42 protein-coding genes and 2 pseudogenes are annotated in these 50,684 nt (G+C 59.5%); 22 read left to right on the top strand and 22 right to left on the bottom strand.

Annotated features, from left to right (window positions below; all coding sequences use genetic code 11):
- Positions 1-272 (top strand): hypothetical protein (locus tag HBN54_RS22070; protein ID WP_168675410.1); only part of this gene is annotated, 272 nt, incomplete at its 5' end.
- Between the two features lie 170 nt (positions 273-442).
- On the opposite strand, the gene HBN54_RS22065 is transcribed toward HBN54_RS22070, so the two are convergent.
- Positions 443-862, bottom strand: a complete 420-nt coding sequence (locus tag HBN54_RS22065; RefSeq protein WP_168675409.1) for a hypothetical protein — start codon at positions 860-862, stop codon at positions 443-445.
- Between the two features lie 113 nt (positions 863-975).
- A complete protein-coding gene (locus HBN54_RS22060; RefSeq protein WP_168675408.1) occupies positions 976-1,362 on the bottom strand; it encodes a hypothetical protein in 387 nt (128 codons plus the stop codon).
- A gap of 169 nt (positions 1,363-1,531) precedes the next feature.
- Here HBN54_RS22060 and HBN54_RS22055 point away from each other — a divergent pair, with 169 nt between their 5' ends.
- The 5 genes from HBN54_RS22055 to HBN54_RS22035 all read left to right on the top strand — a co-directional run bounded on the left by HBN54_RS22055 (position 1,532) and on the right by HBN54_RS22035 (position 3,818).
- Positions 1,532-1,825 carry a contact-dependent growth inhibition system immunity protein gene (locus tag HBN54_RS22055; RefSeq protein WP_168675407.1) on the top strand — a complete coding sequence of 98 codons (294 nt, stop codon included), beginning with the start codon at positions 1,532-1,534 and terminating at the stop codon, positions 1,823-1,825.
- 102 nt (positions 1,826-1,927) lie between these two features.
- Complete coding sequence (locus tag HBN54_RS22050) at positions 1,928-2,089, top strand: hypothetical protein (RefSeq protein ID WP_168675406.1); 162 nt, start codon at positions 1,928-1,930, stop codon at positions 2,087-2,089.
- 18 nt (positions 2,090-2,107) lie between these two features.
- Positions 2,108-2,407, top strand: a complete 300-nt coding sequence (locus HBN54_RS22045; RefSeq protein ID WP_168675405.1) for a hypothetical protein — start codon at positions 2,108-2,110, stop codon at positions 2,405-2,407.
- A 250-nt stretch (positions 2,408-2,657) separates the two neighbouring features.
- Entirely contained in the window at positions 2,658-3,221 is a 564-nt protein-coding gene (locus HBN54_RS22040) for a hypothetical protein (RefSeq protein ID WP_168675404.1), read from the top strand.
- 183 nt (positions 3,222-3,404) lie between these two features.
- Positions 3,405-3,818, top strand: coding sequence for a hypothetical protein (locus HBN54_RS22035; protein ID WP_168675403.1), 414 nt, complete (start codon positions 3,405-3,407; stop codon positions 3,816-3,818).
- A gap of 139 nt (positions 3,819-3,957) precedes the next feature.
- Here HBN54_RS22035 and HBN54_RS22030 read toward each other — a convergent pair whose 3' ends face one another.
- The 3 genes from HBN54_RS22030 to HBN54_RS22020 form a co-directional block, all read right to left on the bottom strand.
- Positions 3,958-4,740: a ZIP family metal transporter gene (locus tag HBN54_RS22030; protein ID WP_235955663.1), complete on the bottom strand. Its 783-nt coding sequence runs from the start codon at positions 4,738-4,740 to the stop codon at positions 3,958-3,960.
- A 9-nt stretch (positions 4,741-4,749) separates the two neighbouring features.
- Complete coding sequence (locus HBN54_RS22025; protein ID WP_168675402.1) at positions 4,750-6,825, bottom strand: heavy metal translocating P-type ATPase; 2,076 nt, start codon at positions 6,823-6,825, stop codon at positions 4,750-4,752.
- A 262-nt stretch (positions 6,826-7,087) separates the two neighbouring features.
- Positions 7,088-8,266 carry an MFS transporter gene (locus HBN54_RS22020; RefSeq protein WP_168675401.1) on the bottom strand — a complete coding sequence of 393 codons (1,179 nt, stop codon included), beginning with the start codon at positions 8,264-8,266 and terminating at the stop codon, positions 7,088-7,090.
- Between the two features lie 355 nt (positions 8,267-8,621).
- Between HBN54_RS22020 and HBN54_RS22015 the strand changes: the two genes are divergently transcribed.
- Both HBN54_RS22015 and HBN54_RS22010 read left to right on the top strand, forming a co-directional pair.
- A complete protein-coding gene (locus HBN54_RS22015) occupies positions 8,622-9,401 on the top strand; it encodes an MBL fold metallo-hydrolase (RefSeq protein WP_168675400.1) in 780 nt (259 codons plus the stop codon).
- 272 nt (positions 9,402-9,673) lie between these two features.
- Positions 9,674-11,386: an FG-GAP-like repeat-containing protein gene (locus tag HBN54_RS22010; protein ID WP_168675399.1), complete on the top strand. Its 1,713-nt coding sequence runs from the start codon at positions 9,674-9,676 to the stop codon at positions 11,384-11,386.
- A 250-nt stretch (positions 11,387-11,636) separates the two neighbouring features.
- Here HBN54_RS22010 and HBN54_RS22005 read toward each other — a convergent pair whose 3' ends face one another.
- On the bottom strand, positions 11,637-12,167 hold the full coding sequence (locus HBN54_RS22005; RefSeq protein WP_168675398.1) for a GNAT family N-acetyltransferase: 531 nt from the start codon (positions 12,165-12,167) through the stop codon (positions 11,637-11,639).
- 1,450 nt (positions 12,168-13,617) lie between these two features.
- On the opposite strand from HBN54_RS22005, the gene HBN54_RS22000 reads away from it, so the two are divergent.
- Together HBN54_RS22000 and HBN54_RS21995 are read left to right on the top strand one after the other, a co-directional pair.
- Positions 13,618-17,172, top strand: a complete 3,555-nt coding sequence (locus HBN54_RS22000) for a PAS domain S-box protein (protein ID WP_168675397.1) — start codon at positions 13,618-13,620, stop codon at positions 17,170-17,172.
- Positions 17,173-17,405: 233 nt separating this feature from the next.
- Complete coding sequence (locus HBN54_RS21995) at positions 17,406-17,747, top strand: hypothetical protein (RefSeq protein ID WP_168675396.1); 342 nt, start codon at positions 17,406-17,408, stop codon at positions 17,745-17,747.
- Between the two features lie 56 nt (positions 17,748-17,803).
- Here HBN54_RS21995 and HBN54_RS21990 read toward each other — a convergent pair whose 3' ends face one another.
- On the bottom strand, positions 17,804-18,238 hold the full coding sequence (locus HBN54_RS21990; protein ID WP_168675395.1) for a hypothetical protein: 435 nt from the start codon (positions 18,236-18,238) through the stop codon (positions 17,804-17,806).
- An 802-nt stretch (positions 18,239-19,040) separates the two neighbouring features.
- Here HBN54_RS21990 and HBN54_RS21985 point away from each other — a divergent pair.
- Positions 19,041-19,463, top strand: a complete 423-nt coding sequence (locus tag HBN54_RS21985) for a WD40/YVTN/BNR-like repeat-containing protein (protein WP_168675394.1) — start codon at positions 19,041-19,043, stop codon at positions 19,461-19,463.
- Between the two features lie 22 nt (positions 19,464-19,485).
- On the opposite strand, the gene HBN54_RS21980 is transcribed toward HBN54_RS21985, so the two are convergent.
- Positions 19,486-20,466 (bottom strand): alpha/beta hydrolase family protein, encoded by a 981-nt coding sequence (locus HBN54_RS21980; RefSeq protein ID WP_168675393.1) that lies wholly within the window; start codon positions 20,464-20,466, stop codon positions 19,486-19,488.
- Between the two features lie 102 nt (positions 20,467-20,568).
- Here HBN54_RS21980 and HBN54_RS21975 point away from each other — a divergent pair, with 102 nt between their 5' ends.
- A complete protein-coding gene (locus HBN54_RS21975; RefSeq protein WP_168675392.1) occupies positions 20,569-20,940 on the top strand; it encodes a winged helix-turn-helix transcriptional regulator in 372 nt (123 codons plus the stop codon).
- 346 nt (positions 20,941-21,286) lie between these two features.
- Here HBN54_RS21975 and HBN54_RS21970 read toward each other — a convergent pair whose 3' ends face one another.
- The 6 genes from HBN54_RS21970 to HBN54_RS21945 form a co-directional block, all read right to left on the bottom strand.
- Entirely contained in the window at positions 21,287-21,559 is a 273-nt protein-coding gene (locus tag HBN54_RS21970) for a hypothetical protein (protein WP_168675391.1), read from the bottom strand.
- Positions 21,556-21,990, bottom strand: a complete 435-nt coding sequence (locus HBN54_RS21965; protein WP_168675390.1) for a hypothetical protein — start codon at positions 21,988-21,990, stop codon at positions 21,556-21,558. The genes HBN54_RS21970 and HBN54_RS21965 overlap by 4 nt, the downstream gene beginning before the upstream one ends.
- A 35-nt stretch (positions 21,991-22,025) precedes the next feature.
- Complete coding sequence (locus tag HBN54_RS21960; RefSeq protein ID WP_168675389.1) at positions 22,026-22,268, bottom strand: hypothetical protein; 243 nt, start codon at positions 22,266-22,268, stop codon at positions 22,026-22,028.
- 12 nt (positions 22,269-22,280) lie between these two features.
- The gene (locus HBN54_RS21955) at positions 22,281-22,640 is read right to left on the bottom strand and encodes a hypothetical protein (RefSeq protein WP_168675388.1); all 360 of its coding nucleotides are present in this window, start codon (positions 22,638-22,640) and stop codon (positions 22,281-22,283) included.
- Between the two features lie 179 nt (positions 22,641-22,819).
- Positions 22,820-23,128 carry a hypothetical protein gene (locus tag HBN54_RS21950; RefSeq protein WP_168675387.1) on the bottom strand — a complete coding sequence of 103 codons (309 nt, stop codon included), beginning with the start codon at positions 23,126-23,128 and terminating at the stop codon, positions 22,820-22,822.
- Positions 23,129-23,308: 180 nt separating this feature from the next.
- On the bottom strand, positions 23,309-23,671 hold the full coding sequence (locus HBN54_RS21945) for a winged helix-turn-helix transcriptional regulator (RefSeq protein WP_168675386.1): 363 nt from the start codon (positions 23,669-23,671) through the stop codon (positions 23,309-23,311).
- A 195-nt stretch (positions 23,672-23,866) separates the two neighbouring features.
- Between HBN54_RS21945 and HBN54_RS21940 the strand changes: the two genes are divergently transcribed.
- Positions 23,867-24,745: an NmrA family NAD(P)-binding protein gene (locus HBN54_RS21940; RefSeq protein ID WP_168675385.1), complete on the top strand. Its 879-nt coding sequence runs from the start codon at positions 23,867-23,869 to the stop codon at positions 24,743-24,745.
- Between the two features lie 270 nt (positions 24,746-25,015).
- Here the strand turns inward: HBN54_RS21940 and HBN54_RS21935 are convergent, their stop codons facing one another.
- The 4 genes and pseudogenes from HBN54_RS21935 to HBN54_RS21920 form a co-directional block, all read right to left on the bottom strand.
- The gene (locus HBN54_RS21935) at positions 25,016-26,407 is read right to left on the bottom strand and encodes an ISKra4 family transposase (protein ID WP_168675384.1); all 1,392 of its coding nucleotides are present in this window, start codon (positions 26,405-26,407) and stop codon (positions 25,016-25,018) included.
- Positions 26,408-26,425: 18 nt separating this feature from the next.
- A pseudogene (locus tag HBN54_RS21930) lies at positions 26,426-26,989 on the bottom strand (recombinase family protein); the annotation flags it as partial.
- A gap of 111 nt (positions 26,990-27,100) precedes the next feature.
- Positions 27,101-27,790, bottom strand: coding sequence for a plasmid pRiA4b ORF-3 family protein (locus tag HBN54_RS21925; protein WP_168675382.1), 690 nt, complete (start codon positions 27,788-27,790; stop codon positions 27,101-27,103).
- A 46-nt stretch (positions 27,791-27,836) separates the two neighbouring features.
- Positions 27,837-28,184, bottom strand: a complete 348-nt coding sequence (locus HBN54_RS21920; RefSeq protein ID WP_168675381.1) for an HAD family hydrolase — start codon at positions 28,182-28,184, stop codon at positions 27,837-27,839.
- 805 nt (positions 28,185-28,989) lie between these two features.
- Here HBN54_RS21920 and HBN54_RS21915 point away from each other — a divergent pair.
- From HBN54_RS21915 to HBN54_RS21900, 4 genes are all read left to right on the top strand, one after another.
- Entirely contained in the window at positions 28,990-29,409 is a 420-nt protein-coding gene (locus HBN54_RS21915; protein WP_168675380.1) for a hypothetical protein, read from the top strand.
- Between the two features lie 250 nt (positions 29,410-29,659).
- Entirely contained in the window at positions 29,660-30,562 is a 903-nt protein-coding gene (locus tag HBN54_RS21910; protein WP_168675379.1) for a family 16 glycosylhydrolase, read from the top strand.
- Between the two features lie 85 nt (positions 30,563-30,647).
- Positions 30,648-31,994: a hypothetical protein gene (locus HBN54_RS21905; RefSeq protein WP_168675378.1), complete on the top strand. Its 1,347-nt coding sequence runs from the start codon at positions 30,648-30,650 to the stop codon at positions 31,992-31,994.
- A 554-nt stretch (positions 31,995-32,548) separates the two neighbouring features.
- Entirely contained in the window at positions 32,549-33,403 is an 855-nt protein-coding gene (locus HBN54_RS21900) for a YCF48-related protein (RefSeq protein ID WP_168675377.1), read from the top strand.
- Positions 33,404-33,510: 107 nt separating this feature from the next.
- Here HBN54_RS21900 and HBN54_RS21895 read toward each other — a convergent pair whose 3' ends face one another.
- Both HBN54_RS21895 and HBN54_RS21890 read right to left on the bottom strand, forming a co-directional pair.
- Complete coding sequence (locus HBN54_RS21895; protein WP_168675376.1) at positions 33,511-35,889, bottom strand: M1 family metallopeptidase; 2,379 nt, start codon at positions 35,887-35,889, stop codon at positions 33,511-33,513.
- Between the two features lie 77 nt (positions 35,890-35,966).
- Positions 35,967-37,505, bottom strand: coding sequence for a Fic family protein (locus HBN54_RS21890; protein WP_168675375.1), 1,539 nt, complete (start codon positions 37,503-37,505; stop codon positions 35,967-35,969).
- A gap of 523 nt (positions 37,506-38,028) precedes the next feature.
- On the opposite strand from HBN54_RS21890, the gene HBN54_RS21885 reads away from it, so the two are divergent.
- Entirely contained in the window at positions 38,029-44,088 is a 6,060-nt protein-coding gene (locus tag HBN54_RS21885) for a LamG-like jellyroll fold domain-containing protein (protein ID WP_168675374.1), read from the top strand.
- 101 nt (positions 44,089-44,189) lie between these two features.
- Here HBN54_RS21885 and HBN54_RS21880 read toward each other — a convergent pair whose 3' ends face one another.
- The gene (locus HBN54_RS21880) at positions 44,190-44,579 is read right to left on the bottom strand and encodes a hypothetical protein (RefSeq protein WP_168675373.1); all 390 of its coding nucleotides are present in this window, start codon (positions 44,577-44,579) and stop codon (positions 44,190-44,192) included.
- A gap of 969 nt (positions 44,580-45,548) precedes the next feature.
- Positions 45,549-46,272, bottom strand: a pseudogene (locus HBN54_RS23755) (IS5 family transposase); the annotation flags it as partial.
- Between the two features lie 1,672 nt (positions 46,273-47,944).
- Here HBN54_RS23755 and HBN54_RS21870 point away from each other — a divergent pair.
- The 4 genes from HBN54_RS21870 (at position 47,945) to HBN54_RS21855 (ending at position 50,656) form a co-directional block, all read left to right on the top strand.
- Positions 47,945-48,751, top strand: a complete 807-nt coding sequence (locus HBN54_RS21870; protein ID WP_168675372.1) for a ParA family protein — start codon at positions 47,945-47,947, stop codon at positions 48,749-48,751.
- 31 nt (positions 48,752-48,782) lie between these two features.
- The gene (locus HBN54_RS21865; RefSeq protein ID WP_168675371.1) at positions 48,783-49,130 is read left to right on the top strand and encodes a hypothetical protein; all 348 of its coding nucleotides are present in this window, start codon (positions 48,783-48,785) and stop codon (positions 49,128-49,130) included.
- A 542-nt stretch (positions 49,131-49,672) separates the two neighbouring features.
- Positions 49,673-50,137 carry a phage tail protein gene (locus tag HBN54_RS21860; protein ID WP_168675370.1) on the top strand — a complete coding sequence of 155 codons (465 nt, stop codon included), beginning with the start codon at positions 49,673-49,675 and terminating at the stop codon, positions 50,135-50,137.
- Positions 50,138-50,149: 12 nt separating this feature from the next.
- Positions 50,150-50,656 carry a phage tail protein gene (locus HBN54_RS21855; protein WP_168675369.1) on the top strand — a complete coding sequence of 169 codons (507 nt, stop codon included), beginning with the start codon at positions 50,150-50,152 and terminating at the stop codon, positions 50,654-50,656.
- Positions 50,657-50,684 lie beyond the last annotated feature (28 nt).

The raw sequence follows: 50,684 nt of genomic DNA, 5'->3' as shown, positions 1-50,684 counted from the left end.
TGCTGGCCGGCGTCACGGTGGTCAACTCTTCGTTGCGCAAGCAGGGTTCCGTGCTCGACAGTACCGGAAAGGCCGTTTCAGCCTATGATTACGTCACTTCCAGCACCGGCACTTATTTCTCCGGCGGGGCCGGCGTACGTTATCGGCTGAACCCGCGCTTCAAGGGGCTGGCTGATTGGGTAGTTAACAAATTAGTAAATGCGCAATCGGTCGTTCCCACTCGCCTGTCGGCTACGTTCTCCCTTGGGTTACGCTACCACTTTGAGCGCTAAATGATAAGTAAAAAGCGAGGCCTTTTGCCTTTTTCTGAATGATTCTTTGCGGCAACAAACCAAAGCAGGCCACTCCAATGGGAACGGCCTGCTTTCGTTCATTTACCCTTTTATCATCGCCCAACTCGTTCAAGAAAAGGGTCGGAATCGCTTAAAGGAGCGTTCTAAGATTACCGTGTATACTCCTCGGTCATCACCGTACGGATGCCCCCAGATGTGGATTCCTGCTCGGTAATCAGGTCGTGGTCGGTCAACTTCACGATGATTTCGGTGCCCGTTGAAGTGTTAACGCGCGTGGTAAGGGTGTTTCCCATGTGCGTATAGGTGCCACGAACGGTCCACGAGCCATACGTCGGTGAGGTGACCGAGACGAAGGTGCCGTCGGTGTTAAAGGTGGTGGCGTAAGCTCCCGCGGGTTGCATATCGGCTTGGGTCGTGGGCGTGCCTCCAGTCCAGACCACAGAACTGCGTTTTTGGAACGTCCACGTGCCCACCAGCGAAGCCGTTGGCGTTGGTTGCGGCTCAGGGGTGGATGTGCAGCCCCCAAGGGCGGCGAAGACAATCAGCAGGCAGCGGGCAGGGTGCATCATGCGACGAAGCTAAGCAGGTGATGGAACAAGTGGGCGATCGGCTTTTAAGGGGACTGGTAATTCCCCCGGAGTACAGCGAAACGGTCGAAAAGGCAAAGGAGGACATCAATGGGCTAGGCATTCCTTTCCGGCGTTGGGTGGCTCCGCAAAGACGCCCGATACACGCTAATTCCGCAGGCCAGTAGAAACGGCAGGCACACGACGGCAAACAGGTCCGCGTGCGTATGCGGGGAGCGGTAAACGGCGAACAGCGAGCCGGCCCCCGGCTTCAGGGCCCACAGGCAAAGCGGCAGCAACAGGTAGAACAAGGCACACGCCCCCGCGAACCGGGCGACGCTTGGCGCGGCGAACGGGGTGGTGAGCCGCAGGACACTGCCAAAGGCCAGGAAGAGCACCAGGGGGCGGAAAAATACCAGCGACACCATGACGGCCATGGGCAGCCGGGTCACGGCTCCGACTAGGACGGTCGCCACGAGGTCGAATTTAATGACGGTGGCCAAAAAGGCCATTCGGGTGGGTACCATACAGGCAACGCAGGGGCCGCGAACGCTAAATCAAGGCGGGGCAAAAGTAAGCGCGGGCAAACGCGGAAAGCCATCAAAGGGGATGCATTGAACGGCGCGTGGCTTAAACGTAGTCTGTTCAAAATAAGGAGCGATATTGCACCTGATGAGTTTTCAAGAACTGTACCCCCGGCTGTGGAACTTCTTTTGCGCCTACTTTCCAGATGCCGATTTTGATAACCTGACCGACGAGGCGGTGGTGGCGCGGTACAAGGCCGATGCGCGGGCCAGCGAAGTGGACCGGGCCGTGGCCGAACTGGACCGGTTGCTGGCCGACGCGGCCCAATGGGAAACTGCCGCCGACGATGCCAACCGCTATTTCGAAACGCCTGCGGAAATGCGGCAATGGCTGCTGATGGTGAGAAAAGAACTAACGGGCTCAGCGCCGCCCTTGACCTAGGACCACGTCGGTTGAGCGGTCCGTTCAATTGAAGGAGCATTATTTTGAAACGGTCGAACTCGCAGCTCAGCCATTCTAGACAGGCAGCTTACCTTCACCACTATGAATACCTTGCTACCTTGCTGTTGCTACTTGTTGCTTACAGGCCTGTCCGGCTGCCACGCCGCCGCGGACCCAGCGCCCGCCGCCGGGCCAGTGGACCCGTTCCTAGGCCACTGGCGGGCCGACACCGAGCGTCTGGTGCGCTACGGGGCCGCCGGGTAAATCAGCCACGACACGACGGTGGCCCACCGCCAGGAGTTTGACTTCGCCCCGGCCACCTACACCAAGCTCGACTACGTCCGCAACGGGGTGCCGCTGGCCGTACCCGCCCGCGAGGACGGGACCTACGCCCGCACGGGCGAGGAAATTGGGTTCAGTTTGGGGCCCGCTGGGCCCGGCCAAGGCAACTACGACCCCGTGCTCACGCGCCGCTACGTGCGCGTCCTGACCCCCACGAGCTTCACGCTCGAGACCGTACACGGGTTTTCCTTCGGCGTTACCCCCCAGCGCGGCGATTCCTTCGTCGACTTCCACCGCTAGCCCCGCCCGGCCCCGCAGGGTGGATGCCGCAGCAGGTCTAGCGAAACGGTACCGCAGTAAACGCTCTCCGTTCAAAAATAGGAGCCATTGATTTTAATAGACCTTTGCCAGCAGGTCTTACTTCGCCGCAATAATTTACCCTGTGCCTACTACTTTGCGCTCTCGCGTCCTTCTGTACCTCTTTCTTGTAGTCACTTGTACGCAATGTGGTCCACTAGTCAGCGAAGCACAATTGCAAGCAGCTGCACAGATGCCAGTCGATACGGTAGAGGTCACGTCCGCTCACTTCGAACGAGAGAATAGCCCGAAGTTGGCCAACTGGGCTGTGTTTGAATCAGGACGGGAAAAGCTCTGCGTTCCGCCCGGCTGGACATCTCACCTGGAAGACGACGGACAAGAACTCGTCCTGTTGCCGCCCAATAGCCCTGACAGCACTGAACGGGTCACTTTCACCCGTTTTGCCAAGGACGCTCCTTCCCTGGATTACCCGTCCGTGGCACGGCGGCTCGCCACATCGGCGTTTTCTCGCTTCGGCGAGGCAGCGGCTGACACATTGAATCAACTGGTTTTCCCGCACGACTTCGCTGTGGAGCGGAACGCGGCCCTGCGGAAGCAGGGGAAGCCCTACCGGGGGTATTGCTTGGTGTACGTGGACAACCGCAACGTGTACCAGTTCCGCATTGTGCTGGCACAAGACCGGCTGAACGCCTACTCCGGAAGTCTGGTACGCGACATCTTCGGAAACATATATATCGACGGCAAGCCCTTCGTCGAACATCTGAATCAGTTGCAGCAGATAATCCACCTGCACTAGTGGCGAGCTAGACAGTTTAGCCAAACGGTCCGAATCGAAAAAGGGGCGTATTGTTGGCATCACTTTTCAGTTTAGTAAGAACTGCCGAATATGCCGCCGTTAGATTTAGCCGCTCCGATTGAACCGCTCATGGGAGTGGGCCCCGTTAAGCTCCTGGACAACGTGTTCACCGTTCGCCGGCTAATGCTCGACAGCCTTCCTCTGATTGAGCCGAACTCCCTGCGCCAAGGCGCGTGGGAGATGGAGGCCGTATTCCCGGATTGGATCCGGTTTACTTATCGGGACACGTTCCACATTTACTCACTGATTTACACCGGCCTCATCGTCCGGATTGAGGTAACGGGCGCTTACCAAGGCACGGTCCGTGGCATCGGCATTGGCAGCACGGTCCGCGACGTGCAGACGGCTTTCCCCACGGTCAGCTTTGACGAAGACGTGCTCGAAGTCATCGACTTGGACCTGGCCTTTACCATCGATGCGGCGGATGGCTTTGCTGACCTCGACGAGGTGGCCGATAACCGTGTTATCTCCATTCGCATTTCTGCCCGTCAGTATAGCTTGAGCTTCGGGGCAACCAGCTTGGCCCTTGCTCCATGAACGCGCGGCTGCCAGTTGCACTAGGCGGGGATGGCCAAGCAGTTCATTTTAACGGTCGGATGCCTTAACGTGCTATTTATTCCGTTTTCTGAGAGGCCCCCTTTAAGCAGCGTGCTGACAGGCGCTAATTGTATTCAGGCTAGGCGACCATGCCCAGCAGCAGAAACAACAGGAAGCCGACGAAGAAGGACAGGGTAAGCAGCGGGGTTTCGGTTTCTTCGTGAGCCTCGGTGAGCAGCTCCTCTGTGACGAGAAACAGCAGCGCGGCCAGGCCGAAGGAAAGCACGATTTCGAGCAGGTTGCCGGTAGCCCCGCGCAGCACGGTGGTGCCGATGCCGGCCCCGATGAGCAGCATGAGCGAGGTGCCGGCCACAATGGCCACGGCCCTCCCCTTGCCGTGGCCATCCTGCCGCAGCTCAACGGCAGTAGCCAGGCCAAGCGAAAGCAGCTCAATGGTGAGTGCAATGGCCAGTAAGGTGCCTTCTTTGGCGCCGGCCGCGAAACCGATGCCAAGCAGCAGGCCATCGATGAAAATGTCGATGCCAATGGCCACGAGCAGGCCCCACGGCAAAGTGGCGGCGGCCGCTCCGGTTGCCGTTTCCGACGATTCTTTAGCGGCTCCCTGCTTTTCGAGGCGCTGGGTGAAGTAGCGCAGGCCAAGCATGGTAGCCACCCCGAGGCCGAAGCCCAGGGCCACTTCGTAAGGTGCGTGGTGCTGCACGATGTCGGGCAGCAGCTCCACGGCCACAACCGAGAAGATGACGCCGGCCGCGAAGTGCAGGATTGCGCTGCGCAGCTGGGGGCCGGGCGCGCGCCACACGGCCAGCGCCGCCCCGGCAATCATCACAACGGCCGGCAGCACCGAAAAACCGAGCATCGTTGTCCAGGTTGGGGTAACGGCGGTGGGAATGGCGAGCAGCATCGGGGGTGGCTAGGGCTTGCTGGTGAAGTCCATGCGCTGAATGCGCACGGCGTTGAGGATGGCGAGCAGGGCCACGCCAACATCGGCAAAAACGGCTTCCCACATGGTGGCCAGGCCGCCGGCCCCAAGGGCGAGCACCACTGCTTTCACGGCAAAAGCCAGCCAAATGTTTTGCCAGACGACGGTGTGGGTGGCCACGGCGATGCGGCGGGCGGTGGCAATCTTGCTCGGGTGGTCGGTTTGAATCACTACGTCGGCGGTTTCGATGGTGGCGTCCGAGCCGAGGCCGCCCATGGCAATGCCCACGTCGGCCAGAGCGACTACGGGCGCGTCGTTCACCCCATCGCCCACGAAAGCCAGGCGGTGGCCGGCGGCTTTCAGGCGCTCGACGTGGGTGGCTTTGTCCTCCGGCAGCAGGCCGCCGTGAGCCTCGGCGATGCCCAGCGTTTTGGCCACGCGCTGCACGATGGCGTCCTTATCGCCGGAAAGCATGACGATGGTTTTTATGCCCTGCGCTTTCAGCTCCCGCACCGCCTGAGCCGCATCTTCCTTTATTTCGTCGGCCACGGTGAAGTAGCCGGCGTACTGGCCGCCCACGGCTACCACCACGATGCTGTCGATGAGCTGGTCGATTTCGGCGGGGTAGGCAACGCTGAATTTGTTGAGCAGCTTAGTGTTGCCGGCCAGCACGTCCTGGCCATCGACGCGGCCGCGCAGGCCGTGGCCGGCAATTTCCTCCACATTCTCAACGGTGAGGGCCGGTCCGGTGGGCCGGGCGTGCTGCACCAGCGCCCGGGCAATGGGGTGGGTCGATTTGGCTTCGAGCGCGGCGGCCAGGGCGGTGAATCGGGCTTCGGTCTGGCTGGGCGCGGCCACCACCTGCTGCACGGCAAATACGCCCTTGGTAAGGGTGCCGGTTTTGTCCATCACCACGGTATCAATCTCGCGCATGACGTCGAGAAAGTTGGACCCCTTGAAGAGCACCCCCGCCCTGGATGCCGCCCCAATGCCGCCAAAATAGCCGAGCGGAATGCTGATAACCAGCGCGCAGGGGCAGGAAATAACCAGGAACACCAACGCCCGGTACAGCCAGTCGCGGAACACGTAACCGTCTACAAAAAAGTAGGGCAGGAAGGTGAGCAGCAGCGCCAGTCCCACCACAATGGGCGTGTAGATGCGGGCGAACCGGGTGATAAACTGCTGGGTTTTGGCCTTGCGGCCCACGGCGTCCTGCACCATGGCCAGAATCCTGCTCAGCTTGGTGTCTTTGAACGCGGCTGTAACGGTGATTTCGCTCAGCGTGTCCTGGTTAATCATGCCAGCCAGCACGGTTTCGCCCTTCTGCATGGTTTGGGGCACCGACTCGCCCGTGAGGGCCGCTGTGTTGAAGGTGCCGCGCACCGATTGCAAGGTGCCATCGAGGGCTACTTTCTCGCCGGGCCTCACTTCGATAACGTCGCCTACCACCACGGCCTTGGGGTCGAGCACCAAGCGCTGGCCATCGCGCAGCACGCCCACCTCGGTGGCCTGAATTTCGAGCAGGGCCTTGATGCTGCGCTTGGCGCGGTTCACGGCCGCATCCTGGAACAGCTCACCCACGGTGTAAAAGAGCATCACGGCCACGCCTTCGGCATATTCGCCAAGGGCAAACGCGCCAATGGTGGCAATGCCCATCAGCAGAAACTCGTTGAAAATGTTGCCGCTGGGAATGCTCTGAATGGCCGAGCGCAGCACTTTCCAGCCCACCAGCAGGTAGGCCACGCTGTACCAGCCAGGGCGCACGTAGCCGGTGAAGAATCCGACTTTATAGTAGTCCAGCGCAATGCCGGTGAGCATCAGTAGCAAGCTGATGCCGGGTGCCAGGTAGGGATTGTCGCCGGCAGGGCCGTGGTCGTGGTCGCCGTGGTCATGACCGGCGTGGGCATCCGGCGCGGCGGGGCCATGGTCGTGGCCGGGCACGTCGTGCCCCTGGGGCGCGGTAGCGGCTTCAGGAGTCAGTTGGATGCGGCTGATTGCCCCGACGTTGGCGGGGTCCGCTTGTTTCGCCGTGTTCAGTGGCTCGTCGGTGGAAATGGGGTCAGGCATATAATTCAAACTTAAAAACGAGGAAAGCAGAGCGGCCAGGGGAGTTGTTGCTGCTGCTAAGCGGTGCCCGTTGCGGCTATTGTTTTTGCTGGCTGAAGGCTGGTGAAGCCTTGTTTTGAGCGTGTGGGGTGTAGAAACGCTTCGCGTATCCTGGTTGAGAAACTCGCCGGCGAGGAGCCTTGCATGGTCCCGTCGCTCCATTCCTGGACCAGCAACGTTTGAAACCCCTGGTACAAGTGCCAGCTACCGTTACAGTACCCTGTCAGGAGCCGGCCTTGGCCGGCAGGCGGCTCAGGTAGTAGGCTACGACCAATGCTACACCGGCCGCCAGCCCGAAGGCCCAGCCCGGCCCGGCCAACTGCCACACCGCGCCGGCTCCTAAGCTGGCCACCAGCGCGGCCAGGCTGCCCAAGCCGCCGAAGGTGCCCAGGGCCGCGCCGGTATCGGCCGGTTCGCAGAGGTTGCTGACCCAGGCTTTGGCCACTCCCTCGGTACTGGCCGCATACACGCCGTAGAGGCCAAAAATGGCGGCAAATGTCCACCACTCGTGGGCCTGGGCCGCGCCACCGTACACGGCGGCAAACAGCACCAGGCCGGCTACCAGCAGCCGGCGCGGGCCCAGGCGGTCGGCCAGGTAGCCCAGGGGCCAGGCCGCAGCCACGTACACGGCATTGTAGAGAATGTACAGGCCAATAACGCCCGCTTCGGACAGGCCCCGCTGGCGGGCCAGCAGCAGCAGGAAAGCGTCGGAGCTGTTGAAAAGGGCAAAGGCCACCAATGCGCCTACGACCCGTCGGTAGGCTGGTGGGGCCACCCGCCAGTAACTGAACACGGCCCAGAACGGCTGTACCGGGCGGCTAGACGGCACCGCGCGCCGCTCCCGCAGGAAAAACGTGAAGCCAATGGCCACCACCCCCGGCACAAAGGCCAGCAGGAACAGCAGCCGGAACTGACCCGGGCGGGCCGCCAGCCAGAGCAAGGCTGCCGTGGGGCCCAACACGGCCCCGAGCGTATCCATTGAGCGGTGGAAGCCGAACACCTTGCCCTTGTTGGCCGGCGTGGTTTCGTCGGAGAGCAGCGCATCGCGGGCCCCGGTGCGCAGGCCCTTGCCCAGGCGGTCGAGGGTGCGGGCCAGAAACACCCACCACGGCGCGGCCAGCACCGCCAGCATGGGCTTGGTGAGCGCGCTAAGCCCGTAGCCCCATTGCACAAACGGCACCCGCCGGCCCAACCGGTCCGACCACTGGCCAAAGTAGCCCTTGCTCAGGCCGGCCGTAGCTTCGGCCAGCCCTTCGAGCAGGCCAATGAATAGCACCGAAAACCCAATGCTTTGCAAGTACAGCGGCATCACCGGGTAAAGCATCTCGCTCGCCAAATCGGTGAACAGGCTAATGAGCGACAGCAGCCATACCGCACGGGTCAGGTAAGCGAAACGAGGCATAGGGTGGCGGTTAGGAATCCATGATTCACGCATGAGCAGCAGCAAAGCAGCCAGCTACACTTCCTCTACGGCGTTTCTGCGCTTGCCGGGCAGGAAATACGCGCCTTCGGCGACGAAGCGTGACTGACCCGACGGCGGGCCAATGGATTTGCGGGGTAGCTGTCTGTACCAAGCGGGGTTAGTCAAAAACAGGGCTGGCAGCTGCTTCGGCGGGCAAGTGCAGGCATTTTTAGTAGGTACTGAACTTGTGCGGGGTGACCAGGTTATGCTGCCGGTTTTCGGTAGCGCCAGCTCCCACGGGGCCCGTCTGCTGGAAACAAACGGCAATTTATCTTATTAAAAACACAGCAAAAAAATGAAATCCACCCTAATCCTTGCGGCTGCCCTGGCGTCATTTGCGGTTCAGGCGCAGGCCCAAACTGCCCCCACGCCACGCGCGGCTGCCGACGAGATTGCCACTAAAAAAGGCCCCCTCACGGTGCAGCCCATCACGCACGGCAGCGTGGTATTTACGTGGGGCGGCAAGACCATTTACGTAGACCCCTACGGCGGGGCCGCGGCCTATGCCGGCCTGGCCGCGCCCGATGTCATTCTCATCACCGACATTCACGGCGACCACCTGGACCCCAAAACGCTGGCGGGCCTCTCCGTGGGCAAGGCCCTGATGGTGGTGCCCCAGGCGGTGGCCGATATGCTGCCGGCGCAGTACAAAGCACAGGTACGCATCCTGAGCAACGGCCAGCAGCTCGACACGCTGGGCCTGAAGGTCGCGGCCGTTCCGATGTACAACCTGCCCGAAGCGGCCGACGCCATGCACCCCAAAGGCCGGGGCAATGGCTACGTGCTAACCCTGGGCGGTAAAAACGTTTACCTTTCCGGCGACACCGAAGACATTGCCGAAATGCGCGCCCTCAAGGGCATCGACGTTGCTTTCGTGTGCATGAACCTGCCCTACACCATGGACGTAAATCAGGCCGCGCAGGGGGTATTGGCCTTTAAACCAGGCATTGTGTACCCCTATCACTACCGGGGCCAGAACGGCCTGAGCGATGTAGCAGCCTTCAAAAAAACCGTGAACACGGCCAATAAGAAGATTGACGTCCGGCTGCGCAACTGGTATCCGGCCGCTCAGTAACGTAACAAAACCATGAAGCACGTCCGGTCAAGCCGCTGGCTTGGCAGGACGTGCTTCGTGGTTTCAGTGCTTAATACGGCTTTGCTTGCTCAAACCGAATACAATATAACTGACTGAATAACAGTCGATAGAAGTAAGTTTGTTGAATTAGATTTGACAGGGTGCGTCCTTCAGCCCGCAGCGTTGAAGGGCAGCTAACGAGTCTGCCAGGTGATTTGTCCCCGGGAGTCGTTGTACGGATTGGGGCGAGGCAGCAGCTTATCTTGCTGCCGATGAAACGACCATTACATTTTTGGGTGCCAGCCGCACGGCTGGTGGCAGCAGTTGGGCTGCTCGGAGCCGTACTGCCTGCGCGGGCACAGAATTTTGGGGCCATGATTCCGTATAGCGTCGGCAGCAACGTCGCGCCACTCGGGGTAGTCTTGGCTGATTTCAACGGCGACGGCCGCCTCGACCTCCTCACGGCCAACGACCCCAGCCAATCGCTGAGCCTGCTCTATGGGCAAAACAATGGCACCCTGGGCCAGCTACAAGTGCTGCCAGCGGCCGGCGCCGGGGCGGTGGCCCTGAAAGTGGGCGACTTCAACCGCGACGGGCGGCCCGATGTGGTAGTCGCCGGTGCCGGCTCGGGCGGCGTGTTGATTGGTACCGCTGCCGGGATGCTCATTCCGCCCGGCTATCAGTTTTCGCTGCGCATGACCAGCAACCCGGGCGCGTTGGCGCTGGGCGATGTGAACGGCGACGGCCAGCCCGATGTGGTGGCCGTCGCCGGGGCCAGCACGGGCAACAGCCACGACGAGCAGGCCGCCGTGTTGCTGGGCCGCGTAAATGGCTCGTTTGCGCCGGCCCTCACCTACCCCCTCGCCGCCGGCAGCCAGCCCGAAGCCGTAGCACTGGGCGACGTGAACGGCGATGGCCGGCCCGACCTGGCCGTGGCCAGCCTCGGCACCGACGCCGTGCAGGTCCTCCTCAACTTGGGCAATGGCCTGTTTGGGAGCCCCACGAGCTATGGTATGGGCGTCGGGACCGGGCCGCTGGGAGTAGCCGTGGCCGACGTGAATGGCGATGGCCAGCCCGACCTGCTCACGGCCAACCACGCCGGGAGCGTGGGGGTGCGCCTGAATTCCGGGGGGCAGTTCGGGCCGGTTACCACTTATCCCGTCGGTGCGGCGCCGGTGGGTATGGCCGTGGGCGATGTCAACAACGACGGCCTTGCCGACGTGGTGACCGCCGGGTTCGGCAGCGACCAGCTGTCGGTGCTGCTGGGGACTGGGGCAGGCTTGTTTGGGCCGGTCACCAACTACGCCACCGGCCCCGGTAGCAGCCCCATCAGCGTAGCCATCGGCGACGTAAACGGTGATGGGGCCCCCGACCTGGTGTCGGCAAACTTCAACGCTGGCACCGCGGGTGTATTCCTCAGCCAGGCCCCCGTGCTAAACCTAACCGGCCCCGTGAGCGGTGGCGCGGGCACGTCCATCACCCTCACCGGTAACCGACTGGCTGGTGCCACGGCGGTTACATTCAGCAGTAATACCCAGGTTGTGACCACCGTGCCCGCTACCAGCTTCACCAGCACTAATTACACGGCCACGCCCAACACCATCGGGCTGGTGGTGCCGGCTGGCTTGGTCGCAGGCCCCTACCTACTGGCAGTCGTGACGTCGCACGGCACCAGCCCGGCCACCGGTTTCGGGGTCAGCGCGCCCCTGGCAACGGTGCCCGGGCTGCTGGCTGAACAGGTGGAGGTGTTTCCCAGCCCAGCCCATGCGCGGGCCACCGTGCGGGTACCGCCCGGCTCGGGCATAGGTACCGTGCGCCTGCGCCTGTGCGACGCCTTGGGCCGACTGGTATCTACCGTGGAGGCAATGGTGCCCGCCACAGGCCTGCACCAGGAACTGGACCTGCGGCACCTCGTTCCGGGCCTGTACGTGCTGCAAGTGCAGGCCGGGGCCACAACGGTTACACGCCGTCTGCTGGTGGATTAAGGGGTTTGAGTGATGCGAGGGGGGATTCTTCTCGTTTACGGAGCCGGAATCTGGTTACTTGGCTTGTTATTAGGTGATTAACGTGCCTAATAGCATTGTAAAGTCGCCGTGGTGTATGTCTCAGGATTGAATGGGAGGGTTGCCAGACCCTTATTCAGCCTAAAAAACGCGATGTATACTAATTGTTGGCTACTCGCTGTCCAGTTAAGCAGGGCTTCTGCTGCGAGCACCGCTTTATAAATGCCTCCACTTAGCGGTTTAGCCAGGCTTTCTTCTCCAGCCGATACACAAAATTCAACTTCGGAGCTTCGCCAAAATAGGCTATTTCTTCCTCCGCAATTTTCTCCGCCCCCAGGCGGCCAATGGCTATTTGCGACCGCATATTATCCGCACCAATATGAAAGTAGACCCTGGATACGAATTGGAACACGTAATCCAGCATCAGCGCCTTCACCCCTAAATTGAATCCTTTACCCCAATACCGCGTGGCATAGAACGTGTAGCCAATCAGGATGCTGTCATCCTGCGCGTCATAGCCGTAGAAACGAGTGCTGCCCGCGATGCTGTTCGTGGCCTTATCCACAATCTTGAGGGCCTTTTGCGCCATGGCCCCCTCAAAGTAGGTCCCAAATGCCTCGGGCTTCCATCGGTCTTTATTGGGGTGCTGCTCCCAGACTTTTGGGTCGGAGGCGGCGGCATACAAGCCGGCAAAGTCAGTTGCTTCCAACGGTAGCAGCCAGATTTGTTGGTTTTCCAACGTGGGTTGTGTGTTGAATGGCATAAGGGCAGGGATTTCGGTGCTGGATAGGTTTCCAGCGCCAACGCATAAATAAGCAAACGGCCGGGTATTTATCAGAGCACAGCTTGCCTACTGGGCAGTGGGCTGAATTCAGAAGAAATCCGTCAGTGGATTTATGGTTTACTCGGAACACATTTGCGCTAAATGTAGCAACAACTAAATTCGGCGCAATGGTCATAGTAAATGCCACTCTCTATCGATGCAAATCCTGCTGTTAGCAGAAACGATTCAGACCGCTTTATTTAGTACAAAATGTTCGAAAAAAGTTAGTTAATGCCAAATTGATTAGCGGGTTAAGCACAAAACCTCACTGTTTCTTAAGTACCTCTAAGAATCTGCAGATGTTAGCGAACTGTGGGCATAAAAAAGTATTAGCAGGATGCGATAGTTATGCTTTTTTGTGCTTTAAATCAGTTGGTTATGACGGCGTAATCTGCCAATGAATTCCGCACTTGCCAAATACTGCTCGGGCACATTCACCGTGTGCTCACAAACACCTGTTATTCAGAAAAACGACCCTTTTGCTGAATAATTACGTGCTCAGTAGTTATAAAACAATGTAGGTTTTCGAGCCCACCGCTGCAGTTTTGGGAATATAGTGAGTAATGGTGTCGCCCGAAAATCGGGTGGGGCCTGCGGCGCGCTGAACAGCCAGCCAGCGGGGGTAATCCTTCCGAATAATGACAAAGTGCCCCCTCTTGAGTTCCCATGCGGCGGGCCGACTGTTGGAATCGCGCAAGTGCCGGTAGAGATAAGTTGGGGCGGCCAGTTCCATAATGCGAACCCTAACCGTGCCAGTTAGCGCCTGCTCAATGGTTGGTTTCAGTAACGGGGTGGCTTGTTTGGTTGGAAGGGTGCTTATCGGGACAAGTTTGCCGATTTGGAGAGGCCAGCGGTAAGAGCCACGTGAGTAGAAAGATGCGTAGAGCCATAGGGCAAGAGATAAGTGGCATTACAAGTAATGCTCCTTTTGCTCGTTGCACCCTTTTCCTGAACCGGACATTTTTAAACAATGTCCCACTACTGTCCGGCTTGGTTAGACCACCTCAGCTGAAGAAAGCTGTGGGCTTGCCGGCCGTTCCCCTGTCTGCGGAACGGCCGGACACTGGCTAGGAAAAAAGAAATACCGCCGATTGGAGCAACGCAGGGCTTAAAGCGATGACTACCGTCAAAAAAGGTTGCATAGTTTGCTGGCAGCCGTCCCAAAAGATAGTCGCGACTATGCCGTGTCCGTATAGCACCCAATTGAAATCGTTGATTTACTTGTTTATATGCATTGGTACGGTTGACGTCATTCAATTCGTCGACCTGTCTTATTAGCCCTTGAGTGGGCCGGCTAGTGGTGGCTGCTAGTGGTGGCTGCTAGTGGTGTCAATATTTTATATTCCTGACGCTGGGTATTCCACTCCCCAGCTTATCTCGCGCTCTGGCTATGCCCCATTCATTCTTTTCTGACGCCGACCCTGCGGTTCAGATGGCCGCCGAGCAAACCCGGCGCGAGCAGGCCGAAGCCTCTCTGGCCGAGGCCCGGGCCCACATTGCTGCCCTCAGGCAAGAACTCGCCACCACCGCCAGTAGCGCCCAGCGCTATCATGCCCAGCTCACCTCCTTCGTGCAGAACCTGCAAGCAGGCCTGGTGCTGGTGGACCAGGAAGGCCAGATTCAATTCGTCAATCAGCACTTTTGGGAGCTGTTCGGGCTGTCGCCGGTGGTCGGGCCGACGGACGGAGGACCGGCCATCTCGTTCGCGTCAATTGCCATCGATAACTTATGCCGGGCCCCCGCCGCCTTTGCGGCGCGGGCGCAGGAGCTGCATCAGGCGGGCGAAACAGTGCTTCGGGAAGAATTTGTGCTGGCCGACGGGCGAACGCTCGAGTTGGACTACCTGGTGCTGGATTCGATGCAGGCCGGCCGCCTGATTTGCTACCGCGACGTGACCGAGCGCCACCAGCGGGAGGCGCAGCTCAACATGCTGTCCTACATTCCGGAGCAAAATCCCAACCCCACTCTGCGCCTGTCGGCCACGGGCGACGTGCTCTATACCAATCCGGCGGCCGCGCCGCTGCTGCAAGCCTTGGCCGCCGCTGCGCCGGAAGACTTGCAACAAGGCCTGCTGGCGCTGGTGCAAGCGGCCTTGCTCACGCCCGAGCAGCACCAGCAGGAGCTGGCCGTGGCCGGCGAATACTACCTGTGTACAGCCGTGGCCGTGCCCGGGCAGCAATGCGTGACGCTGTACCTGACTAACATCACGGCGCGGCGGCAGGCCGAGGAGCAGCTGCGGGTGCAGCGGGCGTTCTACGACCGCGTGCTGGAGCAGGTGCCCACGGCCGTGGCCGTCTTCGATGCCCGGCACCGCTACCTGTTTCTGAACCCTATGGTAGAGCCCGATCCGGCCATCCGGGCCTGGATGCTGGGCAAGACCAGCGAGGAGGCGGGCGCGCATCGGCAGCGCCCGGTCACCATTCGGCGGCAGCGGGCAGCGGCTTTTGCTGAGGCCGTACGCGACCACCAGGCGGTGAGCTGGGAGGAGGCGAGCCTGGACCCTAACGGGCACATGAGGAACATGCTGATGCACTTCAGCCCCGTGCGCGGGGCCGACGGCGAGCTGCTGGTCATTAGCTCGGGCATCGATATTACGGACCGCAAGCAGGCCGAGGAAAAAATGGCCCGGCAGCAGGAGTTTTACGAATCCATCCTCAACCTGCTCCCCGTGGAAGTGGCCGTTTTCGATGCCAGCCACCACTACCTGTTCGTTAATCCGGCCTCCATTCCGGACCCGGCCATGCGCCAGCAAATCATCGGGCTCACCAACGCCGACTACTTCATGCTGAGCCAACCCAACGAGCTGGCCAGCCTGACCGAGCAGCGGGAACAGTATTTTGCCCTGGCCGTACGCTCCCGCACCGATGTGACTTGGGAGGAGATGCACACCGACCTCAACCACCGCCCGCAGCTGATGCTGCGCCACCTACGCCCTGTGTTTGCGGCCAATGGTGCGCTGCGCCTGCTGGTGCGGTCGGGCATCGACATTACGGCGCGCTACACGGCCGAAAAGCTGCAGCAGCAGGTGCAGGAAATGCAGCAGGTACAGCAAGCCTTTGTTCGCCAGATTGTGGATGCCCTGCCCAATATGCTCTACGTGGTGGCCACCGATGGCAGCATTTCCTTTGCCAACAGCGCCTATCGGGCCCTGAATGCCAATAGCCGGCACTGGGAAACGGGGGAGGCCGCCGACCCGCTGGTGCGGGAAGAGATGCACCAGCTAACGTACCTGAACGAGCAGGTGCTGGCCACTCGGCTGGCCCTGACAGTGGAGCTGCCCTTCACCATGGACTCCGGCGAAACCTTGCACTACCAGGTGCACAAGCGGCCGCTGCTGCGGGCCGATGGCCAGGTGGACGTGCTCACCATCAGCACCGATGTGACGGCCGTGAAGCGGACGCGGCAGGCGCTGGAACGCCGCGAGAAGCAGTACCACGACCTGGTGTACTACTCACAGGCCCTCATTTGTACGCACGACCTGCAAGGCCGGCTGCTCTCCGTGAACCCGGCCATTGAGGCGCTCATGGGCCAGCCGGCCGCGCAGCTGCTGGGCCACCACCTGCGCGAGGCCCTACCGCCGGAGCACCACGCCGGCCTGCAAGGCTACCTCGATGGGACCCTGGCGGCGCACCTGCAGAACCGCGTGATTCGGGTGCAAACCACCCGGGGCGAGCGGCGCTACCTGCAGTACTATTCCTATCAGGTCACGGAAGACGGCTACCCGCCCTACGTGGTGGCTTCGGGCTACGACGTGACGACCGGCGTGCTGGCCCAGCGTGCTTTGCAGCAGGCTAAGCAGGAAGCCGAAGAAAATACCCAGGCCAAAGAAGCCTTTCTGGCTCGCATGAGCCACGAAATCCGCACGCCCCTCAACGGCGTCCTGGGCATGGCCGCGATACTGCAAAAAACGGCCCTCGACGGGCCTCAGCGCGAATACCTGAACACCATGCAGCACGCCGGCCGGCACCTGCTGGCCTTGGTGAACGACGTGCTGGACATGGCCAAAATCACCGCCCGGCACCTGGAGCTCAACCACGCGCCCTTCGACCTGGCCGTGGCCCTGCAGGGAGCCGGGGAAGCCGTGGCTGCCCTAGCGGCGCAAAAGGGCCTGCAACTCGTGGTGGAGCCCCTGCGCACGGCCGCGCCCCGCGTGACCGGCGACGCCTATCGCCTGCACCAAATCCTGCTCAACCTGCTCTCGAACGCCATCAAGTTCACCGGGCATGGCCGCGTCCGGCTGGGGACCGACGTGCTCCAGGATACGCCCCGGGAGCTGGTGCTCCGGTTTTGGGTGGAGGACACCGGCATCGGCATCGCGCCCGAGGAGCAGGGGCACATTTTCGAAGCCTTCGCCCAGGCCAGCACCGAGACCAGCCGGCGCTTTGGGGGCACGGGCCTGGGCCTGGCTATTAGCCAGCAGCTGGTGGAGCAAATGGGCGGCACCCTGGGGCTGCGCAGCGAGCCTGGCCGGGGCACCACCTTTTCGTTCGAGCTGCGGCTGCCCCGCGCCGAGGCCGCCAGCGCGGCCCCGCTCGTCCCCCCGCTTAGCACCTGCTTCGAACGCCTGCGCGGGCTGCGGGTGCTGCTGGCCGAAGACAATGTCGTTAATCAGCAAATCGCCATCATCGTGCTCGAAAACTGGGGCGTGCAGGTGGTGGCCGTCAGCAATGGCCTCGATGCGCTGGCGCAGCTCCAGCAGCAGGAGTTCGACGCCGCCCTGCTTGATATCCGCATGCCCGGCCTGAGCGGAGTGGAAGTAACCGCCGCCATCCGGGCCAATGCTGACCCGCGCCGGGCCTTTCTGCCCATCATCGCCCTCACCGCCAACGCCTTCGAAGCCGACCGTTTGGGCTACCTGGCCGCCGGCATGAACGCCTGCCTTACCAAACCCTACGAGGAAGCCGACCTGGGCCGGCTGCTGCTGAAACTGATGCCGCAAGAATAATGTGCCGTTGCGCCCCGTCAGTTTTTTGGGAGGTCGATGCGGAGACGGGTTGGCGCGGTTCTACGGTCGCGCTATTGCCTGCCACCGGTACACTAACCTGATAACTGCTCTAAATAACGCCTTTCATAACAGTGTTAGCACGACGACAAAGGGCCTATTTCCGCAGCCAGCGCCGGGTGTTTCCTGTGGGGGCGTGCTATGTAAAGGACCTGCACAAGTAACCCCTTATTAGGATGAGTCACGCCCTCACAGAATTGAAAGCAGCCCTGCAACGGGCCGTCTGTGCCGAACCCGATTCCGCCTGGAAGGCGCGGCTCGCCTACGTCACCGGAGCCTACGGCGTAGAGATGCACGCCATCCGCCCCGGCTTTGCGCCACAGGTCTTCTCCACCCGCTACCTCCTGCCGATGACCGCCGAAGCATTTGCCGCGTGGCTGCAGGCCTGCTTAGCGGAGCTCGCCAACTTCGGGGACGACCCGTCCCAGGCCGCTAAGGCTGCACGCCGACGGAGCACGCGGCCCGATGCCGAAGCCGTTAGGCCGCCTCTGGTCATCCGCCCGGCCCGGCGACGGTAAACAAGCGATGGTGTGCCCGAAGGGTGGACCAAGCGCCGGGAGATATTTAGTGGCCGTCACCGCCCCGAAGGTGAAAATCGCAATACCCCGGTCTCGGCCACACTTAAGCCCTCAAATACCGGCCCCACGGTGCTCACCACCGGTTGAGCCGCCACGCCTGCTGGCGTGACGGCGTAGGCATAGAAACTATTATTGTTGAGGCCGTGGACCAGAATCCAGTAGTCGCGGCCGTTGGGCTGGCGAATGGCAGCCAAATGCTCAGTGGCCAGCGTGTTGCCCGGAAGCGGTAAGGGTTGGCTGCGCTGGCTCACATCGCCGAGGCCGTTGCGTAGGCGCAGGTCCACCACGGAATACCGCAAGCTGTTGTTCAGGGATTTTTCCTTGGCATCGGTCGTGAACAGGTACACCAGGTTCGGCTGGCCCGGTGCAAAAAGCGCCAGGGCTCCCTCACTGGCCGACTCGTTGCCCCCGAGTGGAAAGCTGTTGGGCATGGGCTGGTGCGTGCGGTCCCAGACCCGCTCTCCGTTAGAATACAACAGCCAAGCCCCGGTAGTGGAGTCGGCTAGGCTGGTACAGGCCTCAAACGAATCCATGACGCTGCTGGGCACCACCTGGGGCCAGTAGCGTCCGGGCAGAAACTGCAGCGCGCTGGCGGTGCCAAAGTACCATGCGTCGTATTAGCGCTGCGCGTACCCGAGGCGGGGGCCGGCCAGCAACCCCACCATCAGCAGCAGGAGCCGGCCCCAGTGCCGTGCGCCGTGACCGCACAAACGCCGCCGGGCCGACCAGCAGGAAACAGTAATTTCCGTGCGTTCCCGCCGGAGCAAACGGAGGCTGAAAATGGACCGTGAACGAGGGCGCATTGCTTACAGGAAATGCTTGATAATTTCGGGCGTGGGGCCTTTTGGGACCGCCCTACAGCAGCCCGAGCGGCAGCTTAACCAAACGATTTTTACGGCATTATCGGCAGCCGCGCAGTACGGAGGCGTACCGCTGCGCAAACGTAACCGGTCGGCGGTGCCCCGGCATATCAATCGGCGACAAGTTTAGACTTTAGCCATGACACCCAGCTTGGACATCCACCTCACCTTCATTTGATTACTGACCGATAAAAGGACATTAGCAGAAATGCTATTTAGCAGAATTCAACCCAAATCCTCGTTCTGCTTTTCGAACCGTTTTCTCAATCGAAAATCAAACCCTTAATTTTAGGCGCTTCGTGGAAAGGCCAGGGGTTAAAGCACCAGCTGGGATTCGTTATCAGAAGCAAATCCTATCCCTGAACGTCCCCCGATGAAACGCCTGCTGTTGTCCCTTTCTATACTACTCCTTAACCGCAGCGTTACGCATGCCCAATGGACCAGCACTGGCCCGGGCACCCAGTCCCTCTCTAGCATTGCCTTTTTCGATGCCGCTTATGGGTGGGCAAGTGGCTCGGCCGGCAGTCTCTACAAGACCACCGACGGGGGCACGACCTGGCAATACATCCCTAATTTTGCTACGCCGGGGCTGCTCAACCGGATTCGGTCGGTCGGTATTCCATCCCGGTACGAAGTCATGCTAATCTGGGAAACCCCGCTCAATCCCCAGCCCACGGCCACTTACTACAGTTCCAACTCTGGGACCGTGTTTGCCGCCCGGGAATATGGAACGTTGGCCTTGGTTAAAAGTTCGGTACAGAAGTTAATCCAAGCCCTAGCTTTTGGCAATTTCTAACCGGGCTACTGCTTGGTCGTCCCTATTTACAGTCTATCCGTCCTACTGTCGAAAACCGCTCCTGTAGCGTAGCACAGGCCGCCGGCCAAGCGGGGTCTTCCGGGTAAAGGGCGCTCCGCAGGTACGCCCACGTCAGCCATTGGACTACCGCGACGCGCTCCGGGTTCTCATCCGTGGTTTCCGTCACTAGGTAGCCGGAAATCCCGCCCAGCATGTGCTCGCCGCCAAACAGCGTGACGAGGCAATTGGCCCCCGGGCTCAGGGTATACGCGTCCGTGAACCACTCGGGCCCGCGCACGGTCAGGGGCGACTGGTCGGCATCGCCCGCCACGACCAGCGTCGGGGTTTTCAGGTCGGCATAGCTCTGGTTCAGATGCGGAAAATGCTCGACTGCGAACGGGCTAAGGCTCTCGCCGCCCTGGCCAGCAGCGCTGAGCAGCACCCCGGCTTTGATACGCGGGTCCGATAAGTCCTCGCGCACGCTCTCATCGGCACCCAATACGCGCGCGCCCAGCAGTACCCCGGCGGTTTGCGCGCCAAAGGAGTGGCCGGCTACGGCGATGCGGCTATGGTCCAGACGGCCGGTCAGTCCCGGCACCGCCGATTCCAGCACGTCCAGGTGGTCCAGAATACGTTTCATATCCGCCACGCGAAAGCGCCACATTCGCAGTTTTCGCGGGTCGGCTAAGTAAGCTTGAACGGCTTCCCCATGACTGGCCTTCGGCTTGGGTTGTAGCGTGCGGGAATCCAGAAAAGTGGGCTGAATCACGGCAAAGCCGTGCGCCGCCCAGAACTGGGCCAGGGGGGCATAGCCCTCCAGCGAAGAGCCAAAGCCGTGCGCCAAGATAATAAGGGGGAGCTGGCTCCCGATAACCGGCGCGGAAACGCGCACCTGCAAGTCCTCGCCCCGGTCCGGGGCGGCCAGAATAATCGGACTAACGGAGATGACCGCTGACGGAGCGCTGGTGAGGCTGTCAAAAGGGGAAGGGGTGGACGGGCGCATAGTCTTGTACTGAGTTAGGAGCGCAAAGGTCCGCCAGCTACCTGCTAGCTTTGTTACCAGTTACCTAAAGAATACCGGTGACCAATAGGAAATCATCTGCTTATGCATCCGCTAGCCCCTGCTCTCCCAGCTTGTAAATCCACGCATCGCGCCGTCTATGACACGCTCGATGTAATTGGCGGCAAGTGGAAACTGATTATTCTGGCGGTCCTGTTGGAGCGCACGTACCGCTTCAAGGAGTTGAGCCGAGAAATCGGTATTTCCCCGCGTATTCTCTCCAAGGAATTGCAGGAGTTAGAGCAACACCAACTGGTAACCCGTACCGTCTGTGCGACCCGTCCAGTTACGGTCGAATACGCGGCCACGCCCTACAGCCGGACCCTCCACCACGTGGTGGCCGCCATGCGCGAATGGGGGCTGGCGCATCACCAAACCATTGTGGGCAAGCCCCGGCCAAACACGGGCGGCGATTAGCAGGCGGAGAAATCTGTTACCCAAGATTCAAAGTAGGCGACCGGCCTGTTCAGTGAACCGTCCCTATAAATGAACAAGTGAGCTAACCATTTGCAGAACGGGCAACTGGCACCGAAAACAGCCGATTTGGTACAGAAAACTTGTTCAGCAATCAAAGTACAGTTAACCCTAGCTACGCGATGGAAAAACTGTACTTCAACTCCATGAATGGTCTTATGAACGCGTTAGAGGCAGGTTTTCTGCGGTTAGAGCGCACTATCAGTAGCGTAAACTGGGCGGTTGGTAAGCTTCCCAATTAACTTTTGGACCAAACTTTTAACCAAGGCCACTTCATGCGGCAGAGGCCCTAGCGCGGAAGAAGGGGCGGCGGCGGAAACTGGGCTTGTACCCAATCCCCAAAAAGCCACGCTAAGCCAAATATGGCGGCGGCACCTCCGATAATGATTGCTGCGACTACCCGGCTGTAGTGCGTCTGGTTCTGGGCCAGTTGCGGGAGCGCCTGGCGCAGCAGCTCGTTGCCGCGCAGGCTGGCCGCGTAGAGTGCCTGGCTAAGCGGGTCGGTCGGAATGAGAAGTGGCGGCGCTGGCCGGCGCTGCCGGCGACGGGGAACGTGCTTCATGCCGCGTGCGGGAGGGCGCGCCACTCGGACGCGGGGGCCTGACCATTATTCAGCAGTTGTACCAGGACGGTCACATCCTCGGGGGTGAGCATATACCGGCGCGGCCCTAGAAACCGGATTCCATCGAATAAATCCCGCGTCCCGCTGACAAAGCGCACCACGTAGACGTTTTCGTAATTGCCGGTGTAGGCGTAGTGGGTGAAAAGCGTCAGCGCCTGCGGGTCGATGTGGTATTCCTGGCAAATTTTGGTGGCCAGCGTTACCTGACACTGAATGAGGCCGGCCGTGCCGTTATCCAGTTCGGTTGCGACGGCCCATCCCTGGGCGGGGTGAACGACTAATTCGCAGCGGGTAGGCTGCTGCTTAACGTCATCGTAGAGGTGGAATGGCAGGACGTGGGTAACGCCGGCCAGCGTGGATAAGCTGTTCATTGGAAAGGCAATGGTAGGATGGGAATGGAATAGAATCAGGGGCGACGCACGAGCCAGCCCTGGCGCTGGAAGTTCTCGCGCAGCTCGTCGGCCGACGTGTCCTCTCCAAAAAATTGCAGCCACTCGGCGACGGTGGCCAGGTCGGGAGCCTCGGCCAAGAAATCATTCGGGGTGTCAAGCGCACTCGCCGCGGCTAAGCGCTGCTCCGGGTCAGGATAGCGTAGCAGCAGCTCGGCCATTTGGTAGAGCATGGCCAGGATGCCGGTGGACGCTTGCATTTGAGAAACGGATTACGCCTTGCGGCTGGTACTGCCGAAGGGCCGGCCGACGTGGGCGGCGGGTACTTCGATGGGGTTCTGCATCTGATGGTGGGCCAGCGTAAATACCGACTCCAGGCTAAGGCCGGTCAACTCCGCCAGGCGCTGCAATTCATCCAGGGACGCCGTTCCCGGCTTTTCCATCCGCAGGGCAATCGTGCGGGGGGCTACCTGCCACTGCTCAGACACAACCTTGCGGCTACCCAACGAATGAATCAGCTCGGCCAGCGTGGTACACTCGGTGGCGGTCGCGGTTTCGGGGCGTGGCAAGGGCTTTACCCGGACGGTTAGCGGTGCTTCGGCGGGCGGTGTCGGGGTGGGTTTCTTTGTCATGGCAGCAAAAGAACTAGGATAAATTGTCATTATTACGGCCGGCGGTGATTAATGACAAGCTCCAAGCGCCCCAAAAACTATTCGTAGAGCGTAGGAGCGGTGTACCTCAACAGTCCCCGGCCGTCCTGCTCGATAATACGGTCAAGGTATACGAGTACGTTACCCTGCCGGGCCTGGCGCTAATCGCTCCGCTGCCAAATCGTGTACAGTTGGGCGTAAGGGAAGTAATTTATCTGGTCAAAGCCACTGGTGAAGCCCTGCACCATTTCTTCTACCTGCTCCCGCTGCTCGTGGGAAACGTGGTTGTAGACCCAACGCAGGAAATCAGCTACATCGGCCGGCAAGTCGAAATAGGCGGCGGTTTGCGGCTCCGTATGGCTGCCCATGTACAGCAGCAGTTCCCAAAGGCGATAATGGTCTTTCTCCCGCTGCCAATATTCTACAATGTCCTTACGGCCATTGCCGACGATGGCCCCGCCAAAGCGCATTTGGCCGGGGTCGGCTTCGAGGGCCTTGCGGAAGCCGTAGTCGGTCGTCCAGTCCTTTTTAGGGGTACTTCTTCCAAAAGGGTAGATTTACACGCTAAGCCATCGGCTCACCAGGGGAGTGTTAGTTGCTTCTCCATGTCCTCGCGGCCCTGGAGACGGTGCCCTCCTGAACGCTACCGGCTACGCCACTGACACGGCACTGAGCGCCGCTACATGCTGCTCATGCTGCATTCCCCACGCTTTCAACACCTCAATGACTGGGTTGAGCGACTGCGCGTACGGCAGGGCCTGGTATTCGACCACCACGGGGGGACCGGGGTACACAGTGCGGGAGATGAGGTGCTGGGCTTCCAGCTCCTTGAGCTCCTTGGATAGCACCTTCGTCGAAATACCCGCCACGCTCCGCTCCAGCCCGCGAAAGTGCCGGGTGCCCGTGAGCAAGGCCACAATGAGGGGGAGCTTCCATTTGCTGTTAACCACCAGCGAGGCGTGGCGCAGGGCGCGCATGGTTTGGTCGCATTGCGCGGCTTGGGAAGTAGTCATGGAGGGAGAGAAAGGAAAAAAGAAAGAGACGCTATGCTAGGTGATTACCGCTTGGTAACCAGACTACCAATTGGTAATCGGCACTTGGGAAACGGCCCAAACAAACCGCTGCCTGATGGCTTGAGGTAATCAGCTTACTCAACAGCGAAGCACCCCTTTTTGATACTTTTTCACCATCCTCATCCATCAAATAACATGATTTTAGTCACAGGCGCAACCGGTCAATACGGTACGAAAGTCCTTGAACACCTTTTGCATAAAGGAATCGAAGCGCAACACATTTCCGCCCTGGTGCGGGATGCTGCGAAAGGCCAAACCCTCCAAGACCAGGGAATCGAACTACGCGTCGGCGATTACGCGGACGTTGACGCGCTGATACAGGCCTTTCAAGGGGTCGATACGCTCTTGCTGGTTTCCAGCAACGACAGAGGAGCCGTCGAAAACCGCACCGTGCACCACCTGAATGTCATCCACGCGGCCAAAGTAGCGCAGGTGAAGCACCTGGTATACACCTCCTTTGTCACTAAGCCGGCCTTTCAACACGCGGCCATCGCGGATTTCCTGACGTCGCATGCACAAACCGAGCAGGCCATCAAGGACAGCGGCCTTCCGTACACCATCCTCCAGCATGGTATTTACTTGGAGATGATTCCCATCTTTGCGGGCGGCCAAGTAGCCGAAACGGGCATCATCCTGTTTCCCGCCCAAGAAGGGAAAGCCAGCTGGGTGCTTCGGGCGGAACTGGCCGAAGCCGCAGCCCACGTATTGACCACGAAAGGGCATAAAAACCAGACGTACGTACTGGCTAATACCGAAGCGACTTCTTTTCAGGCGATTGCGAAGGACCTATCCGGCAGCCTGGGCAAGGACGTTCGCTATCAGTCCCCCCCAGTCGAAGAATTTCAAGCTATCCTACAGCAAGTCGGGGTGCCGGAGATGTACATCGGCATGTTCACGATGTGGGCGAGTGCGGTGGCGCAAGGCATGCTGGAGGTCGAGGATGCCACCTTAGCCACATTCCTGGGCCGGCAACCAACCACCACGGCGCAATTCATCAAGCAAGTTTATAATTAATCAGAAAGGCCGGGCAGGACACCATTTCTGCCCGGCCTTTCCAGTAAATCCGAAGGCTATTCGGTCGAGGAAACCAACTGTAAACTCCTTACAACCAATAGTTAATACCACAATAAACGATTAGGTGAGGACTTCTCCCTTAACCCCGCGCACCTTGACCCGCCGCCTGCTTCCCCATCTCGGCGGGCTGATGGCTTAGCGTGTAAATCCGCCCTTTTGGAAGAAGTACCCCTTTTAGTAGAGAGCATCAAAAAGTGTGGGGCAGTGGGGTTAAGCAGCCATTGCTAGGGGCTCCGCAGACAATGGCCGAAACCCGGGGTATTGCTGCCGGAAACAGTCTTCCCACTCTTCGTTGAGCACCTTCGTGCGGGCCTGCACCAGCAGGTGCGCCCCTTTTTTAGTCCACTGCATCTGCTGGCGCTTGACCATCCGTTTTGACAGCACCTGGTTCACCGCCGACTCGACAAAGCCCGTGGAGACGCGTTCGCCGTAGCGCTGGCGTTCCGAGTAGTCCACGATGAAGCCGCTGTTCTGCTCCACGTAGGTGTGAAAATCAGCAATGAGCCGCGCCAAGGGCTTCAACTTGCTGTATTTCCGGGCCATGAGCGGGTCCTCTTGGTGCACGGCCAGGGCGTCGTCCAGGTCCAGTATCTTGTCCAGGGCCCGCTCGGCGTTGCCGTGCCAGAGGTGCCATTTGATGCTGGTCAAGCCGTCTTGCAGCGCTTTGCTACCGGCCGCGTCGGCCTGGACGAAGCCCAGCGCATATTGCTGCAGCACCGTCAGGCGCATGGTCAGGTGAAACCAATCTAGGATGTGCGTGGACTCCGCACTCAGGTAACTGGTCAGCGACCGCAGAACCGCAGCGCCGTCCGTGAAAAATTCCACGGCCTGATTGGCCTGCAGCCCCTGCGAACGCAGCACCTCGAAGACCCGTCGGCGCGGCTTGGCATCCACTTCCTGCACGAAGCCGAAGCATTTGGCATCCCCTTGGGCGGGAATGCTCTTGCCCGCAATCACCTCGAAACAGCCTTTTTTATGCCAGTGCCGGACGTAGCCGCCGTCGAGGCCGACCACCAGCGGGCGGGGTGGGCACGGCAAGGCCTCGCGGTCGCGCTGGCAAATGCCGTGAAAAGAAGCCACTTCCTGCGGCAGCTGCCGTTCCTGCGCCTCGACCACGGCGTGCAGGTGCTGCTGAATGGTCGTGCCCGATAGTTTCGCACTCAGGGGCAGCACATCGTGGAGTAAATCAGCCGTTTTCTGGTACGGAATCAGACTGGCCCACTTGGTTTCCAGGTACAGCCGCTCCGGCGTCACGTGCTGCGGGAACAGGTGTTGGAGGGGGCTGAAAGTCTTAGGTCCCGCCTCGGTGGGCGGCAGATAGTAGCGCGGGCTATCGACCGAGACGTTCCCAAACAAGGTTTTCAGCTGAAGCGGGTAGCTGCCCTTCTTCCGCAAGCAGACGGGCTGCTGCGCTCGCAAATGCGTGGCCACCTGCTGCGCAATCATCGTTTGTTGAAGGCGTTGCAGCAGCTCTTTCGATTCGGCGAGCGTCAGGCCCACGCTGGCTAAGCTCAGCTCCTCCCGGCTCCAGGTGAACACGTCTTCGAGGGTAGGCGCGTCGCCTGCTGACGGACAGGCCACCAGTTGTAGTTTGAAGTTCATGGGGCTGGGGGTTAAGGATTACAGCAAGGCTTTCACTTTACGCACCGTGTTAATGGCCACGTCGCACAGCTTGGCCGTGTTACGGACGCTCAGGCCCGCGCGCAGCTGCCGGGCGACGGCGGCATACTTTTTCAGAAAGACGGCCTTTTCTTCCGTTGCGCCCACCGGGCGACCAATCGTGACCCCTTGCCGCCGCGCCTCGTCCATGCCGGAGAGAATGCGCTCGCGCAGGGTCTCGCGTTCCAGCCGGGCAAATTCGGCCAGCAGCGTGAACATGAACTGCGCCACTGGATTGCGTTTGCCGTTTTTGAGCGTTTCAATCCCGAAGTTTTGGACGTAAATGCTGATGCCCAGCTGCGTCAGTTCTTCGACGATTTGCAGGACTTCCACCGTGGAGCGGCCCAGGCGCGAGACTTCGCTCACCAATACTTTCTGGATGGCGCCCCGGCGGCTCAGCTCCAGCAATTGCTGGATGCCCTCCCGGTCCTGATTTCGCTTAGCTCCGCTAATCTTCTCCGCAATCTCGGCCACGACCTGCACCGCCTGGCTCTGGGCCACGGCGCGCAGGTCTTCCACCTGCCGCTGGTAGTCCTGCTCCTACTTGGAGACGCGCACGAAAATGACGGCCTGTTGCATGGCGCAAAGCTACCTAGGCTGTATCAACTAAACCATCTGGTTTTTCTGATACAGATTTCAGGATTTCAAATCCGCGAAGAAATAGTCGTAGCTGCCCTGCGAACACAGAAAATCAGGATTACCCTTAAGTTGATACACTTTCGCTAGTTTCTGGTTGACTTGGCCCTTGTCGAAGTGCTCCGGGCGGAAGGTCCAGAACCAGGTCGGCACGTCGTCGTCCCTGATGTCCTCGCCAGCTAGTACGCGGTCACGGGCTTCGTAGGCCCAGCCAAACTGGTCGAGTGTCCGCTGATTATAGCCCTCGGGGCCGCCGACTTCCTCGGATGGGCAGGCCCGGCGGCCACTCACGCATACCGGGTGGTTCACCAGCGTGGTTGGAGGCAGCACTTTTTCCAGCCGCACCTGATGGAGCCAGTAATCGCCGAAGTCGTAGGTATAGGTAAACTTGTCGTTGACCCGCCAGGGGAAATCGCCCAGGTGAACCCGGCGGGCATCGTCGGCAAAGTAGATGCCGCCGGCGTAGGGCATCCCATACTCTTTGCCCCAGAGCTTGAAGCTGTGCAGGTGCCAGTTGTCCCAGCCCATCACCACCTGGAAGACGTGATGCAGTTCGGCCAGCGTCGTATCGCCCTTCACGAGCACGCGCCGGCAAATCTGCGGGCTGATTCCCAGCAGATGAATCTTGAGCTGGTAGACCGCCGCCAGCCGGTCAGTATCGGATATGATAGCAGCTGCTGGTTGGGGCATGGCGTTCACCGACAGAAAGACACTTTCAAGTTACGCCAGAAAGTGATTATCCCCCATTGCCCCACACTTTTTGATGCTCTCCAATGATGTCGGGGTGGGGCGGCAGCTCGGTGATGAGCGTGAGGATTTCCTTCTTGCGCGCCGCCGGGCGGGCCGGCTGGCCCAGGGCCTGCGCCAGCATGTCGAAGGCGGCATCGCCAATCTGCCCGAAGTTGTGGTAGTTGCCCGTTACGGTATCGACCAGCGAGTATTGAAGCAGCAGCGCAAACCACTGCTTGAAGGCCGTTTCGGACTTGAATTCCTGGTTGACGGCCTGCTGCAGCTTGCCCAGGTCGAGCATGGTTTCGTTGACGTCGAAAATCAGCAGCTTGGGGCGGTCGAGCGAAGGAGTCATGGCGGAGAGGGAAAGGGGCAGAGCCGCGGCGGCCGTGGCCAGGACGAGCGAGGATAATACAAAGCGACGGGTAACCATCCGCCTGCTTACGCAACGGCCCGGCCCACGACTGGCCCGCTTTTGCTTTTTTATCGCAATACATCCACTTGTCGGCCCGCCGACATTCAAGTAGCCCCGGTCCGGAATTTGGGAGAGCATTAAAAAGGTGGGGCAGTCGGGTTAAGCGGTGGTCGGAAGGAATTCTACTAGCCTTGAACAAGAGCCTGATGACCACGATTGCGCCACACTTTTTGATGCTCTTCAACCCCCTGGCCGCAAGGCGGCTGCGTCAGAACGCGGCTTTACGTGCTAAAGGTGCCGGGCCGGCCAAAACTGCTTTACCTGGATGCCCCCCCGCTCGGCGACCACGAGCAGCTACCGGAAGGGCCGCCTGTTTTGCAAATCATTGTTGAGCAGGTCTTTGAATGAGTAGTGTGTAAATCTGCCTTTCCTCAATGAGAACCTGCTTAAACTAACCGGTTTTAGCGAAGTCTTACCCCCAGGAAGGCAACCCAGCAAAGTTGTTGCTCAAAGCAACCTGAATACTTTTCTACTCATCTGGCTGCCTTTGCATTGGTTGGTTAATGATTTTTTTAGCACAAAACGGGCGGCGGAGCCGCCGCGCAAACCGCCCCAAACGGTAAACGCTCACGACCGCAGAAATTTGGTGCGCCCTACCAAGCGCTTCTTTAATCCAGATTACTTACCAGCAATCACTTGCTGTCAGCTACATATCGGCTTCCAGTTAATTTTCTTTTTTTCACCCATGGAATATCGCTCGCAGATTTTCGCTTTCGTATTTGGCGCCTTTGCCGCCCTAACCGCACCGCCTGCGCAGGCTCAGGTTAGCATCAGCGCCCAGTTTGGCCACCCGGCCTGGGGGCCAGTGGCCCCGGCCGGTGCCCAGTATTACTATGTGCCAGAAATTGATGGATACTACAACTTAGCCGCCCACAACTATATGGTGCAGCGCAACGGCCGCTGGGTAACGATGGCCACGGTGCCTGGCTACACAACGACCAACTTTCACCCGGTGGTAGTAAGCTACCGCGGCCTCACGCCGTGGGCACAGTACCGCGCTCACCACGCGCGCTACTACCGCCCGGTAGTGGTACAACAGCCCCGCCCCGTCATAGTAGAGCACGTCAACCGTCGGGGCCGCTTGGTTGCGCGCCGGGTGCGCTAGTGCGGTTTCAACAAGAGCATCAAAAAGTGTGGAGCATTCGCGGTCACCAATCTTTTGGCCGCTATCAGCGCAACTACTGTCGCTAACCACTTATCCAACTGCCCCACGCTTTTTGATGCTCTCACCTGTTAGGTATAATGCTATATCGCCTCGTAAAGACCAATAATCGCAAACTCATTTCGACACGAATAACCTCATTTTGGACACAGCCCAATTTCATAAACTGCTGCCCATTGCATTTCATAATTAAATGAAAACGAAAATGATTAACATCCAAGGGGGAAAAAAGATATTTTTTACTGTTTTTACAATTCTCTTGTCTTTAGATGGTTTTGCGCAAAAACCAGTCGGTTTGAGTGGAGATTGGGTATTACAGAAAGACTTTTCAGATGAATTTAATAATGGAATAAATACTGCAAATTGGACTCAAAGCTCTGATGATTTTGGACCATGGTCTTGGGATTCTAAAAACTCAGTTGCAAATAATGGAAACTTAGAACTGACTCTAGATTGGGATAAGCACCTAAAAAATGGTGAACAGTTATACTTTACCTCCGGTATTATAAGAAGTAAAAAAGATATAAAGTACGGCTATTTTGAAATTAGGATGAAAGGCGCCGCAGAACATCCTGGTGTTTGTCCTGCCTTTTGGACTTACAGCATAGGACAGCCTACAAAAATCATTAACGGAGAACGTGTAAAATATAATGAAATTGATTTTCCTGAAATGGAACAGCGTCCAAACAATGTAAACCTTATAGATTGGAACGTCATTAGAGCAGACGATTCTTCCCCGCAAGTGCGAAAATCTGTGAGAAAAACAACAGGTGGTAATTCAGGAGTTGGCTTTGACCCTAGAAGTGCATTCCATATTTATGGCTGTTTGTGGGAGCATGATAGCATAAAATTCTATATAGATGGCAAATTAGTTGCAACGGCAGACCCTTCTGAAGCTTTATTTCAACAACACCAACAAAGACTGGTTATTTCACTAGGCTTGCGTGCACCATATTTAAAGTATGTAAATGGCAAGCGTGTAGCAGTTGCTGCAAACAATAGGCCTTCTGGTTTTCCTACAACAATGCAAGTAGATTACGTACGAACTTGGAAAAGAAAGAGTGATGCTTTAGTTTCAGAGCCTGAAAATAATTAATTTTAGAACTTGCGGATTCTACTAAACGAAGAATCACAGTACCTAAAAACCTAGAATATATATTTTAATTACAAATTTTTCAAAAATGAACAACATCAACAAAGTAGCATCAATCTTATTGCTTCTAATCACGACCCCTGTAGCAGCTCAAGAGCGACTCACTGCAGATGAAAGCAGGTTCTACACCAACAAAATTCCTGATAAGGTAACCGAAATAATGCTGTCAGGGAAAAACGATGGTAGAGACAGCAACGCATTGAACTTTAAAATCGCTTCTTTATCAAATGCTAGTGGTGGAATCATTCATATTAAGAAGGGAGAATACTTTTTAATTAATGTACAACTGCGCTCTAATGTTCAAATCAAAATCGATAAAGATGTTCTGATTATGCCTTATTTTGATAAAAACGCTAAAAAATTGGGCAATACTATCTTTGAAATAGGAAAAGAATTCCCAGTAGAAAATGTTGCCATTACAAATTCTGACGAGGATAATGAAAACCAAACGACTTGGTTTACAGTGAATTTTCCAAAAGGGGATTATCGTATGAAATTGATTACTGCGTGCAATGTCCACAACTTTAAGTTTTCAGGTTTTAAAATCACCGATTCTTACACTCCTTTTTCTGCTATTGCTTTGAATTTACCAGATAGTAACAATCGTGATGAAGTGCCATTTCAAGGAATCATTAAAAACGTTTTTTTAACCAATAGCCATGTGGGATATGGTGTGATTCAAATACAAGCTGGCAGGTCTATTTTGTGTAAGAATCTTGAAGGAATTGGCGGTGTGACGATGCGTGTAGAAACAGGTAGTGGCGAAACTGGGACAGAAAACGTAATAACTGTGGACGACATTGTGGGTAGAAATATCAAGGTTAAAAATGGTGATGCAGCTTTTAATATTTCGCCTCACCGCATAAATCAAGGAAGAGTTGATGTTGAGGGAATTACAGCTATTAACTCTACTTTCGCGGTGCAATTAGCTGCTGGATTTAAAGATAGGAAAGAGGGCGGGGTCGACAATTATGGTACTTTCGATAGCCGTTCTTATGTTGGTGATATTACAGTTACCGGTGGGGAAGGAGCCCAGGTAAAATCCAAGGATTTCATTTATCTTGACTGTAAAACACGTGAAGGAATGCAAGCCAAACATCAGAATCCTGACTTCGAAAGCACACCTGGTCCTTCAATTGGTGTTATTAGAACAAATGCAACCTCTGCCAGTGGTTGTGCAAAAGGAAGCAATGGTGGTTGCTATGATATCAAAATTGGAAAAATCACCAAAACAAACGCAGACTTTGTAACACCGGGAAATTACACCTATCCAACTATGGCAGTAAATGATTGTGTTAAAACTAAAGTAGAAAGACATGCAAATGGTGTAAAAAAACCATCCATTACTAAGCAGAGAAAACATACTGTCAGGTAATCAGGGATTTTTATTGACGAGCAGGGAATTTATATCGTAGAAATTTTTGTTCAGAGCCTGTTAAAATTTGCGAGTAAGATGTCGAATGCTAGGCAAATGGACGGTTGCTTCGGTAGCGGCCGTCTCGCGTTCGGCATCACGGCTCAAGCGCCAGCTCCATTGCAGGACACCATGGCCTTGGTTAAAAGTTTGGTACAAAGGTTAAACGAGCGGCCACTCGGTGGGCGTGTCAACGCGTCCTGCTGCGCGCAGAAAGGAGCCAGAAAGGTGCACCTTGCCGGCCCCCATCAACAGGGAGCTGTTATGCGAGTAGAAAGGGGGCCGGAAAGTGGAGCCATTTACGTATCCTGCTGGCCCCACCTTGTTGACCTGTTTGGCTCGCTGGAGAAATTGCTATCGCTCAAACTTCAGAGGGAGCTTGACTTCTCCGGGAAACCACGTAAAACCCCGCTCATTTGATGTAGGGGTAGTATTCGTGGTCAAATGGAAGCCGATTGTCAGCCCGTCGTTTAACCTTTGTACCAAACTTTTAACCAAGGCCAACGTTCAACCGCTTGGTTTATCACCCCGGCATCCAGTTGAGCCTACTGGTGGGCGATAATGGAACGGCCCGCATCGCGTTCAACCGGTATGCGCCGTGGCAGAATACGCCGAGCGGTACCCAGGCACACCTGCGGGCGGGCGACTGCCCCACGGAGCAAGTGTGCTACGTCGTCGGCGATGGGGGGACTATTCGACGCAGCAATGCCGCCTTAAATGGCTTTGTCGGCCAAAACAGTGGCACTTCCGTGCGCCTCAACGGCGTTTCGTTCGTCGATGCGTCCATTGGCTGCGTTGTGGGGCAGAGCGGGACGGTGCTTCGCACCACGAACGGTGGTACGACGTGGACCCGCATCAGCGTCCCGACGACAGTGAACCTCAACGATGTGTGGATGATAAACGCAGCCGTCGGCATCACCGTCGGCGAGCTGGGCACGGTTCTGCTGACAACCGACGGGGGGCTGACGTGGCAGGCTGAAACGACCAATACGTTCGAAACCCTGTATTCGCTCACCGCCACCGCCGACGGCACCAGCATCTGGGCGGCCGGCGACGGGGGCACGGTCCTCAAGCGTGGCCCCGTGGTGCTGGCCACTCGGCCATCCGCTTTTGGCCAACCATGGCAAGCCTATCCCAACCCATTCGCCCAGGTCCTGACCGTGACCCTGCCCCGGATTACGGCGCACCGCTGGAAAGTAAGCATACGGGATGCGGCGGGACGGCCAGTATACCAAGAGGCCATAACCGACCCGGCCGGGCAATTGCGCACGCTCTCGTTGCCTGCTTCGATGCCGGCCGGCACCTATCTTCTCCAACTCACGGCTGACAATCAACGCACCGAAACGAAGAGAATTGTAAAAATGCCCTAATTGCGACAGGCTTCTTTTGCTATTTAAACCGTTTCCCTGAACGCAGGATTTCCCGCTCAACCGTGCTGCCGGTGGCGACTTGTCCCTTAAGGGCTCCCGGAGGGCATTTAGCGACTTCCGCCTACGGGCCTGGGCTCCTGCGTTGGTCGGGGGCTACCGGGCGTTTGGGCCGACGGCTGCATGGGGTTGGGCGCGGCGGGTAGCCGCTGTTCGAACAGCTCGAAGCGGGAAGCGGCCGGCTGGCGGGGGAAGGCGTTGTTGCTCACATCCGTATCGGTCGTTTGCTGGAAGGGGTCCAGCACGAAGCTCACCACGGGCTGCTGGGTCACGATGATTTTGGTGACCTGCGCGTTGTTCTTGCGCCAGATTTCGGCCGGAATGGTCTGTACTTCCTTCGTGTTGTCGGCGTAGGTGAGCTGTAGAATCACGGGCATTACCAGGCCGCCCACGTTGCGCAAGGCCAGCTCGTAGAAGTACTGCGGCCCGCCCAGGCGCTTCTGCTGCTCGGGCGAGAGCGCGGCCAGATAGGCTTGGTAGCGTTGCTGGTCGGCGGGTGTCACGGCCAGTGGGTCGAACGCATTGTAGAAGTCCTTGAGCTCGGGCTTCTCCTCCACCAGGGTCTTGGCGATGTCCTGGGCGTTGCGCTGGGTAGAAACAGAAGGCGCGGCGGCGGCCAGGGCCCGCTGCTGGCGGGCCTTTTCCACGACGGGGTTGCCCGTGGCCGGCTGGTAAGCCTTCACCGACTCCAGGCTGATGTCGCAGCGGTCGGTGGTGTAGAACCAGCCGCGCCAGAACCAGTCCAGGTCCACGGCCGAGGCGTCCTCAATCGTGCGGAAAAAGTCGGCGGGGGCGGGGTGCTTGTAGGCCCAGCGCTGGGCGTAGGTCTTGAACGCGTGGTCGAAGAGCTCACGGCCCATCACCGTTTCGCGCAGGATGTTGAGGGCCGTGGCGGGCTTGGCGTAGGCATTGGGGCCGAACTGCAGCACCGACTCCGAGTTGGTCATAATCGGGGTTTGCAGGCTTTTGTCGGTGCGCATGTACTCCACGATGCTGGCGGGCTCGCCGATGCGGGAAGGGAAGTTGCGCTCCCACTCCTGCTCGGCGAGGTACTGCAGGAAGCTGTTCAGGCCCTCGTCCATCCAGCTCCACTGCCGCTCGTCGGAGTTCACCATCATGGGGAAGAAGTTGTGGCCCACTTCGTGGATAATCACCCCAATCATGCCGTATTTGGTCCGGGCCGAGTAGGTGCCGTCCTTCTCGGGCCGGCCGCCGTTGAAGCACAGCATGGGGTACTCCATGCCGCCGATGGGGCCGTGCACCGAAATGGCCACCAGGTATTGATACGGGATGGTGCGCCGGGAATACGACCGGATGGTGTGGGCCACGACTTCGGTCGAGTACTTGCCCCACAGTGGGTTGCCTTCCCTGGGATAGTAGCTCATGCACAGCACCGGCTGGCCGTCCTGCTTGATTTGCATGGCGTCCCAAATGAACTTGCGCGAGCTGACCCAGGCGAAGTCGCGCACGTTTTTGGCCACGTAGGTCCAGGTTTTGGTGGCCGTGGCGCGGCTGCCCTCGTTCTGCACGGCCTCGTCCGGCGTGATGATTAGCACGGGCTTGGTGGCCGTTTTGGCGGCGGCCAGGCGCTTTAGCTGCGTGGCGCTGAGCACCTGCGCGGCGTTCTGGAGCACACCGGTGGCGCCCACCACGTGGTCAGCCGGCGCGGTAATGCTCACCCGGTAGTCACCGAAGGGCAGCGCGAACTCGCCGCTGCCCAGAAACTGCTTGTGCTGCCAGCCCTGGTTGTCGGAGTACACGGCCATGCGCGGGTACCACTGGGCAATCTCGTACAGGTAGTTTTTGTCCTCGGGAAAATATTCGTAGCCGTTGCGGCGGGGCCGCGTGCCGTTCACGTTGTAGTGCCACTGCACGTTGAAGGCGAACGCCTGCCCGGGGCGCAGCGGCGTGGGCAGGTCGATGCGCATCATGGTGTAGTTGGTCACCGTATGCAGGGCCTTACCGTCCCTGCCCGTCACGCGCTCCACTTTGAATCCGCCGTCGAACTCCGGCAGCAGGGTTTCCAGCGCGGCAAAAGTCATTCGGTCCTGCAGCTGGCTGACTTCCGTGGCGGCCGTTATCGAGTTTTTGGCCAGCACGTTCTGGTCGAGCTGCACCCACAGGTAAGGCAGCGTGTCCGGCGACTGGTTGGTGTAGGTAACGGTTTCGCGGCCCGTAATGGCCTGTTTGGCATCGTCGAGGGTTACGTGGATGTCGTAGTCGGCACGCTGCTGCCAGTACGCCGGTCCCGGCGCGCCGCTGGCCGTGCGGTACGTGTTGGGCGTGGGCAGTAGCGTTTCGAGCTGCGCGAACTTGTCGGTGCCCGAGTTGGTGGTTTGGGCCGCCGCGAGCCGGGGTCCTGCCAAGGCCAGCAGCCCGCACAAGGCGGTGGGAAGGCAGGTGCGGAGAAGACGGAAGGGAATTCGCATCCGGAAAGATAGGCCGATGGGGTCCGTATTCCGCCACGCCGATGCACAATCAGCCCCTCCTTTTACTGAACCGGCATTTAGTCGGGGAAATGCACGGCGTATTGTTGCTCTATCTGGGCAACTTCTTCGGGCGTCAGCAGCGCAAACTCTTTTTCGCGGGCCCGTTTCGAGAGGATGCCCTGGTTCTGCTCCAGAAAACGAATCAAGGTGGCCACCAGCTTGTCGGGCATCTGGAACCCTTCGTCCAGCCACGCTTTCAGCGCATCGTAGCGCTGCAGGTAGGCCACTTCCTGAGGAATGGTCTTCTCCAGGGTGTAGGCCACGCAGTCAAACAGGAATTCGGCCGGGGCCGTGGCGTCAAAATAGCGGTAGTAGTCACTCGTATCGGCCAATACCTCCACGTTGTGGTCGGCGGTCTTCCGCCAGGGAATGAGCTCGAGCACCGGGTGCGAATAGCCCTCCAAAACCTGCCGGTACGCGGGCAGGCGCTCCAGGATGGCGGCTGAGACTGGAAAGATGATGCCCGGGGGCGTGAACCCCAGCCGGGCCAGCAGGTGGTGAATCAGGTAGCGGTGCACCCGCCCGTTGCCGTCGACGAAGGGGTGGACGGAGACAAAGCCAAAGGCGATGGCGGCGGCGCTCAGCACGGGGGGGTAGCCCGCAGTTTCCAGGTGGGCCGCCGCGTCGAGTAACCCGCTCATCAGGCTCTCCAGGTCCTGCCACCGGGCCGAGACGTGGTCTGGAATCGGGTCGCCCGTCTGGCGGTCGTGCTCCCCGACAAAGCCGCCCTCGGTGCGGTAGCCCAGGCGCACAAAGCGGCTGTTTTCAATGACGAGCTGCTGCAAGCGCAGCAGTTCTTCACGGCTCAGCGGCTGCTGCCCGGCCTGGCCGATGGCGTGGCCCCAGCGCAGGGCCCGGGTGGGCGGCGGTTGCTCGCCTTCGATGGTGAACGAGGCCTTGGAGTCTTTCAGCAGCAAAAAGGCCGAGGTCCGGACCAGCACGTCGGCGTGCAGCCCGCGCAGCACGTGCTGGGCCCGGCCCGCCAGGTCGCGGGTCAGGTATTGCTCCAGCGTCGCGGTTTTGTGCACCAACGGGCAGAAGCCGGCCACGCCCGGCAGGTTGTTGCGCAGGCGCTGCCGGCTGACGGGCGGGGCCGTCGCCGCGGCGTACTGCAGCTGCTCGTTGACCACCGGCACGTAGTTGCCCTGCGTCAGGTCGGGCAGGTCCAGGCGGCAGGCCAGCAGCCATTCGTAGAGGAACCACACCGTCCGGGCGTAGCGGCTCTGCGGGGCGTGCCGCACCCACTCCTCTACGGTGGCGGCCGGCAGCTGCGCGAACAGCTTTTTGAAGAAGAGCAGGTCCAGTCCTTCGTATTTGAGGGCAAAAACCAGGTGGGCCCAGAGGGTGTCGGCGGGCTGGTGGCGCGGCGTGAAGACGCGCCACCCGGCCACGCGGTACTGCCGGCGCTTGGCGCTGATTAGGGCCAGGTCGCGCGGCAGCGGAACGGCCAGCTGCAGGGCTTCGATTACGGCCCCGTAGCCCACCAAGGTACCCGACTCGGGCGCCGTGCGGCCGTGAAAAACAGTTATGGACCGTGAAAAAGACGTAGGACTCATCGAAGTAAGTGAAAAACGCTTACAAAGATGCACCCGGCAGGGCCATGACCTGCGGTGGGGATAAGGCAGGCCGGGACACCGTTGTTGGAGCGCAACAAAGGAGCAGGTCGGTAATGGCAGCGGAGTCGGGCATGGGCCGGGGTGTGAATAAAGTGGTGGGTACGGGCCAGTGGAACGGCAGTGCCCCCTAGGTGGCCCTGACCGCGCCCGACGCAGGGCGGGGCATCAATATGCGCTAACGCCGTGTGAAAAATTACCGGGCCTTTGTAAAACCATAAGCTCGCTTTCTCCTCGCTGCCCACTCAGCGCCTTTACCTGAACCCTGCCTTATTCACGGTGGCACCGGCTGCCAGGCCATGAATGGTTCTTATTTGTGAGCAGACGGCCTCTGAGGCATGGTGGCTGGCGGGCCAACCCCACCTACCTTTGTCGGAAATATTTAATTTTTTTTATATTCTGGATTTCAGCAGCGTTTGCTTGCGTCCTGGCCTTTCCCCCCGGACCTGGCACCCCCGCAAGCTGCATGCAAAAACCTTACTTATTGGCCGCGCGCACGGCCTTGCCCCGTTGTTGTCGGGCGGGCGCGTTCGCTTCGCTGCTGACCCTATTTCTGGCTTTGCCGGGGCTGGTTCTGGCCCAAGGCCCGACCATTACGGGGGTATCGCCGGCAAGCAATGCCCGCTCGGCCCCACGCACCAGCCCAGTGCAGGTTACGTTCAGCCAGGCGCTGACGACTGGCTCCAGCGCGGCGCTGAAGGTGCACAGCCTCCAGCGCCGTGGGCTACGCACGGCCGCAACGGCAGCCGTGGTGAGTGGCAGCACCCTCACCTTCACTCCCTCTGCCCCGCTGCCATTCATGCCGGGCGAAACAGTCTATAGCACCACCACCACCACAGCTGCCAGTAGCGCTGGGGCGCTGGCCAAGGCGAACGTATCGCAGTTTACCGCAGGCGTTGGCGGAACGGGAACGGGCGCTTTTAGAGGCGGTTCGGACGTGCGGGCGGGCCAGACCCTAATGGGTATGGCAATGGGCGACGTGGACGCCGACGGCGACCTGGACATGATGCTTATCGACAACTACACGGCCGCCGTCATGGTGCGCCTCAACGATGGCACCGGAAATTTCACTACTTCGCAGACCATCACCATTGGTTCGGTGCAGCTTAACAACGTCATTTTGGGAGACGTGGACGGCGACGGCGACCTCGATATGCTCATGATGCAACAATACTACGGCATCGCGGGCCGGGTGTATTTTAACAACGGCTCCGGCACGTTCAGTACCGGAGCGTACGTTACCGGCGGGCTTGATGCGCGAAATGTGGCCTTCGGCGACGTAGACGGCGACGGCGATTTGGACGTGCTGGTCGTTGATGCCTATGACCAGCGGGTGTACACCCGTTTCAACGACGGCACCGGTGCGTACAGCAATGCGCCCGGCGACTACCGGGGCGGCACGTTTGTGGGCGTAGGCACCACGCCGACCAGTGTGGCCGTGGGGGATTTCGACGCCGATGGGGACCTGGACCTGGTGACGGCCAATAGCTACAACAATACGGTCAGCGTACGCTTCAACAACGGCAGCGGCACGTTTAGTGGCGGCACCAACGTGGCACTGGCCAATGGGGGAGCTATCAGCTCGGGCGTTGTAAACGTTGCTGTCGGCGACGTTGACGGTGACGGCGACCTCGACGTACTGGCCGCCAGCGGCAGCGGCGGCAACAACGTAAGTGTGCTCATCAACAACGGCAGCGGTACTTTCAGCCCAAGTCAGTACGTAGCCGTGGGCAATGGGCCCATGTCCGTGACCCTCGGTGACATCGACGCCGACGGCGACCTGGACCTGCTTACGGCCAACACCAACGGTTCTTCAGCCAGTGTGCGCCTCAACAACGGCACGGGTACCTTCGGGGGCGGCTCTGACGTCGGCACGGGAATTGGCGCCAGCACGCTGGCCGTGGTCGACCTCGACGGTGACGGCGACCTGGACCTGGCCACCTCCAATACGGCCAACCCCAGCACCGTGAGTGTGCGCCTGAACCAGCCGCAGGCCCCGGCTATCACCAGTTTCGCGCCCACGAGCGGGCCGGTGGGTACCACCCTCGGCCTCACGGGCACAAACCTGATGGGGGCCACGGCCATCACCTTCACCGGCACGAGCGGCAACGTAGTGACCACGGGCTATACCGTGGCCAGCACCACGAGCATCACGGGCATCGTGGTGCCGTCCGGTGCCCAGACCGGCACGCTCACCGTGACCGCTGCTGGCGGCACCAGTGCCGCCAGCAGCCAGACTTTTACCGTGGTGCCCGCGCCCGTCATCACGAGCTTCACGCCCACGAGTGGACCGGTGGGCACGGGCGTGGCCATCACGGGCACCAACCTGCTGGGCACTACGGCCGTGTTCGTCAACGGCACGGCGGCCACCATCACGGGCACGACCACCGCAACCAACCTCCGCTTCACCGTGGCGGCGGGAAGTACCAGCGGCGCCCTCACGCTGGCCTCGCCGGCCGGCACCGCGGCCTCGGCCCCCAACCCCGTGCTACGCCTGCAAGCCACCGGCGGCTCGGGCGGCGACAAAACCATCTACCTCGACCAGGTGGAGATTCTGCAAAACGGCGCGGTGGTTACCGGAGCGGTTAGTAATCCCAGCTTCGAGACCGGTGCTCCGGCCGGAAACCTCAACTATAGCCCCACCACGGTTACGCCCTGGACTTTCGTGAGCAATGGCGGCAGTGCGGCCCTCTCCACCACGGCCAGCGCCTTCAGCCCACCCGCCCCGCCCGACGGCACGGCTCACCTGGTCGTGTTACAAGGCGGCACGCCATATATAGAGCAGGCCCTGACCCTGGCAGCCGGCACCTACCAAGTACGGATGCAACTGGCCCAGCGCCAGTGCTGCAGCTCGCCCTCCGACCAGGGCCTGAACGTGCTGATTAACGGCGTGGCGGTAGGGGCTACCCTCTCCACCAGCAGCGCGGGCTTTGTGAGCGTGGTATCGACCCCGTTTTCGGTGTCGGCGGCCGGGGTGTTCACGCTGATTCCACCGCCCACCATCACCAGCATCAGCCCCACGCCCGGCGTGCGCGGCGAAGCCGTGACCGTGACGGGCACCAACCTGGCCGGCATCACCGGCGTGAGCGTAAACGGCGTGGCGGCCCCGGCGGCCAGCTTCGTGGGCAACACGGCCACCAGCCTCACCTTCCAGGTGCCGGCCACGGCCGGGGCCAGCGGCACCACCAGCGTGACCACGGCCGGCGGCACGGCCAGCACGGCCACCTTCACCACCGTGGCGGCCACGCCGCCCGGCAACGCCCTGGCGTTTGACGGCGTGGACGACTTCGTGTCCTTCAGCAGCACTCCGGCCGTGAACAACCTGGGCCCCGGCAGCTTCACGCTCGAAGCCTGGGTGTACTACGACGGCGGCACCGGGGCCGAGTCGATTATCCGCAAGGACGGCGACTACAACTTCTATCTTAACGGCAACAAGCTGCACGCCGAGGTGTGGCCGGGTGGCACCAGCAACGCCGCCTTTCAGCGCTTCGACGGCACCACCACCACGCTGCCCGCCAACCGCTGGGCGCACGTGGCGGCCGTGTGGAACGGCAGCACCATGCAGCTGTTCGTGAACGGCGTATCGGAGCCCAGCACCCTGTACACCAGTGCCATCAGTGCCTCCGGCAACCTCACGCTGGGCAAGTCGCCGACGTACGGCAACCTGCTGAACGGCCGCCTCGACGAGGTCCGCATCTACACCGCCGCGCTGACGGCGGCCAATATTCAGGCCGACCTGCTCAGCACGGCCGCTGCCGTACCGGCCAGCCTGAAGTTCTACCTGAACTTTGACCAGGGCACCGCCGGCGGCACCAACACCGGCCAGACCACCCTCTACGACCAGACGGCCAGCGCCTACGCCGGCACGCTTGCCAACTTCGCCCTCACCGGCCCCACGTCGAACTACGTGGAGAGCTACGCGCTGGTGGTGCCCACGGCCACGGCCGCCACCAGCCAGAGCACTTCCGGCTTCACCGCCAACTGGACGGCCCCGGCCGTGGGGACGGTGGATAATGGCTACCGCCTCGATGTATCAACGGCCGCCAACCTCTCGACGGCCATTGCCGGCTCGCCCTTCACGGCGAGCAGCGGCACGAGCCAGGCCGTGACGGGCCTGACCACCGGTACGACCTATTACTATCGCGTGCGGGCCGATAAAACCAGCGTAACCGGCCAGGGGGCTTACTCCAACACCGTGACGGTGTGCCCGCTGCCAGTGGCCGTGGCCCGGAACGCCGGCGTAACGCTGGACGTGAACGGCAACGCTACGATAACGGCCAGCGCCGTGAACAACGGCAGCACCGCCAATTGCGGCCCCGCTGCGGCTGGCGCGCTGAGCGTATCGCCCAGCGCCTTCAGTTGCACCGATGTGGTGCCGGCCACCGTGGCCAGCGCCCTGACCTTCAATGGCACCAACCAGTACGTGGCCCTGCCCGCAACCACCCCCGTGCCGGTGGGCAACACCGCTTACACCATTGAGGCCTGGATTAAGCCCACCGCGATGGGCACGTACGGCATCATAGGCTGGGGCAATTATGGCACCGACAACCAGGTGAACGCGCTGCGCCTCTACAATTCCGGCCTGATTAACTACTGGTGGAACCGGGACATCGTCGTGGCCACGCCCAGCCTGGTGGGCGCCTGGCACCACGTAGCGGCCACCTACGACGGCACCACCCGGACCCTGTACCTCGACGGCGTGGCCATTGGCAGCGACACGCCGGCCCCGCACGCCGTGCCCGATGCCAGCAACCTGCGCATCGCCTCGACCTGCCCGACTTTCTGCGGCGGCGAGTACTTCCCCGGCAGCATCGACGAGGTGCGGGTGTGGAACGTTGCCCGCACGGCGGCCCAGCTCAACACCGCCAAGGGCGTGGGCCTGCCCGGCGGCACGGCCGGCCTGGTGGCCTACTACCGCCTGAACGAAGGCAGCGGCCTGACCACGGCCGACGCCACGGGCAACGCCGCCAACCTGGGCACCCTCACCAACGGCCCCACCTGGACCACCGACGCTCCCGCCGTGACCAACGGCCTGCCCGTGACCCTGACCGTGACCGATGCCGGCGGCAACACCGCCACGGCCCCGGCCCTGGTAACGGTGAGCGTGCCCGCCACGCCCACCACCACCTGGAACGGCAGCCTGAGCACCGGCCCGCTGGCCTGCCAGAACTGGAGCTACGGCCAGGTGCCCGATGCCGCCACCAACGTGGTGGTGCCCACCGGCCAGCCCCGCTACCCTAACCTGACCACCGGCACGCTGGCGACGAAGGACCTGACCATCAACACCGGCGGCAGCTTCACCGCCAGCGGTGGCGCCACGCTGCAGGTCAGCGGCAACCTGACCAACAGCGGCACTGCTACCTTCTCGGGCCCCGTGCAGTTCGTGGGCAGCGCCGCCACCCAGACCTTGAGCAACGGCACCGGCTTCACCACCGTGCTGGTGAACAAGCCCACCGGCACCGTGCAGCTGGCCCAGACCCTGACCATCAACTCCGGGCTGACCCTGACCAGCGGCACGCTGACAACCACCAGCAGCTACCAGGTGAACCTGGGCGGCTCGGCTACACTCACCGAGTCCGACGCCAGCTACGTGGTGGGCAAAGTCGTGGTGAGCCGCACGCTGACGCCCGGCAGCGGTGAGCCCTTCGCCGGCCTGGGCCTGACGCTGACGCCCGCCGCCGGCTCCATTGCCCCCGGCGCTACCCTTGTCACACGCACCACCGGCACGGCCATCGCCGGGGCCGGGACCAGCCAGAGCATCCTGCGCAACTTTGACATCCGGCCCGCCACCAACGCCGGCTTAAATGTGACGATGGACTTTGCTTACTTCGACCACGAGCGCAACGGCATCCCCACCGCCAATTTGGCCTTGTTCAAGTCGGTGAGCGGCGGCACGCCCTGGATTCCGCAGCGCGGCACCACGGCCGGCCCCAACGTGGTGACCAAAACTAGCATCGCCGACTTCTCCGTCTGGACACTCGGCAACAGCGCGAACCCGCTGCCCGTCGAACTGACCGACTTCACGGCCACGGCCCTGACCCACGCCGTGCGGCTGCAGTGGCGCACCGCTTCGGAGAAAAACACAGCCCGGTTCGAAGTGGAGCGCAGCGCCGACGGCACCGCCTTCGGCCGCCTGGGCACGGTGGCCGCCGCCGGCACCAGCACCGCCCCCCGCGACTACGCCCTAACCGACGCCCAACTGCCAGCTGGTAATGCCACGCTCTACTACCGCCTCAAGCAGGTGGACGAGGATGGCAGCTTCAGCTACTCGCCCGTGCGCAGCGTGCGCCCGAGCGAGGCCGCTACGGGCCTGGTCCTGTACCCGAACCCTGCCACGGCCCGCACCCTGCTCAGCGGCACGCAGCCCGGCACGCTGGTGCAGGTGCTCGATGCCGTGGGCCGCGTCGTGATGTCGGCCACCGCCGATGCCACGGGCACGGCCGCGCTGGCGCTGCCAGCCGGCATAGCTACGGGGGTGTACGTGGTGCGCACCGGCAACAAGGCTTTGCGCCTGACGGTGGAGTAACCGGCCCGGCTCCCGTTGGCGCTCCACCTGGAGGGTCACGCAGCGCCCCCATCCAAAGGATGGGGGCGCTTTTGTTTACGGCATCAGCTGATAACGAGCGTTCAATGAGAAAGTTGGTGAGGCGGCAACAGCCGCTCTAGATGCAAGTGGTAACGCTCCCAGACCGCCTGGCGCACGTCTTCGCAGAAACGCGTCACTGCGTAGTGCCAGTTGGCTTGCTCAGCCTTGTAATTGGCGGGGGTATTCCCCCGACTGTACATCAAGCGGTGGCAGCCGCCCCCAGTCGGGGCTAGCAGCAACAGCGGCCCGTAGTCGGGGTCGGCACCATTGGGCGTGTAGGATTTGGCCGGTTGGTGGGCCGTCCACCAGGCGCACAGCCAGGTCGCGAATTCCACCACCGGCACGGCTGCTTCTACAAACACTACCTCGTTGCCCTGGTGCAAGCGAAGCGTCTCCTCGAGGCGGTAATAGGCCGCCGTTTCCGAATCCACGAGTTCGGCGGGCAGGTCATCGAGGCAAAACTAGAAGCGTAGCATCCGCCCAAAGTACGAAGTACCAAGCCGTTCACTTGGAGGGGCCGAAGAGCAAGGGAAACGATAGGCTGGGGCCCCTCATTCCGCGGGACCTTCGCGGTTGTACCACTGCTGGAAGAATTTTTCGTTGGCAATGGCCCTGGGCATAAAGTCATGGGCATGCCCTAAGATGCGCGCCCACTCGTCCTGGGTGAGGGTTACGTCCTGGTCAAACGCAAATAATTTGAAGCACAGCGCCTTTTCCGCCGTGATGCTGATTTACAGAAACGGGCTCGTGGCCGCCATCTGAAAGACATCCAAGTGCGCATACGTAAGATTAACGTTCCCCACGTTTTCGATTCGGATACCGGCCATGCTGCACGGAAACGATTTAAAGCCGAGGTTCAAAGAAACGGTCCGAAGGGGAACGCGCTCTGGTAATTCATCGGAGCAGTTGCATTTAGGGGCTTAGAAAGCAAACCACTCGGTCAACCAGCTAATCATTAATTGCAAATAACTGGAAATTAATCATTAGAAGCTTTTGAAGAAGGTGTTTTACAAGGCAAAAACGAACAGAAAACCTATTTACTTATAAGTGCATGTATTTGAGTTGATTATGCACTTAAAATGGTTTTTTACTTCCTAAGCGCTAAAGTAAAATCATCACTTCATATGAGTGAGTCGTTGCCGCACTGGCTGATATCACGATGGTGCTGAGCTTTCTAACACGTGCAACATCTCACCGTAGTTCATCCTATTTCGCCAGCGCAGCAACCCACTGTCTTGGCCTCTCGGCACGTTTAAACGAAGAGCACCGGTAAAATAAAACGGGAAACAGCGGGAAGCATTGGAAACAACACCTGATACGTTCTAAGCAGAGTAAGTTGACTACCAAATGGTCCTGCATTCGCGAGGTATGGTCTGGGGTAGACTAGGGCTTGAGGACAATCAGCGCAACCAATCGAGTGCGGCGGCCACGTGCCAGAAGGCTAAGAAAGACACGACGGTTTTTTCGTAGCGGGTGGCCAGGCGCCGATACTGTTTGAGACGGCCAAAAAAGCGTTCGATTTTGTTACGGTCCCGGTAGATTTCTTCGTCCATTTCCGCCGGCTTCACCCGTCCGGGGTGGCTGGGAATCACGGCCTCGATGCCGTGATCCGCACAATAAGCGCGGTTTTCGTCGCTGTCATAGGCCGTGTCCGCCAAGACTTTTCCCGGCCGCAAGTCTTTCAGCAAGGGCAAGGTCTGGGGGCAATCCCCCGCCTGTCCTTCGGTGGCCAGCAGGCGCACGGCATTGCCCAGCGCATCGGTGCAGGCGTGGATTTTGGTGCTCATTCCGCCCCGGCTACGACCCAGGCATTCAGCGGCGGGGGGCTTTTTTTTGGCCCGCCGAGTGCTGATGGGCCCGTAAAATGGTGGAATCGAGCATGACCCACTCCAGCTCCGGGGCTTTTAGGGCCTCAAACAAGGCCTCCCACACGCCCTTTTGCGCCAGTCGGCGGAAGCGACGGCAGACCGAATTCGGCTTGCCGAAGCGCTCGGGCAGGTCGGCCCACGGCACCCCGGTGCGCATGAGCCAAACGACGGCGTTGAAAAACAGTCGATTATCTTTGGCCGTAACGCCGCAGTCGGTCGCCTTACCCGAAAGCAGGGGTGCAACCACAGTCCACTGCCGGTCCGTTATTTCGTGACGACGCATAGGCTAACCTGTTTTTACTCGAAGGTAATTGTCCTCACGCTCAGGGCGACCTGCCCCTGCCATGGGACCGACCCGCCGCTCGTTGGCTCCGGTGATACCTCAGGACCGTCCCCCTTCCTAACCGCTCATTCAGGCTATCCAGTGCCGCCATTATCTGTGCGCTATGGCCCGTTACCTAAGTTCCGGCCACCAATGGCACGAACTACCCAAGAAATCCCCGCTGCTGGCCGCTAGGGAATACCAGACCGGCCGGTACACCGCCGGCTTTCACGTCCCCCACCCTCGGCGTCCAGAGCCAGCCCAGCAGTTGCGCAGCCCGCACCGTTAGTTCCCACGTGTCGCGATTAGGCAGCGGCCATGCCGAATGTGAATGCCTGCGTTCGCTCCGAACCAGTTCTTGCTGAGGGACATCGTCAGCACATGGGCGAGGTCGCCTTGCCGGCGCAGCTACTCCGCTGTCCGCGCCACAAACGTGGACACCTCTGCCAGCACCGATGCTCGCTCCTGCAATCGCCCCTCCCCCACCACGCCGCCGCATCCACGGCCGCTTCCGTCAGCTTGACAGCACATTACTGCCCCAGAGCCCAAACTCGCCGCTCCGCCGAATTCAGGTACAGCACTCCGCCCGGGCCGGCCATTTTCTTGACCAGCGTTTTGGTCAAGACCATGCACAGGCTGAAACGGAAATCGGGCCATGCTCCGTCTGGCATAACCTCCTGGCCTGGCACGAGCAAGCCTACGAAACCGGGCCTTGCCTCCCCTCCCCGCTGGAATCGAGTCCGTGGTCGTTCCCATTTTGCGGCCGGCCCCGGCGGCTACCGCGTGCCGCCTATTTCTGGCGCCCTGGCCGTCATTATCTGGGGCAGCCAGCACAAAGTACGCCACCCCGCCACGGGCCTCGTGCAACACATCAATAGTCAGCATTCCTTGACGAATCTTTTATACGGCTAACGTGCGCAAAACCACATCACATTCATTACTGGTTAAACTGTTTTGTATGTTTAACCCATATTATTAACTTTAACTTCCTTGACTATCCAGCCTTTTTTCAGAGAAAACTTTTCCTTTAGTGGTGAGGCAAACCAGCCAGCCAAAAGTCTACATAGACTAGTTGACAGCTATTAGCCTGCAGGGCAAGTTTGCCCCTCTGATAATCTCGACGTGCAAGCGCAAAACCTCAGGAATGGGGCCGAGCAAGCCCACAGCTGGTTGCGCCCGTTGCGGGCTAGAATCGCTCGGCAATGGAACGCATCATTATGCCCCTTGCTGATAGGATGAGTGAGCCAGACCAATAACCTATTGTGCGTTCTGTAGATGCCAAGTTTACTACCCCACGCATAGCCCCCATTTAAACCATTTAAAACGTTTTAATAAGCTTATATGGTTTGACCATTTAAAACGGATAAACAAGTGTGTATTGTTAATATTTTGAACTTTTTTAGCCAGGTAAAATGGTTTATATTGTTTATACAGCTAAGCACTGATTTACAGCGCATTGTTATTATACAATTCAATAAAACAGTTTAAACATTTAAAATGGATTAAAAATATAATCTGCTTATAATGTTTTGTATTGTATGCCCATTTTAGCCAGTTACCTTTGCCATGCTTCCTAACTCCTGAAAATCCCAACCTCCGGCATCCTATGAAAAAGAAGAATCCCCCCGTGAAAGAAAAGCAGCCTCCGGTCATTATTGCGGTCGTCGGGCGCAAGGGGGGGGTGGGCAAGACCACCACAAGCCTGAACCTAAGCGGCGAGCTGGCCAATCGCGGCTACCAGGTACTGTTGGTGGACCTTGACGTGCAAGGCGATGCGACTTCCGCGCTAACCAGGGAAGAATACTCCACGAGCACGGGCCAGGTACTGCTGGCTGGCGGTGGGCTCCTGGATGCCCTGGTGCAAACGAAACTGCCGACGCTCTGGCTGCTGCCCACGGACGATGACTTGAAGCCCCGTTCGAAGGAGTTAATTGCTCATCGGCCCGATGACTTCCGCTTCGCGCTGCGCGACGTGCTCGCGGCTGAGGCCGGTGGCTTTGATTTCGTCATCATCGACTGTCCGCCTTCCCTGGAAGACATTACGCTTATCGGTCTGTGCGCCGCGACGCATTACCTGGCCCCAGCGTTGCCAAGCTACTTTTCCCTGAAATCACTCAACAAGCTGGCGGAGTTGACAACCCTGATTCAGCAGGAGCCAGGCATGAACCCAAACCTACGTTTCATCGGCCTCTTCTTCACCGATTTCAACCCACGGGTACGCAACACCCTTCACGCTGACATCGTGGCGGCTGCCAATCACTTGTTTCCTGGCCAGGTAATGGCCAATGTGCGCACGGATAAGCGGCTGGGGGACGCTCAGCGCGATGCCGTACCAGCCCAACTCCGCACCCCGGATTCCAATGCAGTTGCGGACTTTCAACTCCTGACCGACGAGGTGCTCTCGCGCCTGTAGCCTCTTTTTACATTCATTCGCTTTTCCACTCATGGCTTCTTCCTCTGCCCCCCGCGATATCAACGACCTGCTAACCGGTGCCGGCCGTCCGCAACCTCCCCGTCCCCCCCAGGCGCTTTCCCCGGTTGCGCCACCGGCAGCCCCATCAATACCCGCAAAACCGGAAGCAGCTCCTGCCACCCGCAAGGGAACCTTCATCCTGACGGAGGCCAACGACGACGCTTTGCACCGGCTGAGCTTCTACACGCCCGGTCCCAAAGGAGAAAAGTCGTATTTGATTAACAAGGCGCTCGAAGCTTACCTGGCCCAGTTCCCCGATAGTCAGCGGGCAATTCCCGAGGGGGAGGACGTACGACGGCGTGGTCGCCGCCACCACTAATTAGCCATTCCGGACCTATCGGTCGGGGTTTCAGGCAGTGGTCAGGGTTCAGCGTGTTATTTGGCGGCCAAAAAGGCTGTCCTGTTGCGGACTTCATTAACTGGCTCCTGACGCACGAGAGCAACACATAACTGTGTTAACCAGTTTATATGTATTACCCATACAAGCTGGTTAATTTGGGTTAACCATATCGGGTGATAAACAGGCTAGCCTAGGTGATGGCATCTCCAATACACAATTACATGGTGCGAAGTGGCTGTAGGCCATGGCTCATTATCAGTAGCTCAGAAAGCTTTGTGGTGTAAAGATTCGGAGGCCACTTTTTGACCCGTTAAAAGCAAATTTTTGGCTTTTCTTGGCCAGGGGAGGGGAGGGGATGTCAGAAAGGCGCGCCTTTCTGAGCCACAAGGCATTATACCACCGTTAAAGTAGGGCCACTGTACCGGTCCACTTGGCCATTACTGCGGAGTCGGGGTAAGTCTCTACATGGTATATTGAGGCAGAAAAACAATGGCGCCTCACCATAAAAGCCCCTTTCACTTATGGCAGACGATAGTAGCGCCCAAAACCACACCATTTGGCCCCTGGCTAAATTTTATTTTCAGGTCGATGGCCTGGCAGGCGGCGTAGGCAATTACTTCGCCGAGGTAAGCGGCCTTGATACCGAAACAGAGGTTATCGAGTACCGACACGGCAATAGCGAGAACTTCTCCACTATCAAAATGCCCGGCCTGCGGAAAGTGGGCAACGTGACGCTTAAGAAAGGCATATTCGTAAAGGACAACAAGTTCTGGGACTGGTTTAATGCCATCAAAATGAATACCCCCAAGCGGCAGACCGTGGTCATCAAGCTACTCGACGAGTCGGGTGCGCCCACCATGACCTGGACGCTGAACAACGCGTGGCCCACCAAGATTACGGGCACCGACCTGAAAGCGGACGGCAACGAGGTCGCCATCGAAACCCTGGAGCTGGCCTATGAAACGCTGAGCATCGCCAACGGTTAATCGCGACGCTCGATGAACAGCTATCCGCCGGGTGATTTTTATTTTCAGCTGCAGTTCGGCGACGTGCGCATCCCGGCTGACAATGCCTTTCAAGAGGCCACGGGACTGGTGGCGGAGTTGGAAATCGAAGCCATTAAGGAGGGTAGACAGGCCGACAAACACCGCGTGCCCCAGAGCCCTCAGTCCGGCAACCTCGTCTTGCGGCGCGGTTTTATGAGCGCCAACTCCCCACTGGCCACCTGGGTTGGCGCTACGATAAATACCGATTTCACGAAGCCCATCCAGACCATCGATGTGTTGCTGAGCCTGCTCAACGGCCAGCATGTTGCATTGGCTACTTGGCAGTTCCGGGAAGCCTGGCCGGTGAAGTTGTCGATGTCGGATTTCAGGTCCCAGGACAATGCGCAGGCCATTGAAACTTTGGAGTTTGCCTACTCCGAGTTCCAGCACTTAGAGGGTGTTAGGATTTGGGCTAACCCAAAAGAAAACGAGCCAGTAAGCAGTGAGCGGAGTTCCTAGGCTCCGCTTCCTCTTATGGTTGACTGTC

The sequence above is a fragment of the Hymenobacter artigasi genome (assembly GCF_012275535.1).
Classification (GTDB): Bacteria; Bacteroidota; Bacteroidia; order Cytophagales; family Hymenobacteraceae; genus Hymenobacter; species Hymenobacter artigasi.
This window is presented reverse-complemented; position numbering and strand designations above follow the sequence as displayed.

What these genes read in the sequence shown, in the direction of transcription:
- HBN54_RS22065 (WP_168675409.1), bottom strand. Translation starts at nt 862, where the DNA reads ATGATGCACCCTGCCCGCTGCCTGCTGATTGTCTTCGCCGCCCTTGGG.
- HBN54_RS22055 (WP_168675407.1), top strand. Translation starts at nt 1,532, where the DNA reads ATGAGTTTTCAAGAACTGTACCCCCGGCTGTGGAACTTCTTTTGCGCC.
- HBN54_RS22050 (WP_168675406.1), top strand. Translation starts at nt 1,928, where the DNA reads ATGAATACCTTGCTACCTTGCTGTTGCTACTTGTTGCTTACAGGCCTG.
- HBN54_RS22040 (WP_168675404.1), top strand. Translation starts at nt 2,658, where the DNA reads ATGCCAGTCGATACGGTAGAGGTCACGTCCGCTCACTTCGAACGAGAG.
- HBN54_RS22035 (WP_168675403.1), top strand. Translation starts at nt 3,405, where the DNA reads ATGCTCGACAGCCTTCCTCTGATTGAGCCGAACTCCCTGCGCCAAGGC.
- HBN54_RS22030 (WP_235955663.1), bottom strand. Translation starts at nt 4,740, where the DNA reads ATGCTGCTCGCCATTCCCACCGCCGTTACCCCAACCTGGACAACGATG.
- HBN54_RS22025 (WP_168675402.1), bottom strand. Translation starts at nt 6,825, where the DNA reads ATGCCTGACCCCATTTCCACCGACGAGCCACTGAACACGGCGAAACAA.
- HBN54_RS22020 (WP_168675401.1), bottom strand. Translation starts at nt 8,266, where the DNA reads ATGCCTCGTTTCGCTTACCTGACCCGTGCGGTATGGCTGCTGTCGCTC.
- HBN54_RS22015 (WP_168675400.1), top strand. Translation starts at nt 8,622, where the DNA reads ATGAAATCCACCCTAATCCTTGCGGCTGCCCTGGCGTCATTTGCGGTT.
- HBN54_RS22010 (WP_168675399.1), top strand. Translation starts at nt 9,674, where the DNA reads ATGAAACGACCATTACATTTTTGGGTGCCAGCCGCACGGCTGGTGGCA.
- HBN54_RS22005 (WP_168675398.1), bottom strand. Translation starts at nt 12,167, where the DNA reads ATGCCATTCAACACACAACCCACGTTGGAAAACCAACAAATCTGGCTG.
- HBN54_RS22000 (WP_168675397.1), top strand. Translation starts at nt 13,618, where the DNA reads ATGCCCCATTCATTCTTTTCTGACGCCGACCCTGCGGTTCAGATGGCC.
- HBN54_RS21995 (WP_168675396.1), top strand. Translation starts at nt 17,406, where the DNA reads ATGAGTCACGCCCTCACAGAATTGAAAGCAGCCCTGCAACGGGCCGTC.
- HBN54_RS21990 (WP_168675395.1), bottom strand. Translation starts at nt 18,238, where the DNA reads ATGCCCAACAGCTTTCCACTCGGGGGCAACGAGTCGGCCAGTGAGGGA.
- HBN54_RS21985 (WP_168675394.1), top strand. Translation starts at nt 19,041, where the DNA reads ATGAAACGCCTGCTGTTGTCCCTTTCTATACTACTCCTTAACCGCAGC.
- HBN54_RS21980 (WP_168675393.1), bottom strand. Translation starts at nt 20,466, where the DNA reads ATGCGCCCGTCCACCCCTTCCCCTTTTGACAGCCTCACCAGCGCTCCG.
- HBN54_RS21975 (WP_168675392.1), top strand. Translation starts at nt 20,569, where the DNA reads ATGCATCCGCTAGCCCCTGCTCTCCCAGCTTGTAAATCCACGCATCGC.
- HBN54_RS21970 (WP_168675391.1), bottom strand. Translation starts at nt 21,559, where the DNA reads ATGAAGCACGTTCCCCGTCGCCGGCAGCGCCGGCCAGCGCCGCCACTT.
- HBN54_RS21965 (WP_168675390.1), bottom strand. Translation starts at nt 21,990, where the DNA reads ATGAACAGCTTATCCACGCTGGCCGGCGTTACCCACGTCCTGCCATTC.
- HBN54_RS21960 (WP_168675389.1), bottom strand. Translation starts at nt 22,268, where the DNA reads ATGCAAGCGTCCACCGGCATCCTGGCCATGCTCTACCAAATGGCCGAG.
- HBN54_RS21955 (WP_168675388.1), bottom strand. Translation starts at nt 22,640, where the DNA reads ATGACAAAGAAACCCACCCCGACACCGCCCGCCGAAGCACCGCTAACC.
- HBN54_RS21950 (WP_168675387.1), bottom strand. Translation starts at nt 23,128, where the DNA reads ATGCGCTTTGGCGGGGCCATCGTCGGCAATGGCCGTAAGGACATTGTA.
- HBN54_RS21945 (WP_168675386.1), bottom strand. Translation starts at nt 23,671, where the DNA reads ATGACTACTTCCCAAGCCGCGCAATGCGACCAAACCATGCGCGCCCTG.
- HBN54_RS21940 (WP_168675385.1), top strand. Translation starts at nt 23,867, where the DNA reads ATGATTTTAGTCACAGGCGCAACCGGTCAATACGGTACGAAAGTCCTT.
- HBN54_RS21935 (WP_168675384.1), bottom strand. Translation starts at nt 26,407, where the DNA reads ATGAACTTCAAACTACAACTGGTGGCCTGTCCGTCAGCAGGCGACGCG.
- HBN54_RS21925 (WP_168675382.1), bottom strand. Translation starts at nt 27,790, where the DNA reads ATGCCCCAACCAGCAGCTGCTATCATATCCGATACTGACCGGCTGGCG.
- HBN54_RS21920 (WP_168675381.1), bottom strand. Translation starts at nt 28,184, where the DNA reads ATGACTCCTTCGCTCGACCGCCCCAAGCTGCTGATTTTCGACGTCAAC.
- HBN54_RS21915 (WP_168675380.1), top strand. Translation starts at nt 28,990, where the DNA reads ATGGAATATCGCTCGCAGATTTTCGCTTTCGTATTTGGCGCCTTTGCC.
- HBN54_RS21910 (WP_168675379.1), top strand. Translation starts at nt 29,660, where the DNA reads ATGAAAACGAAAATGATTAACATCCAAGGGGGAAAAAAGATATTTTTT.
- HBN54_RS21905 (WP_168675378.1), top strand. Translation starts at nt 30,648, where the DNA reads ATGAACAACATCAACAAAGTAGCATCAATCTTATTGCTTCTAATCACG.
- HBN54_RS21895 (WP_168675376.1), bottom strand. Translation starts at nt 35,889, where the DNA reads ATGCGAATTCCCTTCCGTCTTCTCCGCACCTGCCTTCCCACCGCCTTG.
- HBN54_RS21890 (WP_168675375.1), bottom strand. Translation starts at nt 37,505, where the DNA reads ATGAGTCCTACGTCTTTTTCACGGTCCATAACTGTTTTTCACGGCCGC.
- HBN54_RS21885 (WP_168675374.1), top strand. Translation starts at nt 38,029, where the DNA reads ATGCAAAAACCTTACTTATTGGCCGCGCGCACGGCCTTGCCCCGTTGT.
- HBN54_RS21870 (WP_168675372.1), top strand. Translation starts at nt 47,945, where the DNA reads ATGAAAAAGAAGAATCCCCCCGTGAAAGAAAAGCAGCCTCCGGTCATT.
- HBN54_RS21865 (WP_168675371.1), top strand. Translation starts at nt 48,783, where the DNA reads ATGGCTTCTTCCTCTGCCCCCCGCGATATCAACGACCTGCTAACCGGT.
- HBN54_RS21860 (WP_168675370.1), top strand. Translation starts at nt 49,673, where the DNA reads ATGGCAGACGATAGTAGCGCCCAAAACCACACCATTTGGCCCCTGGCT.
- HBN54_RS21855 (WP_168675369.1), top strand. Translation starts at nt 50,150, where the DNA reads ATGAACAGCTATCCGCCGGGTGATTTTTATTTTCAGCTGCAGTTCGGC.